Source organism: Pseudomonas sp. SL4(2022) (assembly GCF_026625725.1).
Taxonomy (GTDB): Bacteria; Pseudomonadota; Gammaproteobacteria; order Pseudomonadales; family Pseudomonadaceae; genus Aquipseudomonas.
The window spans coordinates 2,886,677-2,941,895 of the sequence record NZ_CP113060.1 but is presented as its reverse complement, the minus strand read 5'-3'; the positions used below and the strand labels follow the sequence as shown (position 1 = coordinate 2,941,895).

Genomic DNA, 55,219 nt, shown 5'->3' with positions numbered 1-55,219 from the left:
CTATCGATGGTGTGCGGTGACACTTCGATTTTCAGATGGGGGCCGATACAGTCCAGCTTGGCGTTGAAGTTCTTCACCAACAGGATGATGCCCAGGTCTGCATTCTGCAGCTTGTACTGGTAGCCGGAGTCACGCCCTACCCGGCCCGAATGCCAACGCTGGCCAGCAAAATCAACCATGACGCCCGGAGTCTCAAACAGCGCCATGATTTCCGGGCGGATCATCCCCCGGTAAAGCTGGCGCACGGTATCGACGCCGCAGCGCAGCAGACGAACGCCTGACAGGTCAGCGAAACCCGTCTGACCAATGTCGAGAAAGAGCAGACCTTTGTCTGACTCAAGACCGGTTTGTCTATCGACTCGGATTAGATCTTTAACTGACATTCGATACCCCTTTATTGACTGGTTGCCACTGTTTCAACAGTTAGTTATCTGACGTGTTACAGGGACGTCAGCGAGCGCGCGGCGCACCTGCGCGCTCGTGCCTCGCGTGCACCCGTGCCAGCGCGCTCGCATCCGCTCTCTAAATCCATCCATATGCTTTTCATTTGATTAGCCGGCGGCACGGTCGCTACTCGGGTACTCCAGGGCGCCGCCAGGATCAGCAGCAGAACCAACGCAAGGAGAGCCGGCCGGAAGTCCGGCGCGCGAGGTGGTCGGTGCATGAGGGAATGCTCATGGTTGAGCAGAGAGGCTTGGTGCGGGCGGCGCTGATGACACAAGGCAAAGCACACCAAGGGCGCGGCCCTTGTCATCCCGCTCTTGCCGCCGAGGGCTCGGGAGCATGGGGCGGAGAAGCTACCCCATACTCCCGCTGATAGGCTGCTCATAGTCACGCAGCGTCAAGGGTGCGCTGCGCCCGTGCTTCCGTTCGACGGAACGGTGGAGCTGTTCCGACGAGCCGGGAGCGCGGCCCTTGACCCAGCCATATTTGGGAGGGCAATACGGTCCAGTACGTTGCCGGAACCATGCCGGTCGCGGTGCCGTACTGCCCTGATGGTGCGGATGTCCGAAAGGAAAACCTCGTTAGGAAACTGGCTTTTGCCGCTAACTTCGAAGGTCAGGAAGTAAGCGTTTTTGTAAACGCCTTCCATCGGCAGCACAGCACCGACGATGTGCATGCACTGCCAGAAGGACTCCGGTTCATCCCCCCAAACCAGCTCCACCAATACGGTTTTGCCCAGGTAGGCCAGAGCGTTGTCGAGGCCGAGTTCAGGGCACTGGCTAATCATGGCTGTAATCCCCCTCGTTGAAGCTCTCCTTACCGCCGATAAGGTCAGCACGTAGCAGAGCAACATTGACCTTACGAGTGTCAGCCGTGACGATGCTTGGAAAGGTGCCGTTCTCAAGCAGCTCAACCACGTCATCAACAGGGATGCCGCAGGCCGTGGCAAAGGTGACGATGCTGCACACATCGCCAATGCCTGTACCCAGCGGCACAACATCACCATCTACCTTGAATGGCGACGCGTCGTTTCGATTACTCATCGACGTAGTCCCCTTGAGAGAAGATGGTTTTACCTTTGGCCAGATCGGTACGAATCTGAGCAAGGTTGACGACGCGCGGCCGGCCCATCTTTACGCTGGGAACAGTGCCGTTTTGCATCCAGGCAATAACGGTATCGACGCTGACACCCAACATTGCCGCGTACACCTCTTTGCTACACATGAGGGCGTTGCGACAGTCGAGATAGATCACTCGCTTGCCATCCAGATCAAAGCTCACATCGAAAGGTGGTTCGTTTACATGCTGTGTAGTCATTGCCTATCCCTGCCTCTGAAATGCTCATAAACTGTGGTTAAAAGGGACTTGCAAGCCGGAAGCCCAGAATCGCCCCTACAAACAACTAAGTAACATTTACTTAGTGACGACAGAATACTGTGTACTTAATACTGAGTACAATCTACTGAGTAGAATTTTTAGGCATGATAAAAGACCGCCTTATAAGCCTTTTCGATAAGCGTCGGACTAGCGTCTGGTTTGAAAAGCAGACGGGGATCGATCGTTACCGCTGGGGAAATATCCGGACTGGCAAAGCTCGGTTAAGCGATGCAGAGATCGAAGCTGTAGTCGAAGTTTTTCCGCAGTACGCCTTGTGGCTCGTAACCGGCAAGGTTGCTCCAGAATGCGGGCAAGTCTCTCCAGCGCATGAAGAGGCCAACCAAGAACAAGAGGCGAGCAGCAGGTAATAGCGGAAGTAGCCCGGCGGTGGTTTAGCCGAAAGACATGACTCCAGGGAGACGGACGTGGGAAACATCATCGACATGGCGAGCTTCGAGCACCTGCGCAGGTCAAACACCGATGACCGCTACACGTGCCCGAAGACAAACGTAACATTCCCCCACATCTACAAAGTGCTGGTGCCAGAGTGCGATCTGGTGAACGAAGCGCTGGTATTCCTCGGCACCTACAGCACCGAGTACAGGCTCAAAGAGCCATCGAGCCTAGAGCAACTTCCAGGCCTACCCCCGCTCACTGCCACCAAAATCAGCACGCTTGATGCCGAAGATGAAATCTATCTCGACGTAATTTACTTCGCTAACAAAGACAAAGCACAAGGCTTCAGGCACGCCTGCGGTCACTTGGGCATAGAGACGGGGCATGTAGCTGGGTTTAAGGACGAGCAAGGAGTCTTTATCTTGCTACGTAGAGAAGGAGCCCCAAAGAAAAATGGCCATATCATCTATCGCAGCAGTAAAAACGAATACTTCGAGCCGATGAGAGCGGAGATGGAGTTCGAGTATGTCGCGGCATTCAATGAATTAGGACAAATAGTCCCTTTTGAAAAACTGAGCGACTCGCCGCACGAGGAACAGAAATGACTAAAGCGTTATGGGACGCATGGCTTGGGCGCCTTAGCCATATTTCGCAAATATTGCTTTGTGTTTTTAGCGCATGGGCTTTGTACTATACCGTTATTCCTTTATATAAAATCGCGACTCTTGAAGAGACAATAGCACAACGTGAAATTGAGCTAAAAAGCAAGAACCTTGAGCTTACGACCGCAAAGACCGCGATTGAGGCTGCCAACGTTGAATTATACGTAATAAAAAGAAATGACTATCTGAGAAATATGGTCTCAGGAGATTTGCTTGAATGCACAGAGCCTCAACTATTTGCGCTGGAAAAATTTGACCCATACAGCGTCGTTATTGATCGAGTTTATTCCCGCTGCATAAATGAATCATTCAATCGAACTAAGGCACAAAAGCACCTGCAAGAAAAAGATTACAAATACTTAAGCAGATCCATTGATGATCTAAAGTCAAAGCTTATTGATATGCGCGAAGACATGATAAGAGACATGGACACACTTGCAACCAGAGCCAGGAAGGATAAAACGATCTTAGAGCCTAAAGGGCCGTCGCTACAGAAGGTGGATGAGCTTTACCGTTCTCTCGGGGGAACTCTTCTGACCGAAGAAGAGGAATTTGATCAAGCCGTTAGTAGAACCATGTTCAAGATGGTCATGGACTATAGCGGCACGGTTCACTCCGAAATATTAAAGCTTAGATCGATAAACTGGGCGGACTAGAGCTCACACGTGAAAAGAAATAACCTTCTGAGTAAATTTACGTGCGGTGATAGGGTGAAGCGAATTAGGAGTCTGCCACTCCGAGCCGCAGCCTAAGGCTAATGAGTGGAAATGACAGTCTAAGCAGGCTAGAAGACCCGAATTTAGGAGCTGGTGCAGATACCAAGGGAAATGGCACTTTCTCATAAGTCTACGATCGCAAGCCAGGAATGAATGCTCTAAGCAAGTAGCGAAGAATCAACGTGCTTATTTGGCTTCAAGATCCGCTTTGAAAGCTTCAAAAAATGATCTTCCAGAAGGAAATGCCCTGCGATTCATTAGCCGATTTGCGTTACCGTATTCTAATTTCTGAACGTTCAGAAAGCATATCGGACCATCTGATAAAAATCGAATAAGCTCTTTGTGCGCCGGAAGCTTAGGATAATCGGAATCGTAATCTTCAATCGACTGCTCATAATAACTTTTCTCCCACCGCTCGATACCGTCTTCGTTAAAAACAATTCCATGCTGAACGGTATAATCATCCGCACCTCTGATATATGCCCTATCTGAAGGCTCAATACTTTTAGCATACATAAATATCAGCGGTGAAATATCACTCTGGATTTCAGGTATATAGACCACTATGGAATCAAGAGAAAACTGATAGTTTGCATTATTATCAACCGTGGAGATAGTGATTATCTTGCTATCACTGAGATTAATAACTTTTGCATTACCGGAGCAGTGGCCGTTAATCAGATCGCAGCCATAATTTATGTTTTCCCCCTGTATCTTTCTCAGGATTGAAAAAGCAGTATCTGCATTATCAATGTAAAAAACATCTGGCGCAGTTATATTTTTTACATCGTGCACCTGTAAAGCATGGATTAGGCGCTCTACTATTAGCGCTTTCACCTTATTTTCTAATTCGCCATATACCGCTTTGGTTAACCTGTAGGCTCTATTAAGTTCAGTGCGGCCTTGGCCCTCTAGATATGGCGCGCCAATGATCGGACCGAAGAAGTTATCTAGCTCTTCAAGCAGATTGATCAAAACGCTAGACACTTCATTTTCCAGCAAGAGCACACCGCTGTGAGTGATATTGTTTCTCCAGCCTTCTACTTTTAGTAGTTTTTTCTTGAATTTTTCCGTTATAGGAAGCCCGCAAATATCTATCAACCGCTCGATTGACTCCTTGAAAGTTACGGTGTGCACTCCTTCCGCTTCATAAAGCTCAACAATTTCTCCATTTCTGCGGCTTTTGAACGCTTGCTTAAGTTTGGATAAATCGGTAAATAATAGTAACTCGTTATGCTCTTTTAGTGCGTATTTGAATAGTATTTCAATACCGTGCTGTATTGAAAGCACCGAATCTTTTAGTGCGGAAAAGCGCTGGGCGTCGTCCGCGCCGTCGGCTAGATAACGCTCATAAGCTCCTAGAAAGTTGTAACCTTTCTTTAATGAGTCAAGTCCGTTTTCAATGAGCGAGATTTTCATCCGACGACCTTTGGTGTGTGGTGTTTATGTCTCGGCTGTGGAGCCTACTTTGTGTTCGAACTGTGTCAGGGACTGACTCAACACTAAAAATGGCACGTTCGCTTATTCAAGCAAAAGCCAGCTTGCCAACATGCTGCAAGTCCACATGCTGGCGGGCATTCCATAAGTCGTAAGCATCCTGCATAGACAGCCAGCTTTCAGGCGAACGACCAAGGGCTACCGACAGGCGCAGGGCCATTTCAGGAGTTACGCGGCTTGTGCCTTTCAGGACACGACTCAAAGTCGATGGTGCTACACCAAGATTTACCGCCAGCTCGCGGCCGCTGATGCCGTTAGGCTCCAGATAGATATCGTTGATGAACTCACCAGGGTGTGGGGGGTTATGCATATTCATTAGTGGTAATCCTCATAGTCCAGGACGTAAGCGTTTCCGTCGCGAAATTCGAACGTCAGCCGCCAGTTGCCGTTCACCATGATCGACCAGCGCCCTCGCTGCTCACCCTTGAGCGGATGCAGGCGGAAGCCTGGGATATCCATATCATCGACAGACAGGGCTGTATCCAAAGCAGCAAGCTGCAACCTCAACCGCTTAGCATGAGCAGCCTGCACGCCAGCCGTGCTACCCGTTTCGAAGAGCTTACGAAGCCCTTTGTGCTGGAAAGATTTGATCATCGCCAAAGCCTAGCATGTTGCGCAACACGCAACAACGAGAGGTGTCCCGAAAGGAGTCTGCAACACACAGCAGCCACATCGAACGGGGTAATAATACGACTGGAAAGCCCGTAGTTGCTGGCTTCCAGCTTTGACGACATGTAGTGCCGAAATTTCATAATGCTGGGGTCCGGGGTTCAAGTCCCTGCGTAGCCACCAAACAAAACAAGGGCTTACCGAAAGGTAAGCCCTTTTTTGTGCGCGTTAGTGACTACAAAGTGACTACGGCGTGCCCACACATTTAGAAGCGGCAGGATGCCAATGAAAACGATCGCTATATTCACCTTCTGGGTAAGCCTATCGTTTGGAGCTATTGGATGGCTTGCCCTCGCTGGGTTCTCGGCTGATTGCTACTTCTCCCCTCCTGCCACGCAAAACAGCGTCATGTACTGCTATGCGGTCGCGATTACGGTGAGCAAATTGCTGTTCTTTATTGCAGCAGCGCTAGTAGCCATCACATATCTATGGCTCCCCTGGAGAAAGCAGCGCTTAGCTTTTTTAATCGTTATTGTTCCGGGCCTGCTTTTACTCACACGCTTCTGATGATTGCTGCCACCTAGGTGAGATCGGTGGCCTTATCTTTGACAAGGAAATCTATGAAACTCCTAAAAACTATCTTATTAGTGGCTGTGTTGTACGGGGTCGCAAATCTCCTATTCCCCTTACTACCGCTGCATTACCAGCACGCAATTTCCGACTGGTATGCACGCCTTGGCACGCCCACCTATTCAGAATCGCCAGATTATTATTCAGTGCGAGATCAAGCCGCAGTCATCAGAGAGAATGAGGCGCGCGGTCACAAACTAAAATGCTATGGTAATCTGGGCCCTGCAGAACGCATTACCGAGCAAAATGACTATCTGTGCTCCACGAATATCAGTAATGCCTATGACAACATTCCGGCACGCCTGGTAACTTTCTTCTTCTCCAAAAATAAGCTCACCAACGTGCGCATCGAATTTGCGGCCGGAAGCTTTGACCTTCTAGACGATTACCTATCGAGAAAGCTTGCTGACTATCCACGCCTCGATCAAATGCCAGGAGCCAAATTCGGCACCGATCCTTTCGGGAAGAAGCTAGTCGTATGGCGAGTCAAGGACGGCCTAATAACTGCCGCAGCAGAAGATACCCCAGGACAGAACCCCATAATTCTGTGGAGCGGTTATAAGTTCGGCAGCCTATAGGCGGGAGAAGCTCATAGAACTCTATGAGCGCTCTGAACCAACGGGGATGGAATCGCCCTGGACTCAGGCTTCCCAAGGATTGATAACGGGAACGCCTAGGTGGTCGAAGTGCCGAACATTGCGTGTGGCAACTCGCGCATCATGCAGGGCAGCGATGGCAGCAATCTGACCATCCGCCATATCCACGACCTTACCTTTCGCCTCACTCTCAGCCGCCAACGCTGCGTAGTGAACTGCCGCATCTGAATCAAACGAAAGAATGCGGCCGGCAAAGTCCTCATCAAACATCAGCGTGGCCAGATCCAACAAACCTTGCTTACGCTTGCCGTCTGCCATGCGCGCGATGCCGTAGAGGATCTCAGCAACAGTAATAGAGCTGATAAAAAGCTGACTTGTCGGCTGGGCATCGATCCAGGCAAGAACCTCTGGTGCCGGCTTGGCCCGCATCAGCTCTGAAAGCACATTGGTATCGAGCAGGATCATTCGTCGAAGCTCACAGCCCGAGCCTTATCTGTACGAGTAGGAACCTGAATATCAGCACCACCAACAGCAGCGAATCGGGCATTAATTCGACTACCCAAGCCACCGGTCTTTTCTGACTTAAACAACGCCTGACGAATGATTACTCTCGCCTCTTCTTCCATAGAGCGGCCATGGCTTGCAGCAACCACACGCAGTTGAGCCTTGAGGTCGTCATCTAGGTTTCGAATAGTGATGCTGGCCATAACCCCTCCAAATGAAATCAATGCAATCATTGATATCATGGCAGCGAGAGATAGAAAAGGCCAGGTAAAGGCTGCTAGTTACCGGTAGCTTCTGACTGTGTGAATCGCCCCGGGTTTCGTGGACGCCTCAACTCTTGAGAAGATGAGGCTATGAAAAAGACCACGACCTACTCCCCTGAAGTCCGTGAACGTGCCGTGCGCATGGTTCTGGAGCATCTGAACGATTACCCCTCTGAGTGGGCGGCCATCGAGGCCATAGCGCCGAAAATCGGCTGTGCCGCGCAAACCCTGCATGCCTGGATTCGCCGTCACCAGACCAATGCCGGTCAGCGTCCCGGGCCGACCACCGAGGAGCGCGAGCGCCTCAAGGCTCTGGAGCGTGAGAACCGCGAGTTGCGCAAAGCCAACGAGATTTTGCGCCTGGCCAGTGCGTATTTTGCCCAGGCGCAGCTCGACCGCCGCACCAAGCCCTAAGGGCATTTGTCGACCAGTATCGTGACCGCCTCGGGGTCGAGTCGATCTGCCGTGTCTTGCAGGTCGCCCCGTCCGGTTACCGCAGACACGCGGCGCAGCAGCGCAACCCGACACTGCGCTGTTGCCGTGCTCGACGCGATGACACGCTGATCAAGGAAATCCAGCGCGTATGGGACGCGAATATGCAGTGCTATGGCGCAGTGAAGGTCTGGAAGCAGCTCCAGCGAGAAGGCATCAAGGCAGCCAGATGCACGGTGGAGCGACTGATGCGTCGAGCCGGATTGCAGGGTATCAGGCGCGGTCAGGTCGTGCGGACAACGATGGCCGGGGACAAGGTGCTGTGCCCGCTGGATCGTGTGCAACGCCAGTTCCATGCCGACCGCCCCAACCAGCTGTGGGTGTCGGACTTCACGTATGTGTCGACCTGGCAGGGCTGGCTGTACGTGGCGTTTGTGATTGACGTGTTTGCGCGGCAGATCGTCGGCTGGCGAGTCAGTAGCAGCATGAGGACGGACTTCGTACTGGATGCCCTGGAGCAAGCCCTGTATGCCCGTCAGCCGCATCGCACGGGTGGCCTGATTCATCACAGTGACCGTGGCAGCCAGGGCTGCCTTGGTCTGAGTGAAACATCAGTTGCTGCGGGCAACCACGGGACTCAAACGCCACGCGCAAAGCGCGCGTCGTAAGTTGCGAGTCTGGTCGATTGGATAGCGCCCAGCCCACGATGCGGCGCGCATACAGATCCATCACCGCCGCCAGGTAGATCCAGCGATTACCCGCCCAGATGTAGGTCACGTCGCCGCACCACACTTGGTTGGGGCCGCTCACTGTGAACTGCCGATCTAGCTCATTCGCCGCGATAGCATTTTCACCATCAGCTCGGCGATAACGATGCTTGCGCGATTGCGAACTGAACAGCCGAGCCTCTTTCATCAGGCGTCCGGCAAGGAAACGACCCACAGCGACACCCTGTATCCGCAGCGCCGCTGACAATGTTCTTGCTCCAGCTGAGCCTCGACTTTGTAGATGAAGCTCAGTGGCCAGCTGACGCAATGCAATCCGCCGATGATCTATCCGGCGGCGTCGCTTGCAGGCGTCATAGACACTGCTGCGGTGTATGCCAAATACGCGGCACAGCTCGGCTCGTGGATACCGCTCGCCCAATGCCTCGATCAGGCTTATTGATCGAGGGAGTCCGACATCAAGAGAGCGGTAGCCTTTTTTAGGATCTCTTTCTCCCGCTCCAAACGCCGAACCTGGGCCTCAAGGTCTTGTATGCGTTTCTGCTCGGGAGTCATGGCCTTGCTGCGCGGCGGGGTTGTGCCACCACGCTCACTGCGCAGTTGCTCCACCCATCGACTTGCAAGCTTCGGGAATTGAATAGCCTTGATCCAGAACCAGGCCGGCTGCTTCGAGTTTGAAATCTGTACTGAATGATTTTCTGGTCACGTAAGCACCTCATTGCTGGGCGAAGCTTAACGCCCTATCGGGGTGTCCAGAATCATTGAGCCACAACAGTTTGTTGTTGACCGGGTTGATGAGGAAGCCGACAGAGGTTTTCACTTGATCGACTACGCCGGTCGGGGGCTGGTTTCAGCCTGGGCGTTCGCGGCAGCTTGCTCGGTCTGTTTGCCAGTTTCGTAGCGTTCGTAGGCGCGGTAGACCATGGAGACAGCATCGGCGATAACCAGCACAGCCAGAATGAACTTGGTCGGTAGCTTGGTCTGGAAATGGTGCTGAGCCGTCTCATCATTCGGCCAATGAAACAATCAAACGACCGCATGGGTATCGCTCTGCTTCACCCGCCCTACAAGGTCCTTGCTTGGCCTTTTTGCCACTTACCCACAATCTCGCAGACGACACCAAACGCCCATCAGGAGTCCGAACTACAGCTAGCAGGCTGGCCTGCAGGGCGAGCGATGCGTGCCAACCGTTCGCCCAATCAACAATTAAGCGATGCAAACAAAGCCCAGCCCAAAAACAGCAAAGCTCGCGCCAACACCACTACAACGGACTGACAGCCCTCGTCAGACCCGGAAAACAAAACCCCGCCAATCAGCGGGGTTTTGTCAGCAAAATGCCAGGCTTATTCCGCCTGCGCCACCAGCGTGCCGTTGTGATTACGGCTCCACTGTGGCAGCAGCGTACCAATCAGCATACCGGCCATGCTGAACAGCAGGCCTGCCAGTTGCGGCGGCCAGAAGGCGGCTTCAGTCCAGGTGTATTCCAGGTAGATCCACGACACCAGGCCAAAGGCGATGGCAACCAGCGCACCCTGGGTGGTCGCACGCTTCCAGAACAACCCGGCAAACAACGGCACTACAGCCGCCACCAGGGTCACCTTGTAGGCATTGCCGACCATCTCGTAGATGCTCGCATCCGAATACAGGGCAAAGCTCAGGGTCGACGCCGCACAGAACACGATGGTGACACGCATCAGCAGCAGGAACTGCTTGTCGTTAAGCACCGGCAAAAAGCGCTTGAGCACGTTCTCGGTCAAGGTCACCGACGGTGCAAGCAAAGTGCCGGATGCGGTGGACATGATCGCCGAAAGCAGCGCACCGAAGAACATGATCTGGGCGAACAGCGGCGTCTTGTCGAGGATCAGCAGCGGAAGAATCATCTGCGAGTCTTCGGTCAGCCACTTCTCGACCAGCGCCGGGTCGATCATCGAGGCGGCGTACACCAAGAAGATCGGCAGCATGCAGAAGCCCAGATAGAACACTGCGCCGGCCATCGAGGCACGCGCCGCAATGTTCTCGCTCTTGGCCGACATCACGCGCTGGTACACGTCCTGCTGCGGGATGGAGCCGAGCATCATGGTCACCGCCGCACCGATAAAGGCAACGATGTCCTTGGGCTCGAAGGCATGCATAAAGGTGAATTTGCCATCGCTGGCGGCCTTGCTGATCACCAGATCGGCGCCACCGGCCATGTCGCTGAACAGCCAGACCAGGTAGATCAAGCCGACCACGATGATGATCATCTGGAAAAAGTCGGTCAGAGCAATCGACCACATGCCCCCGAACAGGGTGTACAGCAGCACGATAAAGGTGCCGAGGAACATGCCCTGGGTGGTACTGATGCTGCCGTCGGAGATGACGTTGAACACCAGGCCCAGCGCAATCAGCTGCGCGGCGATCCAACCCAGATAGGACATGACGATGACCAGGCTGATGATCAGTTCAACCTGCGAGCCGTAGCGCTTCTTGAAGTAGTCGCCGATGGTCAGCAGGTTCATCCGGTACAGCGGGCGAGCGATGATCAGGCCGACCAGGAACAGGCAGCCGAAGGAGCCGAACGGATCTTCGACAATGCCGGCAAAGCCTTCTTCAAGAAAGGTGGCAGGAATGCCCAGCACCGCCTCGGAGCCGAACCAGGTGGCGAAAACCATGGCAGCGACGATGGGGAAGCCCATGCTACGGCCACCGGAGGCGAAATCGCGGGTGTTGTGCACCCGGGTGGAGGCATAGAAACCGATGGCGACAGTCACCAGCAGGTAGAGCGCAACGAACCAGATCAGCATGCTTTCCCGTTCCAAAGACGTCAGCCCACCGCATGCATGGCCCGCACAGACTGCGCAGGACGGAACGATGGGCTACAGGTTTTTGTTATGACCATTCATGACGGGTAGCGCACGCGCCCATCAAGGTCGCGCAGTCTGGCAAATACGTAAAATATGTCAAACAAAAACGACGAAACGTAAGCAGATAATTCGACGAAACGCTCTACACACCTCTGCAACAGACTGTAATCGAAGTAAAAACCAGCCTCACCACACCATTGGCAGTTGTATATTTTTGACAGCAGACCGGCAAACGACTGATCCGAACGACATAAAAAAGCCAGGCACTGGGCCTGGCTTTTCACATCGTCTGCCGCCGAATCAGGCTGGTTTCGCTTCCACTTCCTTGACTCGGAACCATGCCGCATACAATGCCGGCAGGAACAGCAGGGTCAGCGCGGTAGCAACGATCAGCCCACCCATGATGGCGACGGCCATCGGCCCAAAGAACACACTGCGCGACAGCGGAATCATTGCCAGTACCGCCGCCAGAGCGGTCAGCACGATAGGCCGGAAGCGCCGCACGGTGGCTTCGATGATCGCGTGCCAACGATCCATGCCGGCAGCGATGTCCTGCTCGATCTGATCAACCAGAATCACCGAGTTACGCATGATCATCCCCGACAGGGCGATAGTACCGAGCATGGCGACGAAGCCGAACGGCTGACGGAAGATCAGCAGGAACAGGGTCACGCCGATCAGCCCCAGCGGCGCGGTGAGAAACACCATGGCCGAACGTGAGAAGCTCTTCAGCTGCAGCATCAACAGGGTCAGCACCACCACGATAAACAGCGGGACACCTGCGTTGACTGACTTCTGCCCGCGGCTGGAATCCTCCACGGTGCCACCGACGTCCAACTGGTAGCCGTCCGGCAATTGTGCACGCACCGGCTCAAGGGTTGGCAGAATCTGTTTGACCAGGCTGGCCGGCTGTTCCTGGCCGTAAACGTCGGCGCGTACGGTGACCGTTGGCAGGCGGTTGCGGTGCCAGATGATGCCTTCCTCGAAGCCGTACTCCAGGGTGGCGATCTGCGACAGCGGCACGCTGCGGCCATTGTCGGTCGGCACCGCCAGACTTGGCAGCAGGCTGAGCTCCTGACGTTCGCTCACAGTGCCACGCAGGAGGATTTCGATCAGCTCGTTGCCTTCGCGGTACTGACTGACCGGCGAGCCGGTCAGTGAGCTTTGCAGGAAGCGCGACAGATCCGCGGTACTCACACCAAGGGCGCGGGCACGTTCCTGATCGATGTTCAGGCGCACCACCTTGCTGGGTTCTTCCCAGTCCAGGTGCACGTTGGTCACGTGGCTGTTTTCACGCACTTTGTCGGCCACCTGACGAGCCAGCTGACGCACCTCATCGATATGCTCACCAGAAACGCGGAACTGCACCGGATAGCCCACGGGCGGGCCGTTCTCCAGACGCGAGATACGGGTGCGCAGGGTCGGGAACTCTTCTCGCAGCACGTCAATCAGCCAGGTGCGGATCTTCTCGCGGTCGTCGATGCTTTTCGCCAATACCACAAACTGGGCAAAGCTGGCGGCCGGCAGTTGCTGGTCCAGCGGCAGGTAGAAGCGCGGCGAGCCGGTACCAACGTAGGCAACGAAGTTGTCGATGCCTTCATGGCCACTGAGCAACTTCTCCAAACGCTTGGCCTGCTCTTCGGTGGCGGCTAGGGAGGCGCCCTCGCTGAGCTTGAGGTCGACCATCAGTTCCAGGCGGCCGGAGGCCGGGAAGAACTGCTGCGGCACAAAGCGGAACAGCACAATGGAGCCGACAAACAGCGCGATAGTCAGCACGATCACGGTTTTACGGCGGCGTACGCACCACTCTACCGCCGTGCGCACGCGGCGATAGAACGGCGTGCCATAGGGATCGTGCCCGTCGGCGCTGCCGCCATGCTTGGCCGCATGCAGCTTGGCCAGATCGGGCAGCAGCTTGGCCCCGAGGTACGGCACAAACACCACGGCAGCGATCCACGAGACCAGCAAGGCAATCGCCACCACCTGGAAAATCGAGCGGGTGTATTCGCCGGTGCCAGACTGCGCGGTGGCAATCGGCAGGAAGCCGGCGGCGGTAATCAGGGTGCCGGTGAGCATGGGGAAGGCGGTGCTGCTCCAAGCATAACTGGCCGCCTTGATGCGGTCGTAGCCCTGCTCCATCTTGATCGCCATCATTTCCACAGCAATGATCGCGTCATCCACCATCAGGCCCAGCGCCAGCACCAGTGCGCCAAGGGAAATCTTGTGTAGGCCAATGCCGAGGTAGTACATGGCGGCAAAGGTCATCGCCAACACCAGCGGAATCGACAGCGCCACCACCAGACCGGTGCGCAGGCCAAGAGAGAAGAAGCTCACCAGCAGCACGATGATCACCGCTTCGGTGAGCACGCGAACGAACTCGCCGACCCCGGTTTTCACCGCTGCGGGCTGGTCGGAGACCTTGCTCAGCTGCATGCCGGCCGGCAGGGTTTCCTGCAGGCGCGCGAACTCGCCTTCCAGCGCCTCACCCAGCACCAGAATGTCGCCACCGGCTTTCATCGATACAGCCAGGCCAATGGCGTCTTCGCCCATGTAGCGCATGCGCGGTGCGGGGGGATCATTAAAACCGCGTTTAACCTCGGCCACATCGGCGATACGGAAGGTACGGTCGGCCACGCGAATCGGGAAATTGCGGATTTCTTCGACCGTTTCAAAACGCCCGGTGACGCGCAGTTGTACGCGATCAGAGGTCGTTTCAAAGAAGCCCGCCGCCGCTACCGCGTTCTGCTCTTCCAGCGCCTGTTGCACCGCGGCCAGCGGCAGGCCGAGGGTGGCCAGCTTGGTGTTGGACAGTTCGATCCACACCTTCTCGTCCTGCAGCCCGAGCAGGTCGACCTTGCCGACGTCCTTGACCCGCTGCAGCTGCAGCTGGATGCGGTCGGCATAGTCCTTGAGCACGGCGTAATCGAAACCCTCACCGGTCAGTGCGTAGATATTGCCGAAGGTCGTGCCGAACTCATCGTTGTAGAACGGTCCCTGAATGCCCTGGGGCAAAGTATGGCGAATGTCGCTGACCTTCTTGCGCACCTGGTAGAACAGCTCGGGGATGTCCTTGGAGTGCATCGAGTCACGGGCGATAAAGGTCACCTGGGACTCGCCGGGACGCGAGAACGAAACGATCTTGTCGTAGTCGCCGGTTTCCATCAGCTTCTTTTCGATGCGCTCAGTCACCTGGCGCGAGACTTCCTCGGCGCTCGCCCCCGGCCAGTTGGTGCGCACCACCATGGCCTTGAAAGTGAAGGGCGGGTCTTCGCTCTGGCCCAGCTTGGTGTAGGAAATAGCCCCCACCACAGCCAGCAACAGCATGAGATACAGGACGATCTGGCGGTTTCGCAACGCCCAGGCGGACAGGTTGAAATCCATCAGGCTTACTCCTCGACCGCCAGGTTGGCCTTGGCCGTCAGCTGGACAACCCGGTTATCGCGGTCAACCGGACGCACCTGCTGACCTTCGCGCAGCACCTGTCCTCCGGCCGCCACCACCCAATCAGTGGCCTGCAGGCCTTCGAGTACCGGCACGGTCTTTTCGCCATAAGCGCCGATGCGAACATCGGTGCGTTTGAGGGTTGAATCCTTCGGATCGACTACCCAGACGTAGGGCTGGCCCTTCTCCGCCGTCAGTGCCGACAGCGGCACGGCCAGCGGCACATCACCGTTGTGGGCAATAAACACACGGGCGCTCTGGCCCAGCTCCGCCGGCACCTTGCCTTCGACAAAGGCCACTCGAGCAGCGAAGGTGCGCGATTGCGGGTCGGCCGATGGCGACATCTCACGGATGCGCCCCGGGAAACGCTGATCCGGCTGCGACCACAGCTCAACCGCCACTTCCTGACCGACCTTGAAGCGTTCAAAGGCCTGCTCCGGCAGGTTGATCAACACTTCACGCTCGCCATCCGCGGCCAGGGTGAACACAGTCTGCCCAGCGGCGACCACCTGGCCGACCTCGACCATGCGCCGCGCCACCACGCCATCCTGGGAGGCGCGCAGCACGGCATAACCGGCTTGGTTGTTGGCCACATTGAATTCGGCCTTCACCTGTTTCAGGCGCGCCTCCCCGGAGCGGTAGGTATTTTCGGAATTGTCATACTGCGAGCGGCTGACCAAGTTGCGCGCCAGCAGGGTTTTGTAGCGGTCACGCTCGGCGCGCACCAGTTGCAAATTGGCTTCGGCAGCTGCCACCTGAGCACGGATGGCTTCCAGCTGCAGACGCACGTCTTGCGGGTCCAGCTCGGCCAGGGGCTGATCCTTCTTCACCCGCGAGCCGACATCGACCAGGCGCTTGGCCACCTTGCCACCAATGCGGAACGCCAGCTCCGGCTCCAGGCGCGCACGCACCTCACCGGGGTAGGCATCCATCAGGTCGCCAGCCAGTTGTGGCTGCACCACCATGGCCGGCCGCACGGCAACCGCAGCGGGCTCGCTATTGCCGCAGGCAGCGAGCAGCAGAATAAGACTGGCAGGCACAGCAACAGACAGGGCATGACGAAACATGATGACTAACCTTTGCGGAGGCTTTTGAATATTTATACTGCCGGGTATAGTAAAAATAGCAAACTCACTAGTCCAGTATTAAAACGACCAATGCCAAACAAAGTGTTGCCAACCAACGGCCCCGGTCGCCCGAAAGATCTGGCCAAGCGCAAAGCCATTCTGGAAGCGGCGAAAACCCTGTTTCTCAGCAATGGCTATGACGGTAGCAGTATGGATGCGATTGCCGCAGAAGCCGGGGTTTCCAAGCTCACGGTTTATAGCCACTTCACCGACAAGGAGAAGCTGTTTGCCGAAGCGGTGAAATCCAAGTGTGAGGAGCAATTGCCCGAACTGCTGTTCGAGCTGGACGACGAGGTGCCGTTGGCGCAGGCGTTGCTGAACATCGGCCGTGGCTTCAACCTGCTGATCAACAGCCGCGAGTCGGTGGAGCTGCATCGGGTGATGGTGAGCCTGGCCGCGCAGGATTCCAAGCTCTCGCGGGTGTTCTATGACGCCGGCCCACAGCGCGTGCTGCATGGCATGGAAGAACTGCTGCGTCAGGCCGACCAGAGCGGCAAATTGCGCGTACCCGACCCACTGAGCGCGGCGGACCAGTTCTTCTGCCTGATCAAGGGCGGCGCCAACTTCCGCCTGCTGATCGGCTGCGGTGAGGCGCTGCAAGGCGCCGAGGCCGAAGCGCATGTGCGCGATGCGGTCGAGGTATTCCTGCGTGCCTTCCGCGCCGACTAACGCAAGGCGGCGCCAGCGTTACTCGCTGGCGACTTGCAGCTTCTTCTTCGGGTAGATGTCGTAGCGGCTGGATTTACCTTCCAGGACATAGCCCGGCTTGGCGCCCTCAATCAGCGGCGCCTTACGCGGGCGCTTGACCACCACGCGATGGCTGGCCAGCGCCAACGCTGCGTCCAGCAGCGCCGGGGCATCCAGATCATCGCCGACAAACGGCCGGAACAAGCGCATCTCTTTCTTTACCAGCGCACTCTTGTCGCGGTGCGGGAACATCGGATCGAGGTAAATCACCTGCGGTGACTCGCCCTGCCAGGCGCGCATCAGTTCGATGGCATTGCCATTGAACAGCTGCATCTGCGCGGCAATCGGCGCCACATCGCGGTCCAGTGCAGCACGCGCCAGGCCATCTTCCAGCAGCGCAGCAATCAGCGGTTGACGCTCGATCAAGGTCATGCGGCAACCCAGACTGGCCAGCACAAAGGCATCTCGCCCCAGGCCAGCCGTGGCATCCAGCACCGTCGGGCGCACCCCGGCCTGCACCCCCACCGCCTTGGCGATCATCTGCCCGCTGCCACCACCGAATAACCGGCGATGCGCCACCGCACCTTCAACAAAATCCACTTTGACCGGCCCCGGCGCCTGCGGGCCCAGCGCCACCAGCTGCAAGCCGCCCTCGCCCAGCTGCATGGCGAACTCGCTGTCGCCGTCCAGCGGTAAACCCAGACGCGCGGCCCAGGCTTCAGCCGCCGCCTGCAGATGGGGAGCCAGGGCCTGCATACGAATTCTGGCTATTAGCCGCTCATCACTCATCAGAAAATGTGCTCAAAAATTACTCAATTGACCGTTGCAGCGGCCGACAACCTGCTTGAGCGGCATTTTGCCAGACCCGGCAGCATCCAGCCGCACCGAGTTCGTCATGTTCGATGTAATTTCCGCCCCACGCAGCGCCACGCCATCGGCCGCCAACACCAGCTCGATCAGCGAGACGCTGGATGAAGGCAAGCGCGCCTCGCTGGATTACCAGATTCTGCGGCGCACCCTGATGCCCGATGAGGTGGAGGCCGAAGCGCCTGCCAGCCGACCGGAAACGCCCAGCGAACCGCCCGCCATCACCGCCCAGGCCAGCGATTTTCAGGCACTGGCTGCCCAACGCGAACTGGAGCTGAACGTCAGTATCAACGCAGAACCGCAGAAAACCGACCCACTGGTGCTTGATCTGGCCGGCAACGGCTTCAGCACCAGCGGCATCAACCGCTCGGTGCGTTTCGACCTGGATGCCGACAGCACGCTCGACCAGATCAGCGTGCCCACCGGTGACGACGCCCTACTCGCCTATGACCGCAACGGCAACAGCCGCATTGATAATGGTCGTGAGTTGTTCGGCGACCAGAATGGGGCTGCCAACGGCTTTGCCGAACTGCGCAAATACGATGACAACGGTGATGGCCGCATCGACAGCCAGGATGCGATCTTCGAGCGCCTGAGCTTGCTGCGTTTCGATGCTCAGGGCCGGCAGTCGAGCCAGTCGCTAAGTCAGGCCGGCGTCAGCGCCATCGACCTGCACGCACGCGACGTGAAGATAGCCCTGGGTGCCTACGACGAAATCGCCCAACTCGGGCGCTTCGAATTCGCCGACGGCCGCAGCGGTCAGGCTGCAGACCTGCTGCTCGCGCAACGCTGATCAGCGACCCGCAGCGATGTGTTTAAACCGGTTCAGAGCAGACCCAGCTGCTCGACCGACTCTTCTGCCTGCACTGCCGACAATGCAGGCAAGCTTGGCAAACGCCGCATCAGCTGCTGATGAAAACGCTGCGCCAGCTGGGGCGCTAGGCGGTTGTCCGAGGTGTGCAGAAAGACGTAGGGTGTACGCCCCTCTTCAATCCAGCTCGCCACCTTGTCCAACCAGGGTGCCATAAACGGATCATTGGCCAGCAGCTCGGGATGGCCAATAAAGCGCAGCTGCGGGGCCTGGCTAAAGGCCGTTGGCCGCAGCGGCAGGCGCGGCTTCTTGGCCTGCGCATGCAACACCGCCGGTGCCATGGACACACAGCTGAACAGCGCCCGCGAATCCAGGCAGATGCGCTCGATACCACTCCCATGTAGCAGACGATTGAGGCTACGCTCCTCCTCGCCCTTGGCAAAGAACGCTGAATGACGGACCTCGACAGCCAATTCCGCGCCCTGCCAGGGCTCGATAAAAGCACGCAGTTCAGCCAACCGCTGCGGACCGAAGCTTGCCGGCAGCTGCAGCCAGAACGGCGCAACCCGCTTACCCAGCGGAGCCAGCAAGCGGCGGAAATCCTCGGCGGCGCTCAGCTGGTCTCGCAGATCGCCGTTATGGCTGATCTCTCGCGGCAGCTTGGCGCAAAAACGCAGATGCGCTGGCATGCGCTCGGCCCAACGCGCCACAGTCTCAACAGAAGGCGCGGCGTAGAAGGTGGTGTTGCCCTCAACAGCATTGAACACCTGCGCATACAACGGCAGAAAATCGGTATTGCGACTGCCCTCTGGATACAAGGAGCCGCGCCAGGCGGGCTCGCTCCATGACGGGCAACCGAGGTAGTAAGGCAACATTAATTTGCAGACCGTTGGCAAAGGTAGCGAACGAAGACCAGGCAAGGCGAGATCGGCTGAGGGAGCGCAGTGTACGAGTGGTACATGAGCACGACGAGACTGATATCAACGCGGCGTGGCCAAGTGCAGTAGTTTCGCAAGGGGCTTCTTAGGCGTAGAGGTCGAGGCCCATAACCTGCTGGGCATCCGTCTCGCTGGCGAAACTGGCGGTGGTGCTGTAGCTGGCCAAGGCCTGGGCGGCGCGGTTGTTCAGCGGCGGCTGGTACAGCTGGTCTTGCAAGCGCGATGGCAGGTTGTCGCTGCTGGCATTGCTGGCCTCAACCCGGCGCGGTTGAGCAATGGTTTCTAGGCCCTGGGTGCTGGCGGGTGCCGTTGGCTGCTCACGACGCTCCTCAACTTCGCGCTGCGCTTCGCGAAATGGCGTAACCGCAGAGCCCGGGCGGGCACTGCGGTCTGGCGAATAGGAGGAAGTAAAACCGTCGATACGCATCAATTACTGCTCGGCTACTTGGCCAATGATGGACACAGGTGATGGCAATTTAGCCCCAGCCGGGCAGCTTGGCAATCAAGCAACCGCCACGCGGCAATAGGCACGACAGAAGGCGCCGCCGAGGCCAGCCTCAGACCGCCGTTTTCGGCGTGGCCACCTGATCACGCAGGTAAACAGGCTGTGCCTGATCTGCGCCCACTGCTTCACCACGGGCCCAGGCAAAGCGCGCCAGACTGAGCAGGTCTTCGGCGTGTGGCAACATGGCTGCATCCTGCCCACTGACTGCAACCGGGAGGCGTGCAGCAAAGGTTCCCCAGCCCGTACCCGCACCGAACCAGTCGCCCGCCGCATCACGCGGCAGTCCGGCCCGCTCGGGTGCCACTACGGCTTCGATACCGGCCAGGCGCATTTCGCCCTGCTCCGCGCGGTAGCAACCCCAATAGACTTCATCCATGCGCGCATCGATGGCTGCAGCCACCTGCTGGACGCCGTGTTCACGCAGGCTGCGCTGCGCCAGCACGGCCAGGTTGGACACCGGCAGCACCGGGCGCTCCAACGCAAAGGCCAGGCCCTGCACCACACCAATGGCAATCCGCACACCGGTAAAGGCGCCCGGACCACGGCCAAAGGCAATCGCATCGAGCGCTGAAAGCGATACCTCAGCATCCGCCAGCAGCTGCTTGATCATCGGCAGTAGACGCTGAGCATGCAGGCGCGGAATGACTTCGTAATGACTGAGCACCTGGCCGTTATGCAGCAGCGCAACAGAGCAGGCTTCGGTGGCGGTATCCAGGGCCAGGAGAGTGGTCATTGCATTCGGACAGGTGACAAAATGGACGGGCATTAGACCGGCTTGAGGCATTTTTTTCCAGCGCAATCACTGCCGCTCGCGCCTGTAATACCGTCAAAATGTTTGCGCCAAGCGGCTGCAGCGAGCCGGATCCGGCCCGCTGCAGCCTGAACAGACGGACTTACCAGGCCTCGATCACGGTCTTGGCGTCCCAACCCTGTAGCGGCGCCTTGGACCAGGTACCGTAGCTGGCATTAGGGAAGACGATCCACTCGGTGCCCCACTTGCCGGCTTCAGCAGCGACAGTGGCACGCTGATCGGCCAGTGGCGTCTTGCGGAAACGCGCATCGAAGTCATGCAGGGTGTCGCCCAGCAGCAGCACGATCTGATGATCAGCACTGACGATAGCGCGACGCTCCACCTTGGGTGGACCCAGCAGTAGCACGCTGTCTTCGGAAATCTGCGGCAACCCCAGCTTGCTCAGCGTGGCCAGGGTGTACTTCTTCTGCTTATCGGCGCGATCGGAGATGTAGCGAATGGTCACCCCAAGCTTGTCGGCATGCTCAAGAAATTGCTTCGCCCCCGGAATCAGCGCGGGGGTACCGTCACGCTCCCAAGGCAGCCAGGTGTCCCAGGCGTCATAGGTGTGACAGTTGGCCAGATCACGCGCCAGCAGCGCGCTGTTATCAATGACGGTTTCATCCAAGTCGGTGACGATGGCCAGCTTGGACGGATCTTTCGCCGCAGCCACCGCCGCATCCAATTTCAGGGTAGCGATGTTGTAGGCCTGTAACTGCAGGGCCTGAACTTCCGCCGATTGCTGCTGGAAACGCAGGCCCATGGTGAACTCGGCAACACTGCAATCGGTCTTGGGCTTCACTGCAGAGTCGGCAAAAGCTGCAGGACTCCCCACCAGCACTAATGCAAGGCCCAACCAGATGGCACTCTTTGCTGTTTTCTCGGTCATTGGACGCGCTCTCTTCCTTAGTTTGAGTCAAGGCTTGATGTCTACCCCTTCAGCCTGGTATAGACCAATCGAATGCTAACTCAGGCGAGCGAGGTTACTGTTCTATGAACGACGCTCAGCGAGTCCAGCGCGCCAAGCGCAGAAACGACAACGGCCCGCATAAGCGGGCCGTTGACTGACTGCAGCAAGGCTTAACTGAGCGCAGCGAGCACCTTAGCAGTGATCTCGTCGACCGAGCCAACGCCAGCGATGGCACTGTACTTCGGCGTGCCTTCAGCGGCGGCGAGTTTCTGGTAGAAATCTACCAGCGGCTTGGTCTGCGAATGGTAGACAGACAGGCGATGACGCACGGTTTCTTCGGTGTCGTCCTTGCGCTGCACCAGATCTTCGCCGGTCGCATCGTCCTTGCCTTCGACTTTCGGCGGGTTGTAGACGATGTGGTAGACGCGACCGCTGGCCTCGTGCACACGGCGACCAGCAATGCGACCGACAATTTCTTCGTCGTCAACAGCGATCTCAACCACATTGTCGATGACCACGCCCGCTTCTTTCAGGGCTTCAGCCTGAGGAATGGTGCGCGGGAAACCATCGAAGAGGAAGCCATTGGCACAATCGGCCTGGGCAATGCGCTCCTTGACCAGATTGATGATCAGGTCATCAGAGACCAAACCACCGCTGTCCATCACGCTCTTGGCTTTCAGACCGAGTTCGGTGCCCGCTTTGACCGCAGCACGCAGCATGTCGCCGGTGGAGATTTGCGGAATACCAAATTTCTTGGTGATGAAACCAGCCTGGGTACCTTTGCCGGCACCGGGCGCCCCCAGCAGAATCACGCGCATCGATGTGCTCCTCAAGATTTAAGTAAAAATCGTCGGACTCGCCTCGTGGGGCCAATCTCAGAATTGTCCGGGCAACGCTGCCAGCATGGGCCAGAGTGCCGAAAGGCCGCTCAAGATACACAGCACACCCATAGCGCACAAGCCACCGAAAGTCGGATACGCCCATGAGCAAGGTAAGCCCCAGGCAGCGCTGCCAGTGACTTGCCGGGCCTGCTGCGCCACACGCTGGCATGCCCGGCTATGCGCCTCAACCCGTGTTGCGCAACCCAGCCGCGATACCCGCCACACTGACCAGCAGAGCCTGTTCCAGAGGGCTGTCAGCCTGATTGTCACGTGACCGTGAACGTGCCAGCAGTTCGGCCTGGAGCAGGTGCAACGGATCCAGGTAGGTGTTGCGCACACTGATCGACTCCAGGGTTTCCGGACTGTGCGCCAGCAGCTGCGACTGACCGGTCAGCCCCAGCACCGCGACCAATGCCTGCGACAATAGGCCGCGCAGATGCGCCCCCAGCGGCTGCAGGGCCGACTCGACCAGGCGCTGGTCATACAGCAAGGCGATGGACTCGTCGGCCTTGGCCAGCACCATCTCGAGCATGTCGATACGGGTGCGGAAGAACGGCCAGTGCTCACGCATTTGCCCGAGCAACTCGCCTTCGCCGCGCTGAAAAGCGTTGCCCAGCGCCGCCTCCCAACCCAGCCAGGCAGGCAGCATCAGGCGCGTTTGCGTCCAGGCGAAAATCCATGGAATCGCCCGTAGGCTCTCGACACCGCCCTCACGGCGCTTGGCCGGGCGGCTACCCAGCGGCAATCGACCCAGCTCCTGCTCCGGCGTTGCCTGGCGGAAATAGGCAACAAACTGCGGATGCTCGCGCACCACCGCGCGGTAGGCACTGACGCCATCGCTGGCCAGTTTGTCCATCAGCTCGCGCCAGGCCGGCTCCGGACTGGGCGGCGGCAACAAGGTGGCTTCCAGCACCGCCGCTAGATAAAGATTGAGGTTCTGTTCGGCGATATCCGGCAGGCCGAATTTGAAACGAATCATTTCACCCTGCTCAGTGGTGCGGAAACGCCCCATCACCGAGCCCGGCGGCTGCGACAGAATCGCCGCATGGGCCGGGCCACCGCCGCGCCCCACCGTGCCGCCGCGGCCGTGGAACAACAGTAACTCGACATCCTGCTCGCGGCACGCCTGCACCAGGGTCTCCTGGGCACGGTACTGCGCCCAGGCTGCTGCGGTGGTGCCGGCGTCCTTGGCCGAGTCGGAGTAACCGATCATCACCTCCTGCGGCCCATGCAAGCGCGCACGATAGCCATGCAGCGCCAGCAACCGGCTGATCACCGGGCCGGCGTTGTCCAGATCGGCCAGGGTTTCGAACAATGGCACCACGCGCATCGGCCGTTGCAACCCGGCTTCCTTGAGCAACAGCTGCACCGCCAGCACATCGGAAGCCGCACCGGCCATGGAAATCACGTAGGAACCCAGTGATGCCGCCGGCGCCCGCGCTACTTCACGACAGGTGGCCAGCACCTCCTCAGTTTCCCCGCTAGGTTTGAAGTGCCCCGGCAGCAGCGGCCGGCGGTTCTCCAGCTCTTTCAGCAAAAACACCAGGCGCGCCTCTTCATCCCACTCGGCGTAGCGCCCCAGACCGAGGTAATCGGTGATTTCGCTCATGGCGGCGGCGTGGCGGCTGGAGTCCTGCCGCACATCCAGACGCGCCAGGAACAGGCCAAAGGTCGCCGCGCGGCGCAAGCAATCGAGCAGCGGGCCATCAGCAATCACGCCCATGCCGCATTCATGCAGCGACTGGTAGCACAGGGTCAGTGGCTCCAGCAGCTCACGGTTGTCCTGCAACACGGCTGCAGGTGCTGGGATCTGCTCATGCAGAGCCGCCTGAGCCCAGCTGCGGGTGGTGCGCAGGCGCTCACGCAGTTGCTTGAGCAGGCTGCGATAGGGCTCGGCGCTCTCGCCTACCCGCGCCAATAATGCCGGGCTGGCCTGTTGCATGGACAACTCGGCAGCCAGATTATCGACATCGCGCAAATACAAATCCGCCGCCATCCAGCGCGCCAGCAGCAGCACTTCGCGGGTGACAGCGGACGTGACATTCGGGTTGCCGTCACGGTCACCGCCCATCCAGGAGGCAAAACGAATCGGCGCAGCATCCAGCGGCAGGTGCAACCCAGTGGCGCTGTGCAGCACCTGATCGGCCTTGCGCAGCACATTAGGGATGGCATGCCAGAGCGAATGCTCAATCACCGCAAAGCCCCATTTGGCTTCATCCACCGGACTCGGCCGGCTGCGGCGGATTTCCTCGGTATGCCAGGCTTCGGCAATCAGCCGTTGCAGGCGCTGTTTGACCTGCTCACGCTCGCCTGCCGAGAGGTCGCTGTGGTCGCCGGCGGCCAGCTGTTCGGCCATCGCATCGTATTTCTGGATCAGCGTGCGCCGCGCCACTTCGGTGGGGTGCGCGGTCAGCACCAGCTCAATATCCAGGCGACCAAACTGGCGAGCCAGCGCCTCGCCCTTGTGGCCGTTGCTGGATAGCCGCTGCAGCAGTTCTGCGAGGATATTGTCCTCAAACGGCTCCGGCTCACCCGGCGCGCGGCGCCGCACGCGATGGTACTGCTCGGCAATATTGGCCAGATTAAGGAACTGGTTGAATGCCCGCGCCACTGGCAGCAGTTCGTCATCATCCAGCTGGTTCAGGGTTGCACTGAGTTGCTCAGCGCCCTGTGAGGAGCCGCGGCGCGAGGCCTTGGCGCCCTTGCGAATACGCTCAATCTTGTCGAGAAAAGCTGCACCGTGTTGCAGGCTGATGGTGTTACCCAGGAGCTCGCCGAGTTGGTGAACGTCCTCGCGCAGGCGCGCGTCGATTTCTGCCATGACTATTGCCTCCACTGATCCTGCATTCAGAGTGCCCAGCGCGCCAACTTCTTACAAGTGCGCGACGCTTTTGCCGCACGGACCGGAGCAGGCACTAGTCTCAGTTAAGCAAGCCTGGCCCAGACTTACTGGGCGAATACGGAACAGAGATGAGGTCATCATGAAGATTCGCGAGCTTGTTCAGCACTGGCAGGAAAACGCCCGCGGGCGCCTGAGCGTCACGCCCTATCAAATACGACTCGACCTGGAAACCGCTGCACGCCTGGCAGCATTGCAGGAGATGTACCCCAAACATCACGTGGAGGAACTGCTCGGAGAGTTACTGGGTGCCGCACTGGACGAGCTGGAAGCCAGCCTGCCCTACGTCAGGGGCAGTAAAGTGGTGGCCACCGATGAACACGGTGATCCGTTGTATGAAGACATCGGCCTGACACCACGCTTCCTCGCGCTGTCGCGCCGGCATCTGCAGCGCCTCAACGAACAGCAGAGCCGCGCGAGCTAAGCGTTACTGAGCCGGGTTGCAGCGCACAGCCTGTTTGCGCTGATCGACCAGTACACCACTAAGGCCCTTCTGCTCCAGATCAAACAGCACCAGCACGCCATCGATGCACTGGGCGACCTGGCTAGCGGGTTTGACCGAGACCTTGTAGTCCTCGCCCGGTACGGTCTTGAGCATGGTGAACTCGGCCAGCAGCAGGGCATCTTCCGGCTTGGCCACATGCAGGTAGCCGTAGTAACCGAGCACAGCCACCGTGGCGCAGATGCTGCCAATAGCGGTGAGGATCAGCGGGATAGGATTTACTTCACTCATGACGGGCTCTCGGAGTTATCGGTTGGCGGGCTGAGCAACAGGCGGCGCAGCTTGCTACAAACCCATGCGCCTGCAAAGCCCCAGATTGCCGCATCACTTGCCGCCGGCGCGGACTTCTTCGCGGGCCTTGAACGTGGCCTCATAGATGCGCTCGGCCAGCCGCGAGAACGGCAGGCTCTGCACCCATACGGTGCCCGTGCCCTTGAGCGTGGCCAGCAGGATGCCTTCGCCACCGAACAGCATGCTTTTCAGGCCACCGGCCAGGGCAATGTCATATTCAATGCCCTGGGTAAAGGCCACCAGGCAGCCAGTGTCCAGACGCAAAGTTTCGTTGTTCAGTTGCTTGCGAATCACCGTGCCGCCGGCATGCACAAAGGCCAGGCCGTCGCCTTCGAGCTTTTGCAGGATAAAGCCTTCGCCGCCAAAGAAACCGGCCCCCAGACGCTTGTTGAAACTGATGCCCACCGCCGTGCCGTAGGCGGCGCAGAGAAAGGCGTCTTTCTGGCAAATCAGCGTACCGCCATGCTCAGCCAACTGAATCGGCACCACGGTGCCGGGATAAGGCGCGGCAAACGCCACCCGCGCCTGGGTTTTACCGGCATTGGAGAAGTGCGTCATAAACAGCGACTCCCCAGTGAGCATGCGTTTTCCGGCACTCCACAGTTTGCCCAGCACGCCGCTGGCGGCACCATCACCCATGCGCGTTTCAAAGCGGATGCCGTCAGTCATGTAGTTCATCACTCCGGCTTCGGCGATCACCGTTTCGCCCGGATCGAGAATGACCTCCACGCTCTGCGCGCTGGCGCCGAGGATTTCGTAATCGAGTTGATGGCTGGGCATATTGGCTCCTGGCAATTAGGCGACGACTCGGTGAAGGCTCCCCGGGCTTCATCCGGGCTACGAATCGTCTATTAAAGGGTTAGGCGCGTCACGAGCGAAGGTCGTGCGCAACGCTGCATACCCGAGCGCAGTAGCGCCTAGAGGATGTTGGCGTAGTCGGCTTCGATCCGATCAAGACTCAGGTGATTGAGGAAGTTGGAGAAGCACATCCAGGCCGACAGCGAGTTGAGGTCGCTGAACTGCGGTGGCAGGTACTTGGGCGCAACAACCAGCCCTTCATCCACCAGTTTGCGCAGGGTGCGCATGTCTTCCAGGGTGGTCTTGCCACAGAACAGCAGCGGGATCTGTTCCAGTTTGCCTTTGCGCACGGCCAACTGGATGTAGTTGTAAATCATGATAAAGCCTTTCAGGTAGGACAGGTCCTTGGTGAAAGGCAAGCCATTGGGGGTCGAACCGCGAAACACCCGGTTGGCGTTGCTGTAGCTGTCTTCCTGGGTAAAACCCTGCTCGCGGTAGAAATCGAAGACCTGCAGGAAATCTGCGCCCTCCTCGGCCATATGGATGGCACGGGTGCGGTTGGTCAGTTTGCGCAAACGGGTTGGATAAGAGGCGAAGGTGATCACTTCCATCAAAATCGCCAGCCCCTCCTGGGTCACGGTGGATGAGGGCGGGCCCTTAGCCAGAAAGGTGCAGATCGGCTGATTCAGCCCATTTAGGGTGGTGGCCACATGCACCAGGCCCTCATGCACTTCCAGGGCGCGCACATCGCGCTCGTTAAACATCGCGTCGCTGCGAATCTTGATGTAGTCAGCACCGGCGGCAGCGTCAGCGAGGATACCGTCGGACTCGAACACGCGAATGGTGCTCTCCGCCTCACCAAACACCTTGTTCAGGCGCTGCTGCAGCAGGTTGACCGCATCTTTGGCACTGAGGTTCTTGGCCTCGTCCTTGAGGTCGCCACGTTTGTCGATGTTGTTGAGAAAGTCGGAAAACATCATGCCCAGGTCGGCCAGTGTCGGGTCACCGGCATGGAAGGCATCGGAAGCCGCGCCATACAGTTCCTGGCTGATCATGCCGAAATCCTCGGTGCCGCGTGCCTCGAGCATGCGGATAACCATGCGGTACTCGCGACACATACGCCGCATGATCTGCCCGACCGGATTGAACTGACCGAGCTGGCGAGTGATATCCCGCTCGATGTTCTGGAACTCCAGTTTCTTTGCGGCAGCATCGAACGCCAGGGGCCGACTGGCGTAATAACCACGCTCTACTTTGGGCAGCTGCTTGCCCTTGTGCTTGAGAAACTCACTGCGGATCGAGTCGTCCCACTTCACCGCATCAAGGACACGGATGGGCGTCTGCGCCTCAACAATCCGGTCAGACAGAGCACGTACGATTAGTTGATAGCCGTCCAAACCGGTATGGCTGTTCATCATTAATCACCCGCGCGCTGATAACGCGCCACTTCGATAAAAACATCCGAGTTGGCCTGATCATCGAGGTAACCGAACACCTGCTCCAGCGGGCTGCTGATCAACACACCATCGCCTTCCGCGGCCGCAATCACTTCGCCCTCAAGCGTGCCCAGCTCCAACTCCTGGAGAATCCGGTCGACATCCAGGTTGTAAATAACCAGTTCATTACCGGTGGTCAGCTCAAAGCCGGCGATAGCAAAGTTGGCCCCCATACGTTTCGGCAGACCGGCTGACAGATACCAGCGGCGACCATGATGAGCCACGGTAAAACCATATTCCTCAACGCTGTCGAGGTTATCCAGGCTGTCGACATAGGCCCGCGCCTTGTACACGTTGGAACCGGCGCGGGTGATCTGCAGGTAAAGCTGCTCACCCCACTCGTTCTTACGCGACCACTCGCCAAGCAGGGGGATTGGGGCTGCTTCATTGGCCGGTATCGGGTCCTTGAAGGTCACCAGACAGCCACCCAGTAACAGAAAGGACACGGCAAGCAGCGCGCGCCAGGCGTTCATTCAGCTCTCCTTGTGAACGGATTGAGCGGGCCGACAAGTCTGTCAGAGGCCCAGTACCAGATGCATATAACGTTTAAGCATGGCCAACATATCTTCACTGTCCAGATGGTCGATACCATCGAGCAGCCCCTGATACTCCATGCGCACAATAATCGCCGTCAATAGCTTGGCATCCTGTTCGGCCTGCTGCGAGCCCAGCACCTCGAAGAAGTGCGTCACGCCTTGCAGCAGAATCTGCCGATGAGCCCGCAGCAAACCATGCAATCGCGGGTTGAGCAGTGCTTCCTGCTGGAAGGCCTGTTCGGCCAGCAGATACTCGCGTCGCGTAAGTAATTGTTGGCGCACATATTCCACGGCCAAGCGGGCGATTTCATTGGCCAGGCGACGACGCGCCTCGGCGCTACCATCCAGACGGCTTACCTGCTCGCGCAGCAAGCCTTCGGTACCACTCCAGAACTGCCCCATGTGCGCAGCACTGCGCTCGACAAACTGGGCAAAGGTGTCAGTGATCAGGTCGTTGATGTCTTTGAAGTAGTAGGTCGTCGCCGACAAGGGCACATCGGCCTCCGCCGCCACTGCACGGTGACGAACGGCACGCACACCGTCACGCACAATAATACGCATGGCAGCATCGAGAATGGCCTGGCGCCGTTGCTCACTGCCCTGACGGCTGGCTTTGCGCCCCTGATACTGCACGCTCTCGACTACAGCATTGGCAATCAGGGTGGCACTCTCTGGCGCGGGTTTGGCTGTCACAACAAGACAATCCTCTGTCGATTCATCACGTTACTTATCACTTAGTCAGTCAGCGGGGAAAATAATCCACTGGCTGATCATAAAAAACCAGGCAATAAAAAGCCGCCCGGAGGCGGCTTGTAGGTATCAGGCCTGCGGGCGCATGTGCGGGAACAAGATCACATCACGAATCGATGGTGAATTGGTCAGCAGCATCACCAAACGGTCGATCCCGATGCCCTCACCCGCTGTCGGCGGCATGCCGTACTCCAGGGCACGGACGAAGTCGGCGTCGTAGTGCATGGCTTCATCGTCACCAGCGTCCTTGTCAGCCACCTGCTGCATAAAGCGCTCGGCCTGGTCTTCCGCATCGTTCAGCTCGGAGTAGGCGTTGGCGATTTCACGGCCACCGATAAACAACTCGAAACGGTCGGTCACGCTCGGATCATCGTCACTGCGACGCGCCAGTGGCGAGACTTCGAACGGGTAACGGGTGATGAAGTGTGGCTGCTCCAGCTTGTGCTCGACCAGCTCTTCGAAAATCATCACCTGCAGTTTGCCCAGGCCTTCAAAGCCGAGCACCTTGGCACCGGCTTTTTTGGCGATGGCGCGAGCGGTGTCGAGGTCGTTGAGGTCGGCCGCGCTGATGTCCGGGTTGTACTTGAGGATCGAGTCGAACACCGACAAGCGCACAAACGGCTCGCCGAAGTGGAACACCTTGTCGCCGTATGGCACGTCGGTGGTGCCCAGCACCAGCATGGCCAACTCACGGAACAGTTCTTCGGTCAGGTCCATGTTGTCTTCGTAATCGGCGTAGGCCTGGTAGAACTCGAGCATGGTGAACTCGGGGTTGTGCCGGGTCGAAACACCTTCGTTACGGAAGTTGCGGTTGATCTCGAAGACCTTCTCAAAACCACCGACCACCAACCGCTTGAGGTACAGCTCCGGGGCGATGCGCAGGAACATCTGCATGTCCAGCGCGTTGTGGTGTGTCTCGAACGGTTTGGCGGCTGCACCACCGGGGATGGTTTGCAGCATCGGCGTTTCCACTTCAAGGAAATCGCGTTTCATCAGGAAGCTGCGGATGTGCGCAATCACTTGCGAACGCACGCGGAAGGTGTGGCGTGTTTCCTCGTTGACCATCAGGTCGACGTAACGCTGGCGATAGCGCTGTTCGGTGTCGGTCAAGCCGTGGTGTTTGTCCGGCAGTGGGCGCAGTGACTTGGTCAGCAGGCGCACGTCGGTCATTTCCACGTACAGGTCACCCTTGCCGGAACGAGCCAGGGTGCCAACTGCAGAGATAATGTCGCCCAGGTCCCAGTGCTTGATCGCTTCCAGGGTTTCGGCCGGCAGAGCCTTGCGGTTAACGTAGACCTGGATACGCCCAGTCATGTCCTGAATCACCATGAACGAGCCACGGTTGAGCATGATGCGCCCCGCCACCTTGACGGGAATGGCCGCCTCAGCCAGCTCTTCCTTGGTTTTCTCGGCGTACTGCTTTTGCAGATCAGCACAGTAGTGCTCACGACGGAAATCGTTCGGGAAGGCGTTGCCCTGCTCACGGATAGCGGCAAGCTTTTCCTTGCGCTGGGCAATCAGCTTGTTTTCTTCGTGCTGCCCGTCTTCGTGGGAAGAGGCGTGCGGGTCAAGTTGTTGGTCGCTCATGGTCATCGGTTTCCGTCACAGGGTCGTTGCCGCCCTCTGCTGGAGGGCGGAATCGAAAGGTATTACAGGCCTTGTTTGAGGCTGGCCTCAAGGTACTGGTCGAGGTCGCCATCGAGAACCTTCTGGCAGTCGCTGCGTTCAACGCCGGTACGCAGATCCTTGATGCGCGAGTCATCAAGCACGTAGGATCGAATCTGATGGCCCCAGCCGATATCCGACTTGGAGTCTTCCAGCGCCTGGGACGCCGCGTTGCGTTTCATCATTTCCAGCTCGTACAACTTGGCCCGCAGCATCTTCATGGCGGTGTCCTTGTTGGCGTGCTGCGAGCGCTCGTTCTGGCACGCCACCACGGTATTGGTCGGTACGTGGGTGATACGTACCGCCGAGTCGGTGGTGTTGACGTGCTGACCACCCGCGCCGGAGGAGCGGTAGGTGTCGATGCGCAGGTCAGACGGGTTGATCTCGATCTCAACCTTGTCGTCGATCTCAGGCGACACGAACACCGCCGAGAACGAGGTGTGGCGACGCGCGCCAGAGTCGAAGGGGCTCTTGCGCACCAGCCGATGCACGCCAATCTCGGTGCGCAGCCAGCCGAAGGCGTACTCGCCCTTGATGTGCACGGTGGCACCTTTGATACCGGCCACTTCGCCTTCAGAAAGCTCGACGATCTCGGCGCTGAAGCCGCGCTTATCAGCCCAGCGCAGGTACATACGCAGCAGGATGTTGGCCCAGTCTTGCGCCTCGGTGCCGCCGGAACCGGCCTGGATATCCAGGTAGCAGTTGTTCGGGTCCATCTCGTGGCTGAACATGCGGCGGAATTCCAGCTTCTCGAGGATGCCGCGCAGGCGCTCGAGTTCACTGACGATATCGCTTACAGCCGCTTCATCATCCTCTTCGACAGCCATGTCGAGCAGGTCACGGGAATCGGCCAGGCTGCTGGTCAGATCGTCGATGGTTTCGACGATCTGCGCCAGCGTGGCGCGCTCACGGCCCAGGCTCTGGGCGTATTCGGGCTTGTTCCAGACGTTCGGGTCTTCGAGTTCGCGGTTTACTTCGACCAGACGATCATGCTTGTGATCGTAGTCAAAGATACCCCCGAATAGTCTGGGTGCGCTCGGACAGGTCCTTGATGCTATTAAGGATCGGGTTGATTTCCATGACTGGCAGCACTCGTAGGTCAAACTTTCGGAAAAGCCGGTGAGTATAACGCAGTCACTAGTCACCTGGCAGCCCGCAATCGCCTGCCTCACACCGCGGCACAGACCAACGGCGCTCTATACACAACACCAACCACAGCTAAGCCTTTTGCCGCAGGAGTCGTCGTGTCGCATGCGCTCATCGCAGAGCATGCGCAGCCGATTTGCCATTCTGATTGCACTGTTGGTCGCAGGGCTGAGCTGGCTGCAGGGCACCTTGATCAGGTATGACACCAGCCAACGCATCCGCCAGGAAGTGGGACTGCACCTGGCCGAAATCTCCTACATGGTGATTGCGCGCCTGGATCATGATGTACAAAGCCGAGCGGCCATGCTGCAGGTCATTGGCCACCTGCGCGTTCTCAGGCAGCCCTACAATGTGTCCGATGGCGTCCATTTCTGGAGCGTTTGAAGAGCGAGTTGCCCAGCATCGCCTGGAGCGGATTCAAGGCCCCACAGGGTGCAGTGATTGCCTCCAGCAACGGTGGCGCCCCGTGGCCGCCGGACAGCAGCAATCTGGCTGAAGCTCTGGAACAGGTAGATCAAGCCCTTTACCGTACCCAACACGCCCGCAAGAACTGCGCAGTTTTGCATGGTGCCTAAGGTTATTGCGCGTGCAAGCGCTGTAGTTGGCCAGCCAATTCAGCCGCGTGCCGCTCGATAACCAGCGGCACCAGGTTTTCACTGTAATCCAGCAGACGTGGGTAGATGAATTTCCAACGTGTCGAAGCACGTTGCAGCCGCTGACGCGCTGGCTCATCGGCCAGTTCACCATTCAAGCTGAGCAACTCGGCTTCGACTTGCTTGGCCAGCACGTCAATATCCTGATTCAGGTAGTGCTGCTGTTGCTCCGGCAGAGTTTCTATATCACCGACATAGGCACGAGCGGTGTAGCGCGCAGCCAGGTATTGCACCTTGGCCGGCAGACTCTGCAAGCGCTGGTCGGCAGCCGATAGTGGCTGCGCCAGACCTTTGAGCAATTGCTGCTCGATTGATTCCAGAGCCGCAATCAGTTCACGCTGAGCCTTGCTGTACTGGAAGTTGAATTCCCACGGCAGGTCCGGTTCGCCGGGCTTGTAGGCCAAGGTCTGCTCGACCAGAGCGGTAAAGGCCGCCAGAGGTGCCTGCAGCTGCTCCATAGCCAACCGAGCCGAATCGGACTGGGCCTGCGCCTGCAGGGTAGCCAGGCTTTCGCGCAGCTTGCCCAGATCAGCCTGCACCTTGGCCGCCAGTTCGGCATGCCCACCCTCACCGCGATGAATGAACAGGTCCGTACTGGTGCGGAATACCTGCACCTGGGCCTGCTGCACCTGGACCAACGCCACGCCGGGCGAAGCCTGCAACATCGAACTGAAGAGAACCATCGCCAGGCTCAGCAGACAATTTGTGTAGGTGCAGCGCATCGGGCATCCATCCATTGCGGGGAAAACGCCGATTATAGGGGGGCCGCAGGGCAGCGGCCAGAACCCTTAACCCAGGTGTACAGGCTTCACAGACTCAGCCTTGTACCAGTTCCTGGCGCACCTGTGCCTCGAGTTCGCTCTTGAGCGCTGGATCCAGCTTGAGCTGACGAGCCAGCTCTTCCAGGTAGGCACGCTCCATAAAGTGCTCTTCATCCACCATCAGCACGCTGGCCACATACATTTCCGCAGCCATTTCCGGCGTACTCGCCGCCCGGGCAATGTCAGCCGGGTCCAGCGGCTTGTTCAACTCAGCCTGCAACCAATGCTGCACATCAACATCATGGGTAAGTTTGATGAGCTCACCTTCGATTAACTCGCGCTCACGGGCATCCACATGGCCGTCAGCCTTGGCTGCGCCGACCAGCGCCTTGAGAATGGCCTGACTGTGCAACTCGACCTGCGGTGCTGGCAGACGATCCAGGGTTTGCGGCTCGGCCTGAGGCGCGCTGGCCTGCTGCGCCTGCCAGTTGCTATAGGCCTTGTAGGCCACCACGCCAAGCGCCGCCAACCCACCATAGGTGAGGGCTTTACCGCCCATCTTGCGCGCACTCTTGTTACCCAGCAGCAGTCCCAATGCACCTGCCGCCAACGCACCACCACCTGCTCCTTTGAGCAAGGTGCCGAGATCGCCGCCTTGCCCGCCTTTGGCCACCCCACCCAACAGACCGCCCAGGCCGCCAGGGGAGGCACCACCGGACTTCTGCTGCAGCAGGTCCTGGCCCGATTTCAGCAACTGGTCAAGCAATCCACGGGTATTCATCACGCGCTCTCCATCAACATGGTGTGGCAAGACAGACCGATTCTAAAGAGCAAGGTTTCCGCCCACCTAACGCCAGATTGCTTCGAAAGATTGCCAAACGCTGACAAAAGCGACTGTTCGTCGGTTAGCCGTCACAAACCTGTCAAAGAGTGGTCGTGATCACACTTTCACCGTAGTCGTTCTATATTTGACGCCGATAGGATGGCACTTCAGAAAAACGCTACGGCAAAAGGCTATCAAGAGCCTACGCCAGAGACTTCGCCCATGGCGCATGCCACATCTCAGCCCGCGCATCGCCTGCTGCTCAGCCTGCTCGCTTGTTGCTGGCTGTACAGCCCGTTTCTGATTGCCGACGCAAGTGCGCCCCCACACAGCGCCTTGGCAACAGCGCTCAGCGACACGCGCCTGGCCAGCTGGCTCAACCTTCTCGACAACTCAGCCAGCGATAATGACCGCGCACAGCTGGAGCGGGTCAACCACTTCATCAACCGCTCAGTGAGTTTTGTCAGTGACCAGCAAGCCTGGGGAGCCGACGATTACTGGGCCACGCCGGCGCAGACGCTAAGCCTGGGCAAAGGCGATTGCGAAGATTTCGCCATCGCCAAATACTTCAGCCTGGTGCGTATGGGTGTGCCAAGCGAGAAGCTGCGCCTGACCTTCGTCAAGGCCATCCAGCAGAACCAGGCGCATATGGTGCTGGCCTATTACCCATCGGCCAGCGCAGAACCACTGATTCTCGACAACCTCGACCCGCGCATCCGCCCGGCCAGTGAGCGCAACGATCTATTGCCGGTGTATTCCTTTAATAATCACGGCGTGTTCCTGGCGAAAAACCCGCAGCGCGTTAGCCAGCCGCCGGAATTTCTCGCACGCTGGAATGAGCTGAGCGAGCGGGCACTGGCCGATGGCTCGGCCACCCCCGCAGCAAAGAGCTAAACCAATCAGCGCGGGCGGATATGAGCGATCAGCAACTGCACGCTTTCCTGCCCGCGGTATTCATTGACGTCCAACTTGTAGGCCAGCTCGACCCAACGCACGGTCGGGTTCGGCCAGATTTCACGATCCACGCCAAACGCAATGCCATCGAGTTGCACGCTGCCGCACTCACTTTTCAGCACCACTTTAAGGTGGCGTTCGCCGACCACGCGCTGCTGCATCAACTGAAACACGCCATGAAACAGCGGCTCCGGGAAGTGCTGCCCCCACGGCCCGGCATTGCGCAACTCCTTGGCCAGCGGCAGGTGGAACTCTTCGATGGACAAGGTGCCGTCAGACAGCAAACGACCGGTCAGGTCGTCCTCACACAGCTGACGACGTACCTCGGCGTCGAAGGCCGCCGCAAAGGCCGCAAAATTCGCCTGCGGCAGCGACAACCCAGCGGCCATGGCGTGCCCACCGAACTTGCTGATCAGCGCAGGATGTTTAGCAGCCACCGCATCCAGTGCATCACGGATATGAAACCCCGGCACCGAACGCGCCGAACCCTTCAACACACCATCACCCGCATCGGCGAAGGCAATGGTCGGGCGGTGATAACGCTCTTTCATCCGCGAGGCAAGAATGCCGATGACGCCCTGATGCCAGTCCGGCTCGAACAGGCACAGACCAAAGGGCATGTCCTCCAGGGGCAGGTCCTTGAGCTGGGCCAGCGCCTCGCGCTGCATGCCCTGTTCAATGGCCTTGCGGTCCTGATTGAGCTGATCCAACTGCACGGCCATGTCACGGGCCAGCGCTTCGTCTTCACAGAGCAGGCATTCAATGCCCAGCGCCATGTCGTCCAGTCGCCCCGCAGCATTCAAGCGTGGACCGAGGATAAAACCGAGGTCGGTGGAGGTGATACGCCGATGATCACGCCCGGCCACTTCCAGAATCGCGCGCAAACCCGGCCGCGCACGCCCGGCACGAATGCGCGCCAAACCCTGGTGCACCAGAATGCGGTTGTTGGCATCCAACGGCACAACATCCGCCACGCTGCCGAGCGCGACCAAATCCAGCAACTCGCCGAGATTCGGCTCGGGGCGCTGCGCGGTAAACCAGCCCATGTCACGCAAGCGCGCACGCAACGCCAGCAACACATAGAACATCACCCCAACCCCGGCCAGCGCCTTGCTGGGGAACGCGCAGCCCGGCTGATTGGGATTGACGATGGCATCCGCCGCCGGCAACTCAACACCGGGCAAGTGGTGATCGGTGACCAGTACGGTCAACCCTGCGGCCTTGGCAGCCGCCACGCCCTCAACGCTGGAAATGCCGTTATCCACGGTGATCAACAACTGCGGCGCACGCTCAAGTGCCACGGCAACAATCTCCGGGGTCAGGCCGTAGCCATATTCGAAGCGATTGGGCACCAGGTAATCGACGTGCGCGGCTCCCAACATGCGCAGCCCCAGCACACCCACCGTACTGGCAGTGGCGCCATCGGCATCGAAGTCGCCGACGATCAACATGCGCTGACCTTGCTGAAGCCCCTGCACCAGCAAATCGACCGCCGCGTCCATACCCTTGAGCTGCTGATACGGAATCAGCCGCGCCAGGCCTTTATCCAATTCAGCAGCGGATTGTACGCCGCGGGCAGCATAAAGACGGGTCAGCAACGGCGGCAGAGCGCCCAGGTCAGGAAGGGTTTCAGGCAGCGGGCGGGATTCGATACGCATGGTGGTTTTATCTTGTAGGGCGGGGGCAACCCGCCGAAATCAAAACGGGGCGGGTGCTGCCCGCACTACGACTAGCTGTAAATGAGCACTACTCGCTTCGCTCGCCCTTCGGGCTGCGCTAAAGCGCGTTAGCCGCAAGCGGCTTGCCGAGCCTGTTTTTAACGCAGCAGGGCCGACGCGCAGCAGATCGTAAATAGGTTCTTAGCGCTCGCCAGCCAACCACTCAATGGGCAGCTCATGCTGGCCGCGCTCATCGGTGATAAACAGTTCGCCGTCGCTGATCATCACACTCCAGTTCAACGAACGCGGCAGGTCCAGCGCCAGCTTGGCCAGGGCCTCTTGGTCGAGGGCAACGACGTTGATGTTCTTCAGGCTGCGCACGGGATCGAGCGCTTTGGTCTGCCACACACGCAGGTTGCCATAGGCGACCAGGCTGAACTTCTCGGTGCGCCGCGAGCACCAGGTGATGCGCTCACTGTCCGGCTGGCCGACTTCAATCCAGTGCAGCACACGGTCATCCAGGCTCTTTTCCCACAACGCCGGCTCATCCACGTCCGACAGGCCACGACCGAACGCCAGGTGCTCGTGATAGAACAAGGCATAGGCCACCAGCCGTGCGGCCAGTCGCTCTTCGGTTTCCGACGGGTGCTTGGCCACGGTAAAACGCAGGTTTTCATAGACGCTGCGGTCCATGTCGGTGAGGTTCAGCTCGATTTTGTAGGTGGTAGACGGCAGGGCCATGGACGGGGCTTCTTGACTGGTCGAATAAGCCGGCAAGTCTACCCGATGCCGCCCGCTCACGTTAGAGTCGTGCACTCAGTCAGATGGATGGAAACCCGATGCAGCTGCCCAGCAAACCCCTCGCCGGCCTGACAGTGATCGAACTCGGCACCCTGATCGCCGGGCCTTTTGCCTCACGTATTTGCGCCGAATTCGGTGCCGAGGTAATCAAGGTCGAATCACCGGATGGCGGCGACCCGCTGCGCAAGTGGCGCAAGCTCTATGAGGGCACGTCGCTGTGGTGGTTTGTGCAGGCACGCAACAAACAGTCGATCACCCTTAACCTCAAACATGAGGCCGGGCGCGAGGTGTTGAAAAAGCTGCTCAGCGAGGCGGACATCCTTATTGAGAACTTCCGCCCCGGCGTGCTGGAGAAACTCGGCCTGGGCTGGGACGTGCTGCATGCACTCAACCCCAAATTAGTGATGGTGCGCCTGTCTGGCTTTGGCCAAACCGGGCCGATGAAGGATCAACCCGGTTTCGGTGCAGTGGGCGAATCCATGGGCGGGCTGCGTTACATCACCGGCTTCGAGGATCGCCCGCCGGTGCGCACCGGCATCAGCATTGGCGATTCAATTGCCGCGCTGTGGGGCGTGATCGGCGCGCTGATGGCACTGCGTCACCGCGAAGTGAACGGCGGCAGCGGCCAGGTGGTGGACGTGGCGCTGTATGAAGCGATCTTCGCCATGATGGAGTCCATGGTGCCGGAGTTCGATGTGTTCGGGTTTATTCGCGAGCGCACTGGCAACATCATGCCCGGCATCACGCCCTCCTCCATCCACACCAGCGCCGACGGCAAACATGTCCAGATCGGCGCCAACGGTGATGCGATCTTCAAACGCTTTATGCAGGCCATCGACCGCCCGGACCTGGCCGACGACGCGACCTTGGCCAGCAATGACGGCCGCGATGCGCGGCGCGATGAACTGTATGGCGTGATCGACCGCTGGGTTGGCTCACTGCCGCTGGCGCAGGTGCTGGCCTCCCTGAATCAGGCCGACGTGCCGGCCAGCCGCATTTTCAGTGCCGAAGACATGTTCCACGACCCGCAGTTTCTCGCCCGCGAAATGCTGCTCGCGGCCAATCTACCGGACGGTAAAGCCTTCAAGATGCCCGGCATCGTACCCAAACTCAGCGACACACCCGGCGCGGTGGAATGGGTCGGCCCCACCCTCGGCGAACACAACCAAACCGTGCTGCTCGCGCTGGGCTACAGCGAGGCGCAAATCGCCGAGCTGAAACGCCAAGGCGCGATTTGAGCCGTGCTGATCTCCAACCCACTCACCAGCCCTTCACACAGTCTGATCACGGAGCAACGCGATTACCCGGAGTGGCACCTGGGGCGAAGCCGTTATGCCGTCTGGGCACTGCCGGTGCAATGCCCGCACCTGCTGGCGCATATCGCCCGCCTGCAACATGCGCTTAGCGACTGGCTGCACCCGCCCGGACGCCGTCAGGCGCACATCACGGTCTTTGTCTGCGGCTTTATCAGCGGCCAGGCGCGGCACAATGATGATTTCAGCAAGCAGCAACGTCAGCAGCAATTCAAGGCGATCGGACGCGCGTCTCGGCAACCACTGACACTCGAAATCGGCCAGCCTGACAGTTTTGCCAGCGCCGCCTTCTTGCCGGTCAGCGACCCCTCGGGCCAGTTGCAGCACTGGCGCACCTTACTGAACGAACACAGCCAAGAGGCGCGGCAAAGCCCCTATCACGCACACATCACCCTCGGCCTGTATCGCCAGCGTGTAGACGCCCCCCTGATTCGCGCACGGCTGATCGAATTGGCAGAAGAGCACCCACGCAGGCTGCCGGTCAACAGCCTGCAATATGCTCACTACCGGGCACGCCAGTTGTTCAGCCCCTTGTGCGTGCGCCAGTCTTTCAGCCTCGGCACCTAAGCTGCGCCCATAAAAAACGGCACCTCGCAGGTGCCGTTTTTCCGAGCACAGTGACCGTTACAACGGCTTGCCGCGGTTACCGTGCTGCGCCACAAAGGCCTGAACGGTTTTCAGGTCATTGGCCAGTACGGTGCAACGCTCTTCACGCTCAAACAGATCGGCCAAATGCGCCGGCAGCGCCGGTGCCTGACCCACATCCGCTTTCTCGACGGCTTCCGGGAACTTGACCGGGTGCGCCGTGCCGAGGATGACCATCGGTGTTGCCAGGCTGCGGCGGCACTCGCGGGCGGCGCGCACGCCAATCGCCGTGTGCGGGTCGAGCAACTCACCACAGGCGTTGAACACCTCAGTGATGGTGGCGCATGTCTGTTCATCATCCACCGCCAGCGAATCAAACAGCTTGCGCGCTTCGGTCCAGCGGTCTTCCTCAACGCTGAAGCCGCCGCCCTGCTTGAAGTTGACCATCAACTCGGCAATCGCCGCACCGTTACGGCCGTGCAGGTCAAACAGCAGGCGCTCGAAGTTCGACGACACCATGATGTCCATGGACGGCGACAACGTCGGGTGCAGGGTTTCTTTGACGTACTGATTACCGCTCATAAAGCGGTGCAGGATGTCGTTGCGGTTGGTGGCGACGATCAGCTGGCTGATCGGCAGGCCCATGTTGCGCGCCAGGTAGCCGGCGAAGATGTCACCGAAGTTACCAGTCGGCACCGAGAACGCGATAGAACGCGCCGGGCCGCCCAGCTGCAGGGCGGCATGGAAGTAGTACACGATCTGAGCCATGATCCGCGCCCAGTTGATCGAGTTGACTGCCACCAGACGCGTGCCCTTGAGGAAGCCCTGGTCAGCGAAGCTGTCCTTGACCATCTCCTGGCAGTCATCGAAGTTGCCTTCAATGGCGATGTTATGGATGTTGTCGCCGAGGATGGTGGTCATCTGCCGGCGCTGCACCTCGGACACACGGTTGTGTGGGTGCATGATGAAAATGTCGACGTTCTCGCAGGCCTTACAGCCCTCAATGGCGGCCGAACCGGTATCACCGGAGGTCGCACCCATGATCACCACGCGCTCATTGCGTTTGGCCAGCACGTAATCGAGCAAACGGCCGAGCAGCTGCAGGGCGAAGTCTTTGAAGGCCAGGGTCGGGCCATGGAACAGCTCCAACACCCACTCATTGCCATTCAGCTGACGCAGTGGCGCGACGGCGCTATGGGCAAACACACCGTAAGTGTCTTCAAGAATCTTTTTGAAATCCGCATCCGGAATGCTGCCGGTGACGAACGGGCGCATCACGCGGAAGGCCAGTTCGTGATACGGCAAACCGGCCCAGGAGGCGATTTCTTCCTGAGTAAAGCGCGGCAGGTTTTCCGGGACATACAGGCCGCCATCGCTGGCCAGGCCGGCGAGCAGCACGTCTTCGAAATTCAGGGCCGGTGCCTGGCCACGGGTACTGATATAGCGCATAGGGGCAAACCTTCGGTTGAATCTTCAAGAGCCGCCGCAGCCTGGCTGCGGCGGCCAAAAGCGGATTAGTTCAGCTGCTCGACGCGGATACGCACAACGCTGCCGACCACATCGGTCAAGGCTTCAAGGGCGCTGATGGCCTCGTTGATTTGCGCCTCACGCACACGATGGGTAACCAGGATCATCGGCACCAAGCCGTCTTGCTCCTCGGCTTCCTTCTGCATGATCGACTCGATGTTGATGCCACGCGCCGACAGGATGCTCGCCACCTGAGCCAGCACGCCCGGATGATCCTTAGCCTGAATACGCAGGTAATAAGCGCTCTCGCAAGCCTCGATCGGCAGAATCGGATGATCAGAGAGTGAATCTGGCTGGAAGGCCAAATGCGGCACACGATTGGTCGGATCAGCGGTCAAGGCACGCACCACGTCAACCACGTCGGCGATGACTGAAGAGGCGGTTGGCTCCATGCCTGCGCCAGCGCCGTAGAACAGCGTACTGCCGGCAGCGTCACCGTTAACCATCACCGCATTCATCACACCGTTCACGTTGGCGATCAGACGGTCGGCTGGAATCAGCGTCGGGTGTACACGCAGCTCGATACCGGCTTCAGTGCGACGGGCAACACCGAGGTGCTTGATGCGATAGCCCAAGGCTTCTGCATAGTTCACGTCAGCGGTGGTCAGTTTGGTGATGCCTTCGGTGTAGGCCTTGTCGAACTGCAGCGGAATACCAAAGGCGATGGACGCCAAGATGGTCAGCTTATGCGCAGCATCGATGCCTTCGACATCGAAGGTCGGATCGGCTTCGGCATACCCCAGCGCCTGCGCCTCGGCCAGCACGTCTTCGAAGGTCCGACCCTTCTCGCGCATTTCGCTGAGGATGAAGTTACCGGTGCCATTGATGATGCCAGCCAGCCAGTTGATGCGGTTGGCCGCCAGACCTTCACGAATCGCCTTGATCACTGGAATGCCACCGGCTACGGCGGCTTCGAAGGCGACGATCACACCCTTCTCGCGCGCTTTGGCGAAGATTTCATTGCCGTGCACGGCAATCAGCGCCTTGTTCGCGGTGACCACATGCTTGCCGTTTTCGATGGCTGTCAGCACCAGGTCTTTGGCCAGGGTGTAACCGCCGATCAGCTCGATAACAATGTCGATCTCAGGGTTGTTCACCAGCTCGAAGACATCGCTGGTCAGGCTAATACCGGTTGTGTCGTACTGCGGCTTGGGCGAGCGAATGGCAATTTGGGCAACTTCAATACCACGCCCTGCACGCCGGGTAATTTCCTCGGCATTTCGCTTGAGCACATTCAACGTACCGCCACCGACGGTTCCCAGCCCACAGATGCCTACTTTCACCGGTTTCACACTGAACTCCCCATCTGCACTGCGTAAAACGGCCGGAGCAAGCCCCGGCCGTGGAAAAAGAGCCGCACCATACGAAGCGGCTGTTTAATAGTCAATCAGGTGCAAGCCTCAGGTCACTTGGATTCCAGGGCTATTTTCGCCAGCTGAGGCGCTGGCTGATAGCCGGGAATGATTTTGCCATTGGCCAGCACGATGGCCGGCGTGCCGCTGACGCCGATCATCTGACCGAGGGCGTACTGCTTGGCAACCGGGCTGTCGCACTGCGCATCTGCAACGCTCTGACGAGTTTTCGCACGGTTCATCGCATCCTGACGATCCTTGGCGCACCAGACATTCGACAGTTCCTGGGCTGCCGGACTTTCCAGGCCCTGGCGCGGGAAGGCCAGGTAACGCACCTCGACGCCCAGACGATTGAGCTCAGGCACTTCGCTGTGCAGCTTCTGACAATAGCCGCAATCGGTGTCGGTAAATACGGTGATATGGGTTTTCGGCTGCTTGGGCGCAAACACCACCATTTCCGAGGCCGGAATGGCATCCAGCAGCTTGACCACGCCCTTGCTTTCGGCGGCTTCGGTCAGGTTGACAGGCTTGCCATCCTTGACCTGGAACAGGTAGCCCTGCAGCAGGAACTGGCCATCTTCACTGGCATACAGCTGGCGACCGCCTTGCAGTTGCACCTGGTACAAGCCGGTCATCGGGCTCTCGGCAATGGCCTCGATCGGCAGCTCAGGGTCAATCACTTTTAGGGTATTACGGATGGCCTGATCAGGATCGGCAGCAACGCCAATAGTGCTGGTCAGGCTCAAGGCCAACGCGACAACAATGCGGTTGAAACGCATACAAACTCCTGCCGATAGACGCTCTGAATAAAGTCGACACAGCCTACCATAGAAGCCCGAACAGACCGATCACGGCAGGCCAGACGGCGTTCTCAGCCTCGCGGATGGTGCTGCGCATGCAGCTCCTGCAGGCGCGCGCGGGCAATGTGCGTATAGATTTGCGTGGTCGACAGGTCGCTGTGCCCAAGAAGCATCTGTACCACGCGCAGATCGGCACCATGATTGAGCAAATGGGTGGCGAAGGCGTGGCGCAGGGTGTGCGGCGACAGACTCTTGGCGATCCCCGCCACCTTGGCCTGGTGCTTGATCCGGTACCAGAAGGCCTGCCGGGTCATCTGTTCGCCACGCAAGCTAGGAAACAGCACATCGCTGGGCTTGCCATCCAGCAGAAACGGCCGCGCGTCCTTGCTGTAACGCTCAATCCAGGAGATCGCCTCCTCGCCCAGCGGCACCAGGCGCTCCTTGCTGCCCTTGCCGAAGACGCGCAGTACACCTTGGCGCAGATTGACCTGCTCCAGCGTCAAGCCAATCAACTCACTGACGCGCAGACCACAGGCATACAGCACCTCAAGCATTGCCCGGTCGCGCAAGCCAATCGGGTCATCCAGATCAGGCGCACTCAGCAACGCCTCAACATCGGCCTCGGACAACGACTTAGGTAAAGGACGACCTAACTGTGGCAACTCAACCTGCAGCGTCGGATCTCGACTGATCAGCTGTTCACGCACTAAAAAGCGATAAAAACCCCGCAACCCCGAGAGCAAACGCGCCGTGGAACGCGCCTTGTAACCCTCACTCAAGCGCCAGGCCAAGTGATCGAGAATCAGCTCGCGGCCAGCATCCGGCAACTGCACATCACGTACCTGCAGCCAGCCATTGAACAACGCAAGATCACTGCGATAGGCGGCCTGGGTGTGTGCGGACAGCCCCTTCTCCAACCATAACGACTCAAGAAAACGATCAATCAAAGGGTGATCAATAGCGGGCATCAAATAACCTCGTTGAACAGTGTGAGTAATGTTCGCGAGCATGACACCCTCGACCGGTCTCATGCACCGCATCAACTCACAGAGAGGCAGGCGACCAACGATCGGTGACGCCAGCCTTAAAAGCCGGCGTCACCCTATCTTTGGGTGGGTGACAGACAGCAATTTGCAGGCCATGATTGCATCACGCCACTACAGCACAATGGGCCCACGCGATGTCCAGCCAACAGCACTCACGTCTTGGTCAGATTCTGATCAACAAGGGACTGATTAATCGCGGTCAGCTGGATGCTGCCATCAAACTGCAACTCACCAGCCAAAAACGCCTGGGTGAAATCCTTATTGAACAGGGCTGGCTGAGTGAGCGCCAGCTTAAAAAGGCCCTGAACAAACAGAGCAACCTACGCCTCGCTGCCACCCTGGTCGCCGCCCTGCTCAGCCCTTTCCAAATCGCCAGCGCCGACGCACCGCGCTCGCAAGTCAGCGCCGTCAGCCAGGAACAGACGCCACGCGGCCTGCGTCCCTTGAGCGACCTGGAGATGAGCAATGTCAGCGCCCAAGGCCTCGACGATGTACTGCAGGGGTTGTTTCTCCAGGCCGGTAGCGGCGATGGTTTGGGCACTGTAGGGCAATTAAGTAAACTCGTCATGCCGGTGCTGAACAGCCTTGAGGCAGAAACCTCGATGAAGGACGTCCTGTACGACACCAGCAAACTAACCTCGGTGATCAACGCTGACGGCTCCGTCAATGTGCGCCTACCCAGTTCGATCGGTGAACTGCGCTTCGATAATATTCGCGTCGCCGGCGCCCCCCAAGGCCAGAGCATGGGCAGCCTGAGCCTGCACGACATCGACTTGTCGCAGGCCTCCCTGAAGATCAGCCTGCATCAGTAGATACCCTGGCCTGCCAGCTCAGCCTGACAGCACGGGCACTGGCTTCTGTTGCTCATCGATTGCAACAAAGCTGAACACACCACTGATTGCCCGCACGCGGGCATCACTGCTCATGCTTTCCACAAACACTTCGACCTCAACCTTGAGGCTGGTGGTGCCCACCTTGATCACCCGTCCGACCAACTCCACAATTGAGCCGGCAGGTATGGCGTGCTTGAAATCGATGCGATCCGACGAAACCGTCACCAGCGGCAATCGACAGAATCGCGTAGCTGCGATAAACGACACCTCGTCCATCCAGGCCAGTGCGGTGCCACCAAACAAGGTGTTGTGGTGATTGGTGGTTGGCGGAAACACCGCCTTGGTCACACGGGTTTCCGATAACTCGGTGCGCCGCTGAATTTCCTGCTCTCTCGACGTCATGCCATTACTGCCAGATTCAATCGGATGTGGTTGCCACAGTGCTGCGGGCGATTCTTATGATTATTGGCACGCAACCACGCGGGTAGAACTGAAGCCGGAAAACTCACCAGTCACCGGCCCAGAAACGAAAAAAGCAGCCCGAAGGCTGCTTTTTTATGGAAAGACCGAGACTTAGCCCAGTTTTTCCTTGATGCGAGCTGCCTTACCAGACAGGTCACGGAGGTAGTACAGCTTGGCTTTACGCACGTCACCGCGACGCTTAACAGCCAGGCTGTCAACCAGCGGGCTGTAGGTCTGGAAAGTACGCTCAACGCCCACACCGTTGGAGATCTTACGAACAGTGAAAGCACTGTTCAGACCACGGTTACGCTTGGCAATGACAACGCCTTCGAACGCCTGCAGACGCTGACGGTCACCTTCTTTCACTTTAACCTGGACGACTACGGTGTCACCCGGTGCGAAAGTTGGGATTTCTTTGCCCATTTGCTCAGCTTCAAGCTGCTGAATAATCTTGTTGGTCATGCTGCGCTCCTAAGACAGGCCTCGGCCGGTCATCGATACATTAACTATCGTCCCGCTGGCGGACGTATTCCTCCAGCAGCTTTTTCTCTTCTCCAGAAAGCGAGCGGCTTTCCAGAAGATCGGCGCGTCGTTCGTAGGTCCGACCAAGGGACTGCTGCAAACGCCAGCGCCGGATGTGTTCGTGGTTGCCACTCAGCAACACGTCGGGAACACGTTTATCCGCATACACCTCCGGACGGGTGTAGTGCGGGCAGTCGAGCAAGCCATCCGTAAAGGAGTCTTCTTCGGCCGAATTTGCATGACCCAATGCACCAGGCAATAGGCGCGTTACCGCGTCGATCAGCACCATGGCCGGCAGCTCACCGCCAGACAGGACGTAATCCCCAATCGACCATTCTTCATCGACATGCGCTTCAATAAAGCGCTCATCAATGCCTTCATAGCGCCCGGCAATTAGGATTAAGGCACCCTCATTAGCCAGTTCGCGAACTGCTGACTGCGTCAGCTGGCGACCTTGCGGCGACAGGTAAATCACCTTGGCCGCGCCACCTGCAGCATGCTTGGCATCAACCAAAGCATCTTCAAGCGGCTTGATCTTCATCACCATGCCAGGGCCACCACCGAAAGGCCGATCATCAACCGTGTGATGACGATCCGTGGTGTAGCTACGCGGATTCCAGCAGGTCAATTGCAACATGCCCTGCTTCACCGCTCGGCTGGTGATGCCATATTCACTGATGGCGGCAAACATTTCAGGGAACAGCGTAATGACTTCAACGCGCAGATTTGGCATCAGGCTTAAAAAGTCCGCATCCCAGTCGACCCGCATTTCGCCAGCACTCAGATCAATCGACAACACGCATTGCTCGGTATACGGCAAAAGACGTTCGCGACCATCCAGGCTGTCGGTACAGGGTTTAACCACCATCACATCGTTGGCACCGGTCTCAAACAGATGATCAACCTTGCCGAGCAATTGCCCTGCCTGATCAATAACCTTGAGGCCTTCCAACTCGTACCAGTAGTAGTCGCCGTCGCTTAGTTCCGGGAGCAAGTTGCGGGGTACACAGATGTCAAAACCCGCGAAGGTACGAGCCACTTCGCGATCATCCAGCCCTTTCAACTTGGCTACCAGGACTTTGCCTTGCAAACGTCCACCGGCCACTTCAACTTGCTTAACCTCGCCGTCACGCTTGAGCGTCCAGTGAGGGTAATTGAGCACGTTGGTCAAAGGTTCAGTAAAGGAATAGACCTTCACATCACCTTTTACGCCATGCACCGAGACAATCTTGCCGAGGACTATAAGATCCTCAGCGGGAGCTGGCGTCATGCTCATAATGCTTAGGCTGCAGCCTTAGCAGCTTCCTTGAGCAGCTGAGCGACACGCTCAGACGGCTGTGCACCTTGACCGAGCCAGTAAGCGGCACGTTCTTGGTCAACAGACAGTTTGATTTCAGCGCCCGATGCAACCGGGTTGAAGAAACCAATACGCTCAACGAAGCGACCATCGCGCGCATTGCGGCTATTGGTCACGGTCAGGTGGTAGAACGGGCGCTTTTTGGAGCCGCCACGGGCAAGACGGATGGTTACCATTGAACTTCTTTCCTGTAGTCGGTGCTGCAAAACTGAAATGCAAGCATAGGGCACTAGGCCCGAAAGGCCGCATATTCTAAGGATTATCCGGCTTTTTGCAAATCTCTTTTTCAAGCCGCCGGTCGGTACTGGCTGCGAGCCAGGCTGGCAAACGGTATTGCCAGCCCAATTGCAGCCGTTATTACTGCTATTACAACTTCGGCAGACCGCCCGGCATCATCCCACCCATGCCACGCATCATCTTGGCCATACCGCCTTTCGCAGTGAATTTCTTCATCATTTTCTGCATCTGCTTGTGCTGCTTGATCAAGCGCCCAATGTCCTGCACCTGAGTACCGGAACCCATGGCAATACGACGCTTACGCGAACCGCTGATGATCTCGGGGTCGCGACGCTCGGCCGGCGTCATCGAATTAATGATGGCTTCCATCTGTTTGAACTGTTTCTCGGCAGCACCCTGAGCATTGCCCATCTGCGCCAGATTGACACCACCCATCTGCGGCAGCTTGTCCATCAGGCCGCCGAGGCCACCCATATTCTTCATCTGCTGCAACTGATCACGGAAGTCTTCAAGATCGAAGCCTTTGCCCTTCTTCAGCTTCTTGGTAAGTTTCTCGGCCTTCTCGCGATCCAGAGTCTGCTCGGCCTGCTCAATCAGACTGAGCACATCACCCATACCGAGAATGCGCGAGGCAATACGGTCCGGGTGGAACGGCTCCAGCGCCTCGGTCTTTTCCCCCATACCGATAAACTTGATCGGCTTACCGGTAATGTGCCGCACCGACAACGCCGCACCGCCGCGCGCATCACCGTCGACCTTGGTCAGCACCACACCAGTCAGCGGCAGCGCATCATTAAAGGCTTTGGCAGTATTGGCGGCATCTTGGCCGGTCATGGCGTCGACCACGAACAGAGTCTCGACCGGCCTGATCGCCGCATGCAGCGCCTGGATCTCCGCCATCATCTCGGCATCGATGGCCAGACGACCGGCGGTATCCACCAGCACGACATCAATGAATTTGAGCCTAGCTTCCTTGATCGCTGCCTCGGCAATCGCTACCGGCTTCTGGCTGATGTCGGAAGGAAAGAAGGTCACGCCAATGTCATTGGCCAGGGTTTCCAGTTGTTTAATCGCGGCCGGACGGTAAACGTCAGCCGACACCACCATCACGGTTTTCTTTTTGCGTTCTTTAAGGAAGCGCGCCAACTTGCCAACGGTAGTGGTCTTGCCCGCCCCCTGCAGACCTGCCATCAGCACCACGGCTGGCGGCACCGCATTCAGCGCGAGGTCTTCGTTGGCCGCGCCCATCAGCTCTTCCAACTCGGCACGCACGATCTTCACAAAGGCCTGGCCTGGAGTCAGGCTCTTCGAGACTTCAGTGCCGACCGCACGATCCTTGACCTTATTAACGAAGTCCTTGACCACAGGCAGGGCCACGTCGGCTTCCAACAAGGCCATGCGCACTTCACGCAGGGTGTCCTTGATGTTGTCTTCGCTCAGCTTGGCTTTGCCAGTGACATTGCGCAGGGTCTGCGAGAGGCGGTCAGTCAGATTTTCAAACATGCTCGTTCCTTTCAGGCTCAACTGAGCCGAGGGTAGGCTTGTAACAGGCGGCGGATTATAGCGAAGACTAATCGGCTCTGTTGGCGTTTCATCGCAACCGAGCCTGACCCAGACGCTTTCGTGGCGCAGCGGTTGTATGCCACACTGCGCGTCTTCCGGGTTTGCCTGACAAGGATTTATGCACCCTCTGCTACCCAGCCTTGCTGCCGCCTGCCTCTACGCGGCAGCCGCTTCCTACCAGGGCCTGCGCCTGCAACAGCGCAGCACTACCAATAAGCGCCTGCTGGTTGTGCTCGGTGTCTTCGCCCTGCTCTTTCATACCAGCAGTCTGTTCATGCAGATGTACAGTCCGACGGGGCTGTCGCTGGACTTTTTCAACGCCGCCAGCCTGATTGCCGCCTCGGTCATTCTGCTGACCCTGCTGGCCTGCGCGCGCATCCCCGTGGAAAACCTGCTGATTCTGCTGTTTCCACTGGGCTTTCTGACCGTCCTGCTGGCGCAGTTCATGCCCAGCGGCACAAGCCGGCCGATTGATGAAGCGCCCGGTATCCTGGCGCACATCCTGCTCTCCGTAACGGCTTACGGCATGCTGACCATTGCCGTATTCCAGTCGCTGCTCCTGCTGTTGCAGGACCATCAGCTCAAGCACAAACACCCCTCCGGGCTGATCAAGAACTTCCCACCCCTACAGACCATGGAAAGCCTGCTGTTCGGCTTCCTGTGGGCGGGCTGGGCATTGCTATCGCTGTCGTTGCTGTCCGGCGCGCTGTTTATCAATGACCTGTTTGCCCAGCACCTGGCGCACAAGACCTTCCTGTCATTTTTCGCCTGGGTGGTATTTGCCGTGCTGCTGTGGGGCCGCCACCAACTCGGCTGGCGCGGTCATAAAGCGATTCGCTGGACCTTGGCGGGCTTTTGTCTGCTGATGTTGGCCTATTTCGGCAGCAAGCTGGTTCGCGAATTCATCCTGCACATCTGACGCCCAGGTTCACTGCGTGGACAACATACCCCCCAGTTTTCTCTTCGGCCTGCTGATCTTCCTGCTGCTCTGCTCAGCATTTTTCTCCAGCTCGGAGACTGGCATCCTCAGCCTCAACCGCTACCGCCTCAAGCACTTGGCGAAAGAAGGTCACCGCGGCGCCAAGCGCGTCAGCACCATGCTCAGCCATCCGGATCGCCTGCTGGGCACCATCCTGATCGGCAACAACTTCGTCAACATCCTTGCCTCGTCCATCGCCACGGTTCTGGCCCTGCAGTTCTGGGGCGAAGCCGGGATCGCGATTGCCATCATTGGCCTGACCCTGATTCTGCTGGTGTTCGGTGAAATCACGCCCAAGACCCTGGCCGCCCTTCGCCCGGAAGCAGTGGCCTACCCGTTCAGCCTGCCGCTGTTGCTACTGCTCAAGCTGTTCTACCCACTGGTCATTCTGCTGAGCTGGATCAGCAATGGCCTGCTCCGACTGATGGGCGTCGACCCCACCAGCAAGAGCAGCGACAGCCTGACCACCGAGGAATTGCGCAGCGTGGTGCGCGAGTCCGGCCATGAGCTACCGAAAAATCGCCAGAACATGCTGCTCGGCATTCTCGACCTGGAACGGGTGACGGTGGATGACATCATGATCCCGCGCAACGAAGTCACCGGGATCAACCTGGACGATGACATCGACAGCATTATTCACCAGCTGACCAACACCGCCCACACCCGACTGCCGGTGTTCCGCACGGACATCAATCAGATCGAAGGCATCGTGCACATGCGCCAGATTGCTCGCCTGCTGACGCACAACCAAATCAGCAAGGAAGCACTGCTGGCTGCCTGCAACGAGCCCTACTTCGTGCCGGAAGGCACACCGCTGTCGACCCAACTGATCAATTTCCAGAAGCAGAAGCGGCGCATCGGCATCGTGGTGGACGAATATGGCGATGTCATCGGCATCGTCACCCTGGAAGACATCCTCGAAGAAATCGTCGGCGACTTCAGCAACCAGGACACCCTGCGCAGCCCTGACATTCACCCTCAGGAAGACGGCACCCAAGTGATCGACGGCGCTGCTTATATCCGCGAAATCAACAAGGCGCTGGAATGGCACCTGCCCAGCGACGGCCCGAAGACCCTCAACGGCCTGATCACTGAAGCCCTAGAAAGCATTCCCGATAGCGCGGTGTGCCTGAAAATCGGTCCTTATCGCCTGGAAATCCTGCAAGCAGCCGAGAACCGGGTAAAAAGCGTGCGCATCTGGCAGGCCAAAGCCAAACTTAAGGCCGCGCCGCCGGCAGCAGACTGAGGGCCAGCCCCTCGGCCCATACGCGATACCCCAGCGCTGACGGATGATAACCATCACGCGCCAGGTACTCAGCGGAAAACTCCAGCTCAACCGTGTGATGCCCCACCCCATGACGCGCAGCCAGCCGACGCAGGCGCGCATCCAGCAGGCCGGCACGCATGCCGAGCAAACGCCGCAGCAGCCAGGGCAGAGCCGTAAAATGCTGCAACGGCGGCACACTGCTAAAGGCCACCCGGGCGCCGCGAGCTAACAACGCTTCAGCCATACCGCCAAGCGCTGCCTCCCAACGCGGCAGTGAAGTCAGATGAGTGGTGTCATTGACGCCGAACACCAGCAGCGCCAGATCAAAGGGCTGATCGAGCACCTGCGGCAACAGCCGCTCATGGGCCTGTGCGGCGGTAATGCCATTTTCACCGCATGCACGCCAGACAACCGGACGACCGCTGCGCGCAGCCAGCGCCGCTGCCAACTGCCCGACCAGCGCAGAGCTAAGCTCATCCACTCCCACGCCGACCACGGTCGACTCGCCCAGCACCAGCAGATGCAATGGCTCGCCCGGTAAGTCCGCACCTGCCACGCCGCTCAACAGCCCTGCAGCTGGCGGCAAACGCAGCGTGTTACGGCGCGTGCACAGGGCCAGCGGCAAGGCAATCGGCGCCAACAGCGCCAATCCCAGCCACCAGGCATAAGCGCGCAACGCACTCACAGTTCGACCTTGACCGCCTGCGCCGCACGCGTGGCCTTGGCCCGCGCCGCCTGCAATGATTCATCCCGCGCCAGTGCCACACCCATACGGCGCTGACCACTGACTTCCGGTTTGCCGAACAGACGCAAAGCGGTATCCGGCTCAGCCAGCACCGCTGCCAGATTACCGAAGCTGACCTGCTGCGACTCACCCTCGACCAGCACCACGGCAGAAGCCGATGGGCCGAACTGTCGAATGGTGGGAATAGGCAGCCCCAAAATGGCCCGCGCATGCAGGGCAAACTCGGACAGATCCTGAGAAATCAAGGTGACCAGGCCGGTGTCATGCGGGCGCGGCGAGATTTCGCAGAACCACACCTGATCCCCTTTGACGAACAGTTCAACGCCAAATAGCCCACGCCCGCCCAGCGAGCCGGTCACCGCCAGCGCAATACGTTCGGCTTCGGCCTGCGCTTTGGCACTCATCGGTTGCGGCTGCCAGGACTCTTGGTAATCACCCTTGACCTGACGATGCCCCACCGGCGCACAGAACGTCGTGCCACCGCTGTGACGCACAGTCAGCAAGGCAATTTCATAGTCGAAGTCGATAAACCCCTCGACAATCACCCGGCCCTTGCCAGCGCGCCCACCAGCTTGGGCGTAATCCCAGGCGACGTGCAGATCATCCAGGCTTTTCAACACCGACTGGCCCTTGCCGGAAGAACTCATGATCGGCTTGATCAGACAGGGAAAACCAATCGCTTCAACCGCAGCGCGGCACTCTTCAAAGGAATCGGCAAAGCGGTAAGGCGAGGTTGGCAGGCCCAGCTCTTCGGCAGCCAGACGGCGAATACCTTCACGGTTCATGGTCAGCTGCGCCGCGCGGGCGCTGGGGATGACGGTGAAACCTTCATTCTCCAACTCAACCAGGGTCGCGGTGGCAATCGCTTCAATTTCCGGGACGATGAAATGCGGCTGCTCCAGCTCGATCACCGCGCGCAGGGCTGCGCCATCGAGCATGTTGATCACATGGCTGCGGTGCGCCACCTGCATGGCCGGCGCATTGGCGTAGCGATCCACCGCAATAACCTCAACACCGAGCCGCTGCAGTTCGATCAGCACTTCCTTGCCCAGCTCGCCAGAGCCACACAACAGCACACGGGTCGCGCTCGGCGACAAAGGGGTTCCGATACGGGGCATGGGGAGTCCTCAAACTGATCTAGAAAGTTAGAACCTGTTCACGATCTCGCGAGCTAGAGCACTGCAAGGCAAAAACAGGCGAGGAAGCGGAGTTTACGAGCTGTAAATGAGCATTCCGAGCCTGTTTTTAACACCGCAGGGCCGACGCGCAGCAGATCGTGATCCGGTTCTTACAGCAGAATGCCTTTGGCTTTGGCCCGCTCATGACAGCGCATCAGCACCTCACGGCGCTCACTGTTCTCCATCAGGCCCCAGCGGGTAATTTCGGCAACCGTACGCTGGCAGCCAATGCAGATATCTTCATCGTCCAGCGCGCACACATGCACACAGGGCGAGACAACGGGACGTTCGTTGCTCATCAGTTGTCCTGCACGGCCAGGTCACGGGCATAGCGCTGAGCGTTGTGCACGTAGTGTGCAGCGCTGGCTTCGAGCATCTTTTTCTGGGGTTCGGTCAGTTCGCGCACCACTTTTCCGGGCGACCCCATAACCAGCGAGCCGTCGGGAATTTCCTTGCCTTCACCGATCAGGCTGTTGGCACCAATGATGCAGTTCTTACCGATTTTCGCCCCATTGAGAATGACGGCATTAATGCCGATCAGGCTGTAATCGCCCACCGTGCAGCCGTGCAACATGGCGTTATGGCCAATGGTCACACCCTTGCCCAGGGTCAGCGGAAAGCCCATGTCGGTGTGCATCACCGTGCCGTCCTGCACGTTGCTGTTCTCGCCGATATGAATCAGCTCGTTGTCGCCACGCAGCACAGCGTTGAACCACACGCTGGCACCGGCCTCCAGCTTGACCTTACCGACCAGAGTGGCATTTGGTGCAACCCAGCTGTCGGCATGGGCTTCGACGTGGGACGAACCCAAGCGGTATTTCATGGATGCTTCCTCATAGGTTCAGGTGAGCTTGGTGAAATGCTCAGGCGGCTGGTGCATGTCGATCTGCACATCATCGAACACCAGGTTGACCAACTCGACCAGCATGATCGCCGTCAGCCCCCAGATCTTGTATTCGCCATAGCGGTAACTCGGCACATACCAGCTGCGCCCGAGGTAATCGATGCGGTGCGTGGTTTCCCGCGGATCCTCGCGAAAGAACGCCAGAGGCACGGCAAAAACAGCGGC

General features: G+C 58.6%; 61 protein-coding genes, 1 tRNA gene, 2 pseudogenes and 1 other annotated feature (2 of these 65 cut by a window edge). Of the genes and pseudogenes, 16 read left to right on the top strand and 48 right to left on the bottom strand.

Annotated features, from left to right (window positions below; genetic code table 11):
• The 4 genes from OU997_RS13860 to OU997_RS13845 form a co-directional block, all read right to left on the bottom strand.
• Positions 1-383: the beginning of a hypothetical protein gene (locus OU997_RS13860; RefSeq protein ID WP_267807114.1), read on the bottom strand. It extends 898 nt beyond the left edge of the window; only the first 383 of its 1,281 coding nucleotides appear in the window; it begins with the start codon at positions 381-383; its stop codon lies off the left edge, out of view.
• A 458-nt stretch (positions 384-841) separates the two neighbouring features.
• Positions 842-1,231 carry a hypothetical protein gene (locus OU997_RS13855; protein WP_267807112.1) on the bottom strand — a complete coding sequence of 130 codons (390 nt, stop codon included), beginning with the start codon at positions 1,229-1,231 and terminating at the stop codon, positions 842-844.
• Complete coding sequence (locus OU997_RS13850) at positions 1,224-1,487, bottom strand: hypothetical protein (RefSeq protein ID WP_267807110.1); 264 nt, start codon at positions 1,485-1,487, stop codon at positions 1,224-1,226. Before OU997_RS13850 ends, OU997_RS13855 begins: the two co-directional genes overlap by 8 nt.
• A complete protein-coding gene (locus OU997_RS13845; protein ID WP_324288893.1) occupies positions 1,480-1,761 on the bottom strand; it encodes a DNA-binding protein in 282 nt (93 codons plus the stop codon). The genes OU997_RS13850 and OU997_RS13845 overlap by 8 nt, the downstream gene beginning before the upstream one ends.
• A 485-nt stretch (positions 1,762-2,246) precedes the next feature.
• Here OU997_RS13845 and OU997_RS13840 point away from each other — a divergent pair, with 485 nt between their 5' ends.
• Together OU997_RS13840 and OU997_RS13835 are read left to right on the top strand one after the other, a co-directional pair.
• A complete protein-coding gene (locus tag OU997_RS13840; RefSeq protein WP_267807109.1) occupies positions 2,247-2,822 on the top strand; it encodes a hypothetical protein in 576 nt (191 codons plus the stop codon).
• Positions 2,819-3,535: a hypothetical protein gene (locus tag OU997_RS13835; protein WP_267807108.1), complete on the top strand. Its 717-nt coding sequence runs from the start codon at positions 2,819-2,821 to the stop codon at positions 3,533-3,535. Before OU997_RS13840 ends, OU997_RS13835 begins: the two co-directional genes overlap by 4 nt.
• A gap of 246 nt (positions 3,536-3,781) precedes the next feature.
• On the opposite strand, the gene OU997_RS13830 is transcribed toward OU997_RS13835, so the two are convergent.
• From OU997_RS13830 to OU997_RS13820, 3 genes are all read right to left on the bottom strand, one after another.
• On the bottom strand, positions 3,782-5,014 hold the full coding sequence (locus OU997_RS13830; RefSeq protein ID WP_267807107.1) for a hypothetical protein: 1,233 nt from the start codon (positions 5,012-5,014) through the stop codon (positions 3,782-3,784).
• Between the two features lie 106 nt (positions 5,015-5,120).
• Positions 5,121-5,408, bottom strand: coding sequence for a HigA family addiction module antitoxin (locus tag OU997_RS13825; RefSeq protein ID WP_267807105.1), 288 nt, complete (start codon positions 5,406-5,408; stop codon positions 5,121-5,123).
• Positions 5,408-5,686 carry a type II toxin-antitoxin system RelE/ParE family toxin gene (locus OU997_RS13820; RefSeq protein WP_260496798.1) on the bottom strand — a complete coding sequence of 93 codons (279 nt, stop codon included), beginning with the start codon at positions 5,684-5,686 and terminating at the stop codon, positions 5,408-5,410. Before OU997_RS13820 ends, OU997_RS13825 begins: the two co-directional genes overlap by 1 nt.
• Before the next feature lie 104 nt (positions 5,687-5,790).
• On the opposite strand from OU997_RS13820, the gene OU997_RS13815 reads away from it, so the two are divergent.
• The 3 genes from OU997_RS13815 to OU997_RS13805 all read left to right on the top strand — a co-directional run bounded on the left by OU997_RS13815 (position 5,791) and on the right by OU997_RS13805 (position 6,909).
• Positions 5,791-5,884: transfer RNA gene (locus OU997_RS13815), tRNA-OTHER, on the top strand.
• Between the two features lie 102 nt (positions 5,885-5,986).
• Positions 5,987-6,268 (top strand): hypothetical protein, encoded by a 282-nt coding sequence (locus OU997_RS13810; RefSeq protein WP_267807103.1) that lies wholly within the window; start codon positions 5,987-5,989, stop codon positions 6,266-6,268.
• Positions 6,269-6,321: 53 nt separating this feature from the next.
• Positions 6,322-6,909, top strand: coding sequence for a hypothetical protein (locus OU997_RS13805; RefSeq protein WP_267807102.1), 588 nt, complete (start codon positions 6,322-6,324; stop codon positions 6,907-6,909).
• A 63-nt stretch (positions 6,910-6,972) separates the two neighbouring features.
• On the opposite strand, the gene OU997_RS13800 is transcribed toward OU997_RS13805, so the two are convergent.
• On the bottom strand, positions 6,973-7,392 hold the full coding sequence (locus tag OU997_RS13800) for a type II toxin-antitoxin system VapC family toxin (protein ID WP_267807100.1): 420 nt from the start codon (positions 7,390-7,392) through the stop codon (positions 6,973-6,975).
• Complete coding sequence (locus tag OU997_RS13795; RefSeq protein WP_267809910.1) at positions 7,389-7,634, bottom strand: FitA-like ribbon-helix-helix domain-containing protein; 246 nt, start codon at positions 7,632-7,634, stop codon at positions 7,389-7,391. Before OU997_RS13795 ends, OU997_RS13800 begins: the two co-directional genes overlap by 4 nt.
• Positions 7,635-7,784: 150 nt before the next feature.
• Here OU997_RS13795 and OU997_RS13790 point away from each other — a divergent pair.
• Positions 7,785-8,713 (top strand): annotated as a pseudogene (locus tag OU997_RS13790) (IS3 family transposase); the annotation flags it as partial.
• Positions 8,063-8,179, top strand: a sequence feature (AL1L pseudoknot). (Overlaps the previous pseudogene by 117 nt.)
• Here OU997_RS13790 and OU997_RS21045 read toward each other — a convergent pair.
• The 6 genes from OU997_RS21045 to OU997_RS13765 all read right to left on the bottom strand — a co-directional run bounded on the left by OU997_RS21045 (position 8,601) and on the right by OU997_RS13765 (position 16,202).
• The gene (locus tag OU997_RS21045; RefSeq protein WP_420713195.1) at positions 8,601-9,272 is read right to left on the bottom strand and encodes an IS3 family transposase; all 672 of its coding nucleotides are present in this window, start codon (positions 9,270-9,272) and stop codon (positions 8,601-8,603) included. The pseudogene OU997_RS13790 and the gene OU997_RS21045 sit on opposite strands and share 113 nt — an antisense overlap.
• Positions 9,273-9,440: 168 nt before the next feature.
• On the bottom strand, positions 9,441-9,557 hold the full coding sequence (locus OU997_RS21040; RefSeq protein ID WP_420713194.1) for a transposase: 117 nt from the start codon (positions 9,555-9,557) through the stop codon (positions 9,441-9,443).
• Positions 9,558-9,679: 122 nt separating this feature from the next.
• Entirely contained in the window at positions 9,680-9,877 is a 198-nt protein-coding gene (locus OU997_RS13780) for a hypothetical protein (RefSeq protein ID WP_267807097.1), read from the bottom strand.
• 317 nt (positions 9,878-10,194) lie between these two features.
• Positions 10,195-11,634 carry a sodium:solute symporter family protein gene (locus OU997_RS13775; protein ID WP_108486727.1) on the bottom strand — a complete coding sequence of 480 codons (1,440 nt, stop codon included), beginning with the start codon at positions 11,632-11,634 and terminating at the stop codon, positions 10,195-10,197.
• 360 nt (positions 11,635-11,994) lie between these two features.
• The gene (locus OU997_RS13770) at positions 11,995-15,075 is read right to left on the bottom strand and encodes an efflux RND transporter permease subunit (protein ID WP_108486726.1); all 3,081 of its coding nucleotides are present in this window, start codon (positions 15,073-15,075) and stop codon (positions 11,995-11,997) included.
• A 5-nt stretch (positions 15,076-15,080) separates the two neighbouring features.
• On the bottom strand, positions 15,081-16,202 hold the full coding sequence (locus tag OU997_RS13765; RefSeq protein ID WP_108486725.1) for an efflux RND transporter periplasmic adaptor subunit: 1,122 nt from the start codon (positions 16,200-16,202) through the stop codon (positions 15,081-15,083).
• A 90-nt stretch (positions 16,203-16,292) separates the two neighbouring features.
• Here OU997_RS13765 and OU997_RS13760 point away from each other — a divergent pair, with 90 nt between their 5' ends.
• On the top strand, positions 16,293-16,931 hold the full coding sequence (locus OU997_RS13760) for a TetR/AcrR family transcriptional regulator (RefSeq protein WP_108486724.1): 639 nt from the start codon (positions 16,293-16,295) through the stop codon (positions 16,929-16,931).
• 18 nt (positions 16,932-16,949) lie between these two features.
• On the opposite strand, the gene OU997_RS13755 is transcribed toward OU997_RS13760, so the two are convergent.
• A complete protein-coding gene (locus tag OU997_RS13755) occupies positions 16,950-17,738 on the bottom strand; it encodes a class I SAM-dependent methyltransferase (protein ID WP_108486723.1) in 789 nt (262 codons plus the stop codon).
• Between the two features lie 106 nt (positions 17,739-17,844).
• Between OU997_RS13755 and OU997_RS13750 the strand changes: the two genes are divergently transcribed.
• A complete protein-coding gene (locus OU997_RS13750; protein ID WP_267807094.1) occupies positions 17,845-18,609 on the top strand; it encodes a hypothetical protein in 765 nt (254 codons plus the stop codon).
• A gap of 32 nt (positions 18,610-18,641) precedes the next feature.
• Here OU997_RS13750 and OU997_RS13745 read toward each other — a convergent pair whose 3' ends face one another.
• From OU997_RS13745 to ppc, 6 genes are all read right to left on the bottom strand, one after another.
• Positions 18,642-19,502, bottom strand: a complete 861-nt coding sequence (locus tag OU997_RS13745; RefSeq protein ID WP_267807092.1) for a DUF72 domain-containing protein — start codon at positions 19,500-19,502, stop codon at positions 18,642-18,644.
• A 148-nt stretch (positions 19,503-19,650) separates the two neighbouring features.
• Positions 19,651-19,992, bottom strand: a complete 342-nt coding sequence (locus OU997_RS13740; protein WP_267807090.1) for a hypothetical protein — start codon at positions 19,990-19,992, stop codon at positions 19,651-19,653.
• Between the two features lie 130 nt (positions 19,993-20,122).
• Positions 20,123-20,803: a tRNA (adenosine(37)-N6)-threonylcarbamoyltransferase complex dimerization subunit type 1 TsaB gene (gene tsaB / locus OU997_RS13735; RefSeq protein WP_108486732.1), complete on the bottom strand. Its 681-nt coding sequence runs from the start codon at positions 20,801-20,803 to the stop codon at positions 20,123-20,125.
• Positions 20,804-20,963: 160 nt separating this feature from the next.
• Positions 20,964-21,749 (bottom strand): 5'-nucleotidase, lipoprotein e(P4) family, encoded by a 786-nt coding sequence (locus tag OU997_RS13730; protein ID WP_267807087.1) that lies wholly within the window; start codon positions 21,747-21,749, stop codon positions 20,964-20,966.
• Positions 21,750-21,940: 191 nt separating this feature from the next.
• Positions 21,941-22,588, bottom strand: coding sequence for an adenylate kinase (adk, locus tag OU997_RS13725; RefSeq protein ID WP_267807086.1), 648 nt, complete (start codon positions 22,586-22,588; stop codon positions 21,941-21,943).
• Between the two features lie 247 nt (positions 22,589-22,835).
• Positions 22,836-25,472, bottom strand: a complete 2,637-nt coding sequence (ppc, locus tag OU997_RS13720; protein ID WP_267807085.1) for a phosphoenolpyruvate carboxylase — start codon at positions 25,470-25,472, stop codon at positions 22,836-22,838.
• 160 nt (positions 25,473-25,632) lie between these two features.
• Here ppc and OU997_RS13715 point away from each other — a divergent pair, with 160 nt between their 5' ends.
• Entirely contained in the window at positions 25,633-25,974 is a 342-nt protein-coding gene (locus tag OU997_RS13715; protein ID WP_108486716.1) for a pilin assembly protein, read from the top strand.
• A 3-nt stretch (positions 25,975-25,977) separates the two neighbouring features.
• On the opposite strand, the gene OU997_RS13710 is transcribed toward OU997_RS13715, so the two are convergent.
• From OU997_RS13710 to prfB, 7 genes are all read right to left on the bottom strand, one after another.
• A complete protein-coding gene (locus OU997_RS13710) occupies positions 25,978-26,283 on the bottom strand; it encodes a hypothetical protein (RefSeq protein ID WP_108486715.1) in 306 nt (101 codons plus the stop codon).
• Between the two features lie 93 nt (positions 26,284-26,376).
• Complete coding sequence (locus tag OU997_RS13705) at positions 26,377-27,123, bottom strand: TIGR00266 family protein (protein ID WP_108486714.1); 747 nt, start codon at positions 27,121-27,123, stop codon at positions 26,377-26,379.
• A 137-nt stretch (positions 27,124-27,260) separates the two neighbouring features.
• Positions 27,261-28,556 carry a flavohemoglobin expression-modulating QEGLA motif protein gene (locus OU997_RS13700; RefSeq protein WP_108486713.1) on the bottom strand — a complete coding sequence of 432 codons (1,296 nt, stop codon included), beginning with the start codon at positions 28,554-28,556 and terminating at the stop codon, positions 27,261-27,263.
• Between the two features lie 2 nt (positions 28,557-28,558).
• On the bottom strand, positions 28,559-29,110 hold the full coding sequence (locus tag OU997_RS13695; RefSeq protein WP_108486712.1) for a hypothetical protein: 552 nt from the start codon (positions 29,108-29,110) through the stop codon (positions 28,559-28,561).
• A gap of 42 nt (positions 29,111-29,152) precedes the next feature.
• Positions 29,153-29,866: a TetR/AcrR family transcriptional regulator gene (locus OU997_RS13690; protein ID WP_108486711.1), complete on the bottom strand. Its 714-nt coding sequence runs from the start codon at positions 29,864-29,866 to the stop codon at positions 29,153-29,155.
• A 126-nt stretch (positions 29,867-29,992) separates the two neighbouring features.
• Entirely contained in the window at positions 29,993-31,510 is a 1,518-nt protein-coding gene (gene lysS, locus OU997_RS13685) for a lysine--tRNA ligase (protein WP_267807081.1), read from the bottom strand.
• A 62-nt stretch (positions 31,511-31,572) separates the two neighbouring features.
• Positions 31,573-32,668 (bottom strand): peptide chain release factor 2 gene (prfB, locus tag OU997_RS13680; protein WP_267807079.1). Its coding sequence is split into 2 segments (ribosomal slippage): positions 31,573-32,595 and positions 32,597-32,668, totalling 1,095 coding nucleotides; the frame shifts between segments, so codons are not numbered across the junction.
• Between the two features lie 171 nt (positions 32,669-32,839).
• Here prfB and OU997_RS13675 point away from each other — a divergent pair.
• Positions 32,840-33,118: a hypothetical protein gene (locus OU997_RS13675; RefSeq protein ID WP_267807077.1), complete on the top strand. Its 279-nt coding sequence runs from the start codon at positions 32,840-32,842 to the stop codon at positions 33,116-33,118.
• Between the two features lie 193 nt (positions 33,119-33,311).
• Here the strand turns inward: OU997_RS13675 and OU997_RS13670 are convergent, their stop codons facing one another.
• Together OU997_RS13670 and OU997_RS13665 are read right to left on the bottom strand one after the other, a co-directional pair.
• Positions 33,312-34,070 (bottom strand): hypothetical protein, encoded by a 759-nt coding sequence (locus OU997_RS13670; RefSeq protein ID WP_267807075.1) that lies wholly within the window; start codon positions 34,068-34,070, stop codon positions 33,312-33,314.
• 133 nt (positions 34,071-34,203) lie between these two features.
• On the bottom strand, positions 34,204-34,929 hold the full coding sequence (locus tag OU997_RS13665; protein WP_108486706.1) for a tellurite resistance TerB family protein: 726 nt from the start codon (positions 34,927-34,929) through the stop codon (positions 34,204-34,206).
• A 264-nt stretch (positions 34,930-35,193) separates the two neighbouring features.
• Between OU997_RS13665 and OU997_RS13660 the strand changes: the two genes are divergently transcribed.
• On the top strand, positions 35,194-35,865 hold the full coding sequence (locus OU997_RS13660; protein WP_108486705.1) for a transglutaminase-like cysteine peptidase: 672 nt from the start codon (positions 35,194-35,196) through the stop codon (positions 35,863-35,865).
• 5 nt (positions 35,866-35,870) lie between these two features.
• Here the strand turns inward: OU997_RS13660 and recJ are convergent, their stop codons facing one another.
• Together recJ and OU997_RS13650 are read right to left on the bottom strand one after the other, a co-directional pair.
• A complete protein-coding gene (recJ, locus tag OU997_RS13655) occupies positions 35,871-37,583 on the bottom strand; it encodes a single-stranded-DNA-specific exonuclease RecJ (RefSeq protein WP_108486704.1) in 1,713 nt (570 codons plus the stop codon).
• 201 nt (positions 37,584-37,784) lie between these two features.
• On the bottom strand, positions 37,785-38,324 hold the full coding sequence (locus OU997_RS13650; RefSeq protein WP_267807072.1) for a YaeQ family protein: 540 nt from the start codon (positions 38,322-38,324) through the stop codon (positions 37,785-37,787).
• 98 nt (positions 38,325-38,422) lie between these two features.
• On the opposite strand from OU997_RS13650, the gene OU997_RS13645 reads away from it, so the two are divergent.
• Both OU997_RS13645 and OU997_RS13640 read left to right on the top strand, forming a co-directional pair.
• Complete coding sequence (locus OU997_RS13645; protein ID WP_267807071.1) at positions 38,423-39,622, top strand: CaiB/BaiF CoA transferase family protein; 1,200 nt, start codon at positions 38,423-38,425, stop codon at positions 39,620-39,622.
• A gap of 3 nt (positions 39,623-39,625) precedes the next feature.
• Complete coding sequence (locus OU997_RS13640; RefSeq protein ID WP_267807070.1) at positions 39,626-40,264, top strand: 2'-5' RNA ligase family protein; 639 nt, start codon at positions 39,626-39,628, stop codon at positions 40,262-40,264.
• A 57-nt stretch (positions 40,265-40,321) separates the two neighbouring features.
• Here OU997_RS13640 and thrC read toward each other — a convergent pair whose 3' ends face one another.
• From thrC to xerD, 4 genes are all read right to left on the bottom strand, one after another.
• Complete coding sequence (gene thrC, locus OU997_RS13635; RefSeq protein ID WP_267807068.1) at positions 40,322-41,731, bottom strand: threonine synthase; 1,410 nt, start codon at positions 41,729-41,731, stop codon at positions 40,322-40,324.
• A 65-nt stretch (positions 41,732-41,796) separates the two neighbouring features.
• Positions 41,797-43,101 (bottom strand): homoserine dehydrogenase, encoded by a 1,305-nt coding sequence (locus OU997_RS13630; RefSeq protein ID WP_267807067.1) that lies wholly within the window; start codon positions 43,099-43,101, stop codon positions 41,797-41,799.
• Positions 43,102-43,214: 113 nt separating this feature from the next.
• Positions 43,215-43,940, bottom strand: a complete 726-nt coding sequence (gene dsbC, locus OU997_RS13625; protein WP_108486698.1) for a bifunctional protein-disulfide isomerase/oxidoreductase DsbC — start codon at positions 43,938-43,940, stop codon at positions 43,215-43,217.
• Between the two features lie 92 nt (positions 43,941-44,032).
• The gene (xerD, locus tag OU997_RS13620; RefSeq protein WP_108486697.1) at positions 44,033-44,929 is read right to left on the bottom strand and encodes a site-specific tyrosine recombinase XerD; all 897 of its coding nucleotides are present in this window, start codon (positions 44,927-44,929) and stop codon (positions 44,033-44,035) included.
• A 212-nt stretch (positions 44,930-45,141) separates the two neighbouring features.
• On the opposite strand from xerD, the gene OU997_RS13615 reads away from it, so the two are divergent.
• Entirely contained in the window at positions 45,142-45,819 is a 678-nt protein-coding gene (locus OU997_RS13615; RefSeq protein ID WP_108486696.1) for a hypothetical protein, read from the top strand.
• Between the two features lie 18 nt (positions 45,820-45,837).
• Here OU997_RS13615 and OU997_RS13610 read toward each other — a convergent pair whose 3' ends face one another.
• The 6 genes and pseudogenes from OU997_RS13610 to ffh all read right to left on the bottom strand — a co-directional run bounded on the left by OU997_RS13610 (position 45,838) and on the right by ffh (position 49,921).
• Positions 45,838-46,242, bottom strand: a complete 405-nt coding sequence (locus OU997_RS13610; RefSeq protein WP_108486695.1) for an acyl-CoA thioesterase — start codon at positions 46,240-46,242, stop codon at positions 45,838-45,840.
• A 171-nt stretch (positions 46,243-46,413) separates the two neighbouring features.
• Positions 46,414-46,764 (bottom strand): 50S ribosomal protein L19, encoded by a 351-nt coding sequence (gene rplS / locus OU997_RS13605; RefSeq protein ID WP_108486694.1) that lies wholly within the window; start codon positions 46,762-46,764, stop codon positions 46,414-46,416.
• A gap of 40 nt (positions 46,765-46,804) precedes the next feature.
• The gene (gene trmD, locus OU997_RS13600; protein WP_108486693.1) at positions 46,805-47,557 is read right to left on the bottom strand and encodes a tRNA (guanosine(37)-N1)-methyltransferase TrmD; all 753 of its coding nucleotides are present in this window, start codon (positions 47,555-47,557) and stop codon (positions 46,805-46,807) included.
• A 9-nt stretch (positions 47,558-47,566) separates the two neighbouring features.
• Positions 47,567-48,100: pseudogene (gene rimM, locus OU997_RS13595) on the bottom strand (ribosome maturation factor RimM); the annotation flags it as partial.
• Between the two features lie 5 nt (positions 48,101-48,105).
• The gene (gene rpsP / locus OU997_RS13590) at positions 48,106-48,357 is read right to left on the bottom strand and encodes a 30S ribosomal protein S16 (RefSeq protein WP_108486691.1); all 252 of its coding nucleotides are present in this window, start codon (positions 48,355-48,357) and stop codon (positions 48,106-48,108) included.
• A gap of 190 nt (positions 48,358-48,547) precedes the next feature.
• Entirely contained in the window at positions 48,548-49,921 is a 1,374-nt protein-coding gene (gene ffh / locus OU997_RS13585; protein ID WP_108486690.1) for a signal recognition particle protein, read from the bottom strand.
• A gap of 178 nt (positions 49,922-50,099) precedes the next feature.
• Between ffh and OU997_RS13580 the strand changes: the two genes are divergently transcribed.
• Both OU997_RS13580 and OU997_RS13575 read left to right on the top strand, forming a co-directional pair.
• Entirely contained in the window at positions 50,100-50,900 is an 801-nt protein-coding gene (locus OU997_RS13580) for a cytochrome C assembly family protein (RefSeq protein ID WP_108486689.1), read from the top strand.
• 16 nt (positions 50,901-50,916) lie between these two features.
• Complete coding sequence (locus tag OU997_RS13575; RefSeq protein WP_267807062.1) at positions 50,917-52,206, top strand: HlyC/CorC family transporter; 1,290 nt, start codon at positions 50,917-50,919, stop codon at positions 52,204-52,206.
• Here the strand turns inward: OU997_RS13575 and OU997_RS13570 are convergent.
• The 5 genes from OU997_RS13570 to OU997_RS13550 form a co-directional block, all read right to left on the bottom strand.
• Positions 52,178-52,912 carry an SGNH/GDSL hydrolase family protein gene (locus tag OU997_RS13570; protein ID WP_267807060.1) on the bottom strand — a complete coding sequence of 245 codons (735 nt, stop codon included), beginning with the start codon at positions 52,910-52,912 and terminating at the stop codon, positions 52,178-52,180. The two genes, OU997_RS13575 and OU997_RS13570, sit on opposite strands and share 29 nt — an antisense overlap.
• A complete protein-coding gene (gene purT, locus OU997_RS13565; RefSeq protein WP_108486687.1) occupies positions 52,909-54,090 on the bottom strand; it encodes a formate-dependent phosphoribosylglycinamide formyltransferase in 1,182 nt (393 codons plus the stop codon). Before purT ends, OU997_RS13570 begins: the two co-directional genes overlap by 4 nt.
• A 170-nt stretch (positions 54,091-54,260) precedes the next feature.
• Positions 54,261-54,449 (bottom strand): DUF1289 domain-containing protein, encoded by a 189-nt coding sequence (locus tag OU997_RS13560; protein ID WP_108486686.1) that lies wholly within the window; start codon positions 54,447-54,449, stop codon positions 54,261-54,263.
• Positions 54,449-54,973: a gamma carbonic anhydrase family protein gene (locus tag OU997_RS13555; protein WP_108486685.1), complete on the bottom strand. Its 525-nt coding sequence runs from the start codon at positions 54,971-54,973 to the stop codon at positions 54,449-54,451. Before OU997_RS13555 ends, OU997_RS13560 begins: the two co-directional genes overlap by 1 nt.
• Positions 54,974-54,991: 18 nt before the next feature.
• Positions 54,992-55,219: the 3' portion of a CoA pyrophosphatase gene (locus tag OU997_RS13550; RefSeq protein ID WP_108486684.1), read on the bottom strand. It continues 378 nt past the right edge of the window; 228 of the gene's 606 nt are visible here — the last part of the coding sequence; its start codon lies off the right edge, out of view; its stop codon occupies positions 54,992-54,994.

Coding starts and splice junctions, on each gene's coding strand:
- OU997_RS13800 (WP_267807100.1), bottom strand. CDS start 7,392: ATGATCCTGCTCGATACCAATGTGCTTTCAGAGCTGATGCGGGCCAAG.
- OU997_RS13715 (WP_108486716.1), top strand. CDS start 25,633: ATGAAGATTCGCGAGCTTGTTCAGCACTGGCAGGAAAACGCCCGCGGG.
- OU997_RS13825 (WP_267807105.1), bottom strand. CDS start 5,408: ATGAATATGCATAACCCCCCACACCCTGGTGAGTTCATCAACGATATC.
- OU997_RS13555 (WP_108486685.1), bottom strand. CDS start 54,973: ATGAAATACCGCTTGGGTTCGTCCCACGTCGAAGCCCATGCCGACAGC.
- OU997_RS13745 (WP_267807092.1), bottom strand. CDS start 19,502: ATGTTGCCTTACTACCTCGGTTGCCCGTCATGGAGCGAGCCCGCCTGG.
- OU997_RS13770 (WP_108486726.1), bottom strand. CDS start 15,075: ATGGATTTCAACCTGTCCGCCTGGGCGTTGCGAAACCGCCAGATCGTC.
- OU997_RS13810 (WP_267807103.1), top strand. CDS start 5,987: ATGAAAACGATCGCTATATTCACCTTCTGGGTAAGCCTATCGTTTGGA.
- OU997_RS13670 (WP_267807075.1), bottom strand. CDS start 34,070: ATGGTTCTCTTCAGTTCGATGTTGCAGGCTTCGCCCGGCGTGGCGTTG.
- OU997_RS13775 (WP_108486727.1), bottom strand. CDS start 11,634: ATGCTGATCTGGTTCGTTGCGCTCTACCTGCTGGTGACTGTCGCCATC.
- OU997_RS13765 (WP_108486725.1), bottom strand. CDS start 16,202: ATGTTTCGTCATGCCCTGTCTGTTGCTGTGCCTGCCAGTCTTATTCTG.
- OU997_RS13740 (WP_267807090.1), bottom strand. CDS start 19,992: ATGCGTATCGACGGTTTTACTTCCTCCTATTCGCCAGACCGCAGTGCC.
- OU997_RS13830 (WP_267807107.1), bottom strand. CDS start 5,014: ATGAAAATCTCGCTCATTGAAAACGGACTTGACTCATTAAAGAAAGGT.
- OU997_RS13850 (WP_267807110.1), bottom strand. CDS start 1,487: ATGAGTAATCGAAACGACGCGTCGCCATTCAAGGTAGATGGTGATGTT.
- adk (WP_267807086.1), bottom strand. CDS start 22,588: ATGCGCGTGATTCTGCTGGGGGCGCCCGGTGCCGGCAAAGGTACCCAG.
- OU997_RS13650 (WP_267807072.1), bottom strand. CDS start 38,324: ATGGCCCTGCCGTCTACCACCTACAAAATCGAGCTGAACCTCACCGAC.
- OU997_RS13665 (WP_108486706.1), bottom strand. CDS start 34,929: ATGAATACCCGTGGATTGCTTGACCAGTTGCTGAAATCGGGCCAGGAC.
- thrC (WP_267807068.1), bottom strand. CDS start 41,731: ATGCGCTATATCAGTACCCGTGGCCAGGCACCGGCCCTGAATTTCGAA.
- ffh (WP_108486690.1), bottom strand. CDS start 49,921: ATGTTTGAAAATCTGACTGACCGCCTCTCGCAGACCCTGCGCAATGTC.
- rpsP (WP_108486691.1), bottom strand. CDS start 48,357: ATGGTAACCATCCGTCTTGCCCGTGGCGGCTCCAAAAAGCGCCCGTTC.
- OU997_RS13580 (WP_108486689.1), top strand. CDS start 50,100: ATGCACCCTCTGCTACCCAGCCTTGCTGCCGCCTGCCTCTACGCGGCA.
- OU997_RS13755 (WP_108486723.1), bottom strand. CDS start 17,738: ATGAGTGATGAGCGGCTAATAGCCAGAATTCGTATGCAGGCCCTGGCT.
- OU997_RS13820 (WP_260496798.1), bottom strand. CDS start 5,686: ATGATCAAATCTTTCCAGCACAAAGGGCTTCGTAAGCTCTTCGAAACG.
- lysS (WP_267807081.1), bottom strand. CDS start 31,510: ATGAGCGACCAACAACTTGACCCGCACGCCTCTTCCCACGAAGACGGG.
- OU997_RS13700 (WP_108486713.1), bottom strand. CDS start 28,556: ATGAACAGCCATACCGGTTTGGACGGCTATCAACTAATCGTACGTGCT.
- OU997_RS13675 (WP_267807077.1), top strand. CDS start 32,840: ATGCGCTCATCGCAGAGCATGCGCAGCCGATTTGCCATTCTGATTGCA.
- OU997_RS13805 (WP_267807102.1), top strand. CDS start 6,322: ATGAAACTCCTAAAAACTATCTTATTAGTGGCTGTGTTGTACGGGGTC.
- OU997_RS13845 (WP_324288893.1), bottom strand. CDS start 1,761: ATGACTACACAGCATGTAAACGAACCACCTTTCGATGTGAGCTTTGAT.
- OU997_RS13560 (WP_108486686.1), bottom strand. CDS start 54,449: ATGAGCAACGAACGTCCCGTTGTCTCGCCCTGTGTGCATGTGTGCGCG.
- OU997_RS13610 (WP_108486695.1), bottom strand. CDS start 46,242: ATGACGTCGAGAGAGCAGGAAATTCAGCGGCGCACCGAGTTATCGGAA.
- OU997_RS13705 (WP_108486714.1), bottom strand. CDS start 27,123: ATGCCCAGCCATCAACTCGATTACGAAATCCTCGGCGCCAGCGCGCAG.
- OU997_RS13835 (WP_267807108.1), top strand. CDS start 2,819: ATGACTAAAGCGTTATGGGACGCATGGCTTGGGCGCCTTAGCCATATT.
- tsaB (WP_108486732.1), bottom strand. CDS start 20,803: ATGACCACTCTCCTGGCCCTGGATACCGCCACCGAAGCCTGCTCTGTT.
- OU997_RS13795 (WP_267809910.1), bottom strand. CDS start 7,634: ATGGCCAGCATCACTATTCGAAACCTAGATGACGACCTCAAGGCTCAA.
- OU997_RS13855 (WP_267807112.1), bottom strand. CDS start 1,231: ATGATTAGCCAGTGCCCTGAACTCGGCCTCGACAACGCTCTGGCCTAC.
- OU997_RS13750 (WP_267807094.1), top strand. CDS start 17,845: ATGTTCGATGTAATTTCCGCCCCACGCAGCGCCACGCCATCGGCCGCC.
- OU997_RS13615 (WP_108486696.1), top strand. CDS start 45,142: ATGTCCAGCCAACAGCACTCACGTCTTGGTCAGATTCTGATCAACAAG.
- recJ (WP_108486704.1), bottom strand. CDS start 37,583: ATGCGTATCGAATCCCGCCCGCTGCCTGAAACCCTTCCTGACCTGGGC.
- rplS (WP_108486694.1), bottom strand. CDS start 46,764: ATGACCAACAAGATTATTCAGCAGCTTGAAGCTGAGCAAATGGGCAAA.
- OU997_RS13730 (WP_267807087.1), bottom strand. CDS start 21,749: ATGACCGAGAAAACAGCAAAGAGTGCCATCTGGTTGGGCCTTGCATTA.
- xerD (WP_108486697.1), bottom strand. CDS start 44,929: ATGCCCGCTATTGATCACCCTTTGATTGATCGTTTTCTTGAGTCGTTA.
- OU997_RS13710 (WP_108486715.1), bottom strand. CDS start 26,283: ATGAGTGAAGTAAATCCTATCCCGCTGATCCTCACCGCTATTGGCAGC.
- trmD (WP_108486693.1), bottom strand. CDS start 47,557: ATGCCAAATCTGCGCGTTGAAGTCATTACGCTGTTCCCTGAAATGTTT.
- OU997_RS13660 (WP_108486705.1), top strand. CDS start 35,194: ATGGCGCATGCCACATCTCAGCCCGCGCATCGCCTGCTGCTCAGCCTG.
- OU997_RS13695 (WP_108486712.1), bottom strand. CDS start 29,110: ATGAACGCCTGGCGCGCGCTGCTTGCCGTGTCCTTTCTGTTACTGGGT.
- ppc (WP_267807085.1), bottom strand. CDS start 25,472: ATGGCAGAAATCGACGCGCGCCTGCGCGAGGACGTTCACCAACTCGGC.
- dsbC (WP_108486698.1), bottom strand. CDS start 43,940: ATGCGTTTCAACCGCATTGTTGTCGCGTTGGCCTTGAGCCTGACCAGC.
- OU997_RS13645 (WP_267807071.1), top strand. CDS start 38,423: ATGCAGCTGCCCAGCAAACCCCTCGCCGGCCTGACAGTGATCGAACTC.
- OU997_RS13760 (WP_108486724.1), top strand. CDS start 16,293: ATGCCAAACAAAGTGTTGCCAACCAACGGCCCCGGTCGCCCGAAAGAT.
- purT (WP_108486687.1), bottom strand. CDS start 54,090: ATGCCCCGTATCGGAACCCCTTTGTCGCCGAGCGCGACCCGTGTGCTG.